The organism is Rhodococcus sp. 11-3 (assembly GCF_023704055.1).
GTDB classification, from domain to species: domain Bacteria; phylum Actinomycetota; class Actinomycetes; order Mycobacteriales; family Mycobacteriaceae; genus Rhodococcus; species Rhodococcus aetherivorans.
Window position 1 is genome coordinate 2,607,383 of record NZ_CP080406.1, and the last position, 57,158, is coordinate 2,664,540.

At 71.4% G+C, this 57,158-nt stretch carries 52 protein-coding genes and 1 pseudogene (1 of these 53 cut by a window edge); 36 read left to right on the forward strand and 17 right to left on the reverse strand.

Going from position 1 to position 57,158, the window contains the following annotated elements; translation table 11 throughout:
• Nucleotides 1-771, forward strand: partial view of a UPF0182 family protein gene (locus KZJ41_RS12470; RefSeq protein WP_065923490.1) — the 3' portion only. It extends 2,244 nt beyond the left edge of the window; 771 of the gene's 3,015 nt are visible here — the last part of the coding sequence; its start codon lies off the left edge, out of view; it ends in the stop codon at nt 769-771.
• An 860-nt stretch (nt 772-1,631) separates the two neighbouring features.
• Nucleotides 1,632-2,642 carry an alpha/beta fold hydrolase gene (locus tag KZJ41_RS12475; protein WP_065922655.1) on the forward strand — a complete coding sequence of 337 codons (1,011 nt, stop codon included), beginning with the start codon at nt 1,632-1,634 and terminating at the stop codon, nt 2,640-2,642.
• 686 nt (nt 2,643-3,328) lie between these two features.
• Here KZJ41_RS12475 and KZJ41_RS12480 read toward each other — a convergent pair.
• The 11 genes from KZJ41_RS12480 to pcaH form a co-directional block, all read right to left on the reverse strand.
• Nucleotides 3,329-6,094 (reverse strand): cation-transporting P-type ATPase, encoded by a 2,766-nt coding sequence (locus tag KZJ41_RS12480; RefSeq protein ID WP_029543184.1) that lies wholly within the window; start codon nt 6,092-6,094, stop codon nt 3,329-3,331.
• 49 nt (nt 6,095-6,143) lie between these two features.
• A complete protein-coding gene (locus KZJ41_RS12485; protein WP_065922654.1) occupies nt 6,144-7,211 on the reverse strand; it encodes a TrkA family potassium uptake protein in 1,068 nt (355 codons plus the stop codon).
• A 216-nt stretch (nt 7,212-7,427) separates the two neighbouring features.
• Nucleotides 7,428-8,207: an ABC transporter permease gene (locus KZJ41_RS12490; protein ID WP_065922653.1), complete on the reverse strand. Its 780-nt coding sequence runs from the start codon at nt 8,205-8,207 to the stop codon at nt 7,428-7,430.
• Nucleotides 8,204-8,938: an ABC transporter ATP-binding protein gene (locus KZJ41_RS12495; protein WP_006933645.1), complete on the reverse strand. Its 735-nt coding sequence runs from the start codon at nt 8,936-8,938 to the stop codon at nt 8,204-8,206. Before KZJ41_RS12495 ends, KZJ41_RS12490 begins: the two co-directional genes overlap by 4 nt.
• Nucleotides 8,935-9,513 (reverse strand): TetR family transcriptional regulator, encoded by a 579-nt coding sequence (locus tag KZJ41_RS12500; RefSeq protein ID WP_006933647.1) that lies wholly within the window; start codon nt 9,511-9,513, stop codon nt 8,935-8,937. Before KZJ41_RS12500 ends, KZJ41_RS12495 begins: the two co-directional genes overlap by 4 nt.
• A gap of 74 nt (nt 9,514-9,587) precedes the next feature.
• Complete coding sequence (locus tag KZJ41_RS12505) at nt 9,588-11,189, reverse strand: ABC transporter permease (protein WP_065922652.1); 1,602 nt, start codon at nt 11,187-11,189, stop codon at nt 9,588-9,590.
• Nucleotides 11,186-12,100, reverse strand: coding sequence for an ABC transporter ATP-binding protein (locus tag KZJ41_RS12510; protein ID WP_065922651.1), 915 nt, complete (start codon nt 12,098-12,100; stop codon nt 11,186-11,188). The genes KZJ41_RS12505 and KZJ41_RS12510 overlap by 4 nt, the downstream gene beginning before the upstream one ends.
• A gap of 30 nt (nt 12,101-12,130) precedes the next feature.
• Nucleotides 12,131-12,835 (reverse strand): TetR/AcrR family transcriptional regulator, encoded by a 705-nt coding sequence (locus tag KZJ41_RS12515; protein ID WP_065922650.1) that lies wholly within the window; start codon nt 12,833-12,835, stop codon nt 12,131-12,133.
• A 65-nt stretch (nt 12,836-12,900) separates the two neighbouring features.
• Complete coding sequence (locus KZJ41_RS12520; protein ID WP_065922649.1) at nt 12,901-14,139, reverse strand: sodium:proton antiporter; 1,239 nt, start codon at nt 14,137-14,139, stop codon at nt 12,901-12,903.
• A gap of 108 nt (nt 14,140-14,247) precedes the next feature.
• A complete protein-coding gene (gene pcaG / locus KZJ41_RS12525; RefSeq protein WP_006933660.1) occupies nt 14,248-14,913 on the reverse strand; it encodes a protocatechuate 3,4-dioxygenase subunit alpha in 666 nt (221 codons plus the stop codon).
• Entirely contained in the window at nt 14,910-15,662 is a 753-nt protein-coding gene (pcaH, locus tag KZJ41_RS12530; protein ID WP_006933662.1) for a protocatechuate 3,4-dioxygenase subunit beta, read from the reverse strand. Before pcaH ends, pcaG begins: the two co-directional genes overlap by 4 nt.
• A 115-nt stretch (nt 15,663-15,777) precedes the next feature.
• On the opposite strand from pcaH, the gene KZJ41_RS12535 reads away from it, so the two are divergent.
• The 16 genes from KZJ41_RS12535 to trmD all read left to right on the forward strand — a co-directional run bounded on the left by KZJ41_RS12535 (nt 15,778) and on the right by trmD (nt 34,025).
• Nucleotides 15,778-16,725 carry a LysR substrate-binding domain-containing protein gene (locus KZJ41_RS12535; RefSeq protein ID WP_065922648.1) on the forward strand — a complete coding sequence of 316 codons (948 nt, stop codon included), beginning with the start codon at nt 15,778-15,780 and terminating at the stop codon, nt 16,723-16,725.
• 19 nt (nt 16,726-16,744) lie between these two features.
• The gene (locus KZJ41_RS12540; RefSeq protein ID WP_006933666.1) at nt 16,745-17,182 is read left to right on the forward strand and encodes an OsmC family protein; all 438 of its coding nucleotides are present in this window, start codon (nt 16,745-16,747) and stop codon (nt 17,180-17,182) included.
• 26 nt (nt 17,183-17,208) lie between these two features.
• On the forward strand, nt 17,209-18,135 hold the full coding sequence (locus KZJ41_RS12545; RefSeq protein ID WP_029543201.1) for an SMP-30/gluconolactonase/LRE family protein: 927 nt from the start codon (nt 17,209-17,211) through the stop codon (nt 18,133-18,135).
• Nucleotides 18,132-18,422, forward strand: coding sequence for an acylphosphatase (locus KZJ41_RS12550; RefSeq protein WP_006933673.1), 291 nt, complete (start codon nt 18,132-18,134; stop codon nt 18,420-18,422). The genes KZJ41_RS12545 and KZJ41_RS12550 overlap by 4 nt, the downstream gene beginning before the upstream one ends.
• A 25-nt stretch (nt 18,423-18,447) precedes the next feature.
• A complete protein-coding gene (smc, locus tag KZJ41_RS12555; protein ID WP_029543202.1) occupies nt 18,448-22,083 on the forward strand; it encodes a chromosome segregation protein SMC in 3,636 nt (1,211 codons plus the stop codon).
• Nucleotides 22,080-23,699, forward strand: a complete 1,620-nt coding sequence (ftsY, locus tag KZJ41_RS12560) for a signal recognition particle-docking protein FtsY (protein WP_006933677.1) — start codon at nt 22,080-22,082, stop codon at nt 23,697-23,699. Before smc ends, ftsY begins: the two co-directional genes overlap by 4 nt.
• A gap of 471 nt (nt 23,700-24,170) precedes the next feature.
• Nucleotides 24,171-25,478, forward strand: a complete 1,308-nt coding sequence (locus tag KZJ41_RS12565; protein WP_029543203.1) for an ammonium transporter — start codon at nt 24,171-24,173, stop codon at nt 25,476-25,478.
• Nucleotides 25,479-25,521: 43 nt separating this feature from the next.
• On the forward strand, nt 25,522-25,860 hold the full coding sequence (locus KZJ41_RS12570; protein ID WP_006933679.1) for a P-II family nitrogen regulator: 339 nt from the start codon (nt 25,522-25,524) through the stop codon (nt 25,858-25,860).
• Nucleotides 25,850-28,363 (forward strand): [protein-PII] uridylyltransferase, encoded by a 2,514-nt coding sequence (locus tag KZJ41_RS12575; protein ID WP_006933681.1) that lies wholly within the window; start codon nt 25,850-25,852, stop codon nt 28,361-28,363. The genes KZJ41_RS12570 and KZJ41_RS12575 overlap by 11 nt, the downstream gene beginning before the upstream one ends.
• A 102-nt stretch (nt 28,364-28,465) precedes the next feature.
• Nucleotides 28,466-30,046 (forward strand): signal recognition particle protein, encoded by a 1,581-nt coding sequence (gene ffh, locus KZJ41_RS12580; RefSeq protein ID WP_006933683.1) that lies wholly within the window; start codon nt 28,466-28,468, stop codon nt 30,044-30,046.
• 6 nt (nt 30,047-30,052) lie between these two features.
• Nucleotides 30,053-31,147 (forward strand): amidohydrolase family protein, encoded by a 1,095-nt coding sequence (locus tag KZJ41_RS12585; protein ID WP_006933685.1) that lies wholly within the window; start codon nt 30,053-30,055, stop codon nt 31,145-31,147.
• Nucleotides 31,144-31,890: a CPBP family intramembrane glutamic endopeptidase gene (locus KZJ41_RS12590; RefSeq protein ID WP_006933689.1), complete on the forward strand. Its 747-nt coding sequence runs from the start codon at nt 31,144-31,146 to the stop codon at nt 31,888-31,890. Before KZJ41_RS12585 ends, KZJ41_RS12590 begins: the two co-directional genes overlap by 4 nt.
• A 176-nt stretch (nt 31,891-32,066) precedes the next feature.
• Nucleotides 32,067-32,507: a 30S ribosomal protein S16 gene (gene rpsP / locus KZJ41_RS12595; RefSeq protein WP_006933690.1), complete on the forward strand. Its 441-nt coding sequence runs from the start codon at nt 32,067-32,069 to the stop codon at nt 32,505-32,507.
• A complete protein-coding gene (locus KZJ41_RS12600) occupies nt 32,507-32,749 on the forward strand; it encodes an RNA-binding protein (protein ID WP_006933693.1) in 243 nt (80 codons plus the stop codon). The genes rpsP and KZJ41_RS12600 overlap by 1 nt, the downstream gene beginning before the upstream one ends.
• Nucleotides 32,750-32,759: 10 nt before the next feature.
• The gene (gene rimM / locus KZJ41_RS12605) at nt 32,760-33,317 is read left to right on the forward strand and encodes a ribosome maturation factor RimM (protein WP_029543205.1); all 558 of its coding nucleotides are present in this window, start codon (nt 32,760-32,762) and stop codon (nt 33,315-33,317) included.
• Nucleotides 33,318-33,323: 6 nt separating this feature from the next.
• A complete protein-coding gene (trmD, locus tag KZJ41_RS12610) occupies nt 33,324-34,025 on the forward strand; it encodes a tRNA (guanosine(37)-N1)-methyltransferase TrmD (RefSeq protein ID WP_006933695.1) in 702 nt (233 codons plus the stop codon).
• Nucleotides 34,026-34,035: 10 nt separating this feature from the next.
• Here trmD and KZJ41_RS12615 read toward each other — a convergent pair whose 3' ends face one another.
• Nucleotides 34,036-34,992 carry a hypothetical protein gene (locus KZJ41_RS12615; protein WP_006933696.1) on the reverse strand — a complete coding sequence of 319 codons (957 nt, stop codon included), beginning with the start codon at nt 34,990-34,992 and terminating at the stop codon, nt 34,036-34,038.
• 116 nt (nt 34,993-35,108) lie between these two features.
• Between KZJ41_RS12615 and KZJ41_RS12620 the strand changes: the two genes are divergently transcribed.
• The 6 genes from KZJ41_RS12620 (at nt 35,109) to KZJ41_RS12645 (ending at nt 40,860) form a co-directional block, all read left to right on the forward strand.
• Nucleotides 35,109-37,466 (forward strand): Tex family protein, encoded by a 2,358-nt coding sequence (locus KZJ41_RS12620; protein WP_006931083.1) that lies wholly within the window; start codon nt 35,109-35,111, stop codon nt 37,464-37,466.
• A gap of 147 nt (nt 37,467-37,613) precedes the next feature.
• Nucleotides 37,614-38,519, forward strand: coding sequence for a hypothetical protein (locus tag KZJ41_RS12625; RefSeq protein WP_006944315.1), 906 nt, complete (start codon nt 37,614-37,616; stop codon nt 38,517-38,519).
• A gap of 85 nt (nt 38,520-38,604) precedes the next feature.
• Nucleotides 38,605-38,946, forward strand: coding sequence for a 50S ribosomal protein L19 (rplS, locus tag KZJ41_RS12630; protein ID WP_003939017.1), 342 nt, complete (start codon nt 38,605-38,607; stop codon nt 38,944-38,946).
• Between the two features lie 108 nt (nt 38,947-39,054).
• Nucleotides 39,055-39,813: a signal peptidase I gene (gene lepB / locus KZJ41_RS12635; RefSeq protein ID WP_044476372.1), complete on the forward strand. Its 759-nt coding sequence runs from the start codon at nt 39,055-39,057 to the stop codon at nt 39,811-39,813.
• Nucleotides 39,810-40,508, forward strand: coding sequence for a ribonuclease HII (locus KZJ41_RS12640; protein WP_065922646.1), 699 nt, complete (start codon nt 39,810-39,812; stop codon nt 40,506-40,508). Before lepB ends, KZJ41_RS12640 begins: the two co-directional genes overlap by 4 nt.
• 37 nt (nt 40,509-40,545) lie before the next feature.
• Nucleotides 40,546-40,860, forward strand: a complete 315-nt coding sequence (locus tag KZJ41_RS12645; protein ID WP_003939014.1) for a DUF2469 domain-containing protein — start codon at nt 40,546-40,548, stop codon at nt 40,858-40,860.
• A 57-nt stretch (nt 40,861-40,917) separates the two neighbouring features.
• Here the strand turns inward: KZJ41_RS12645 and KZJ41_RS12650 are convergent, their stop codons facing one another.
• Nucleotides 40,918-42,081 carry an IS30 family transposase gene (locus tag KZJ41_RS12650; RefSeq protein ID WP_051446190.1) on the reverse strand — a complete coding sequence of 388 codons (1,164 nt, stop codon included), beginning with the start codon at nt 42,079-42,081 and terminating at the stop codon, nt 40,918-40,920.
• A 216-nt stretch (nt 42,082-42,297) separates the two neighbouring features.
• Here KZJ41_RS12650 and KZJ41_RS12655 point away from each other — a divergent pair, with 216 nt between their 5' ends.
• Genes KZJ41_RS12655 through dprA form a run of 3 tightly spaced genes read left to right on the forward strand, consistent with a single transcriptional unit; the run spans nt 42,298 to nt 45,283 of the window.
• Nucleotides 42,298-42,654 (forward strand): YraN family protein, encoded by a 357-nt coding sequence (locus tag KZJ41_RS12655; RefSeq protein ID WP_006937458.1) that lies wholly within the window; start codon nt 42,298-42,300, stop codon nt 42,652-42,654.
• A complete protein-coding gene (locus KZJ41_RS12660; RefSeq protein WP_006937457.1) occupies nt 42,654-44,162 on the forward strand; it encodes a YifB family Mg chelatase-like AAA ATPase in 1,509 nt (502 codons plus the stop codon). Before KZJ41_RS12655 ends, KZJ41_RS12660 begins: the two co-directional genes overlap by 1 nt.
• A complete protein-coding gene (gene dprA / locus KZJ41_RS12665; RefSeq protein ID WP_065922645.1) occupies nt 44,159-45,283 on the forward strand; it encodes a DNA-processing protein DprA in 1,125 nt (374 codons plus the stop codon). The genes KZJ41_RS12660 and dprA overlap by 4 nt, the downstream gene beginning before the upstream one ends.
• A 3-nt stretch (nt 45,284-45,286) precedes the next feature.
• On the opposite strand, the gene KZJ41_RS12670 is transcribed toward dprA, so the two are convergent.
• Entirely contained in the window at nt 45,287-45,523 is a 237-nt protein-coding gene (locus KZJ41_RS12670; protein WP_231385896.1) for a hypothetical protein, read from the reverse strand.
• A gap of 133 nt (nt 45,524-45,656) precedes the next feature.
• On the opposite strand from KZJ41_RS12670, the gene KZJ41_RS12675 reads away from it, so the two are divergent.
• Complete coding sequence (locus KZJ41_RS12675; protein ID WP_037200801.1) at nt 45,657-46,451, forward strand: siderophore-interacting protein; 795 nt, start codon at nt 45,657-45,659, stop codon at nt 46,449-46,451.
• A gap of 6 nt (nt 46,452-46,457) precedes the next feature.
• On the opposite strand, the gene KZJ41_RS12680 is transcribed toward KZJ41_RS12675, so the two are convergent.
• The gene (locus KZJ41_RS12680; RefSeq protein WP_029543234.1) at nt 46,458-47,618 is read right to left on the reverse strand and encodes a multidrug effflux MFS transporter; all 1,161 of its coding nucleotides are present in this window, start codon (nt 47,616-47,618) and stop codon (nt 46,458-46,460) included.
• A 97-nt stretch (nt 47,619-47,715) separates the two neighbouring features.
• Here KZJ41_RS12680 and KZJ41_RS12685 point away from each other — a divergent pair, with 97 nt between their 5' ends.
• Together KZJ41_RS12685 and KZJ41_RS12690 are read left to right on the forward strand one after the other, a co-directional pair.
• Nucleotides 47,716-48,642, forward strand: a complete 927-nt coding sequence (locus KZJ41_RS12685; protein WP_006937450.1) for a tyrosine recombinase XerC — start codon at nt 47,716-47,718, stop codon at nt 48,640-48,642.
• 575 nt (nt 48,643-49,217) lie between these two features.
• Nucleotides 49,218-50,258 (forward strand): MinD/ParA family protein, encoded by a 1,041-nt coding sequence (locus KZJ41_RS12690; protein WP_306430616.1) that lies wholly within the window; start codon nt 49,218-49,220, stop codon nt 50,256-50,258.
• Nucleotides 50,259-50,313: 55 nt separating this feature from the next.
• Here KZJ41_RS12690 and KZJ41_RS12695 read toward each other — a convergent pair.
• Nucleotides 50,314-50,796: pseudogene (locus tag KZJ41_RS12695) on the reverse strand (M23 family metallopeptidase); the annotation flags it as partial.
• Between the two features lie 321 nt (nt 50,797-51,117).
• Here KZJ41_RS12695 and rpsB point away from each other — a divergent pair.
• The 6 genes from rpsB (at nt 51,118) to KZJ41_RS12725 (ending at nt 56,152) form a co-directional block, all read left to right on the forward strand.
• Nucleotides 51,118-51,990, forward strand: coding sequence for a 30S ribosomal protein S2 (gene rpsB, locus KZJ41_RS12700; RefSeq protein WP_043800040.1), 873 nt, complete (start codon nt 51,118-51,120; stop codon nt 51,988-51,990).
• 159 nt (nt 51,991-52,149) lie between these two features.
• Nucleotides 52,150-52,974 carry a translation elongation factor Ts gene (gene tsf / locus KZJ41_RS12705; RefSeq protein WP_006937446.1) on the forward strand — a complete coding sequence of 275 codons (825 nt, stop codon included), beginning with the start codon at nt 52,150-52,152 and terminating at the stop codon, nt 52,972-52,974.
• A 162-nt stretch (nt 52,975-53,136) separates the two neighbouring features.
• Nucleotides 53,137-53,865 carry a UMP kinase gene (gene pyrH / locus KZJ41_RS12710; RefSeq protein WP_006937445.1) on the forward strand — a complete coding sequence of 243 codons (729 nt, stop codon included), beginning with the start codon at nt 53,137-53,139 and terminating at the stop codon, nt 53,863-53,865.
• Between the two features lie 28 nt (nt 53,866-53,893).
• Nucleotides 53,894-54,451 carry a ribosome recycling factor gene (gene frr / locus KZJ41_RS12715; RefSeq protein WP_065922644.1) on the forward strand — a complete coding sequence of 186 codons (558 nt, stop codon included), beginning with the start codon at nt 53,894-53,896 and terminating at the stop codon, nt 54,449-54,451.
• A 2-nt stretch (nt 54,452-54,453) separates the two neighbouring features.
• On the forward strand, nt 54,454-55,416 hold the full coding sequence (locus KZJ41_RS12720) for a phosphatidate cytidylyltransferase (protein WP_006937443.1): 963 nt from the start codon (nt 54,454-54,456) through the stop codon (nt 55,414-55,416).
• A 37-nt stretch (nt 55,417-55,453) separates the two neighbouring features.
• Nucleotides 55,454-56,152, forward strand: coding sequence for a class I SAM-dependent methyltransferase (locus KZJ41_RS12725; protein ID WP_065922643.1), 699 nt, complete (start codon nt 55,454-55,456; stop codon nt 56,150-56,152).
• A gap of 22 nt (nt 56,153-56,174) precedes the next feature.
• Here KZJ41_RS12725 and KZJ41_RS12730 read toward each other — a convergent pair whose 3' ends face one another.
• The gene (locus KZJ41_RS12730) at nt 56,175-57,038 is read right to left on the reverse strand and encodes a CoA ester lyase (RefSeq protein WP_006937439.1); all 864 of its coding nucleotides are present in this window, start codon (nt 57,036-57,038) and stop codon (nt 56,175-56,177) included.
• Nucleotides 57,039-57,158 lie beyond the last annotated feature (120 nt).

Sequence of the window (57,158 nt, forward strand, 5' to 3'; positions counted from 1 at the left end):
CAGCCGCCGTACTACGTGCTGGTCGGTGACCAGGAGAGCGCGGCACCGTCCTTCCGTCTCGCCAGCGCGATGGTCGGGTTCAACCGCGAGTTCCTCTCCGCCTACATCTCGGTGAACTCCGACCCGGACGGCTACGGCCGGATGGAGGTGCTGCAGCTGCCGACCGACACGCAGACCCAGGGGCCGCAACAGACCCAGAATTCGATGATCTCCGACACCCGGGTGGCCTCCGAACGCACCCTGCTCGAGCGGTCCAATCGGATCCACTACGGCAATCTGCTGACGCTGCCGATCGCGGACGGCGGGGTGCTCTACGTCGAGCCCCTGTACACCGAACGCCTCACCAGCACCGCCGACGGTTCGACCTTCCCGCAACTGTCGCGAGTGCTGGTCAGCTATCGCGAACCCAGCGCCGGCGGCGTCCGCGTCGGATACGCACCCACCCTCGCCGAGGCCCTCGACCAGGTCTTCGGTGCGGGGACGGGCCGGATGGCGACGGCGCCCGGCGGCGACGCCGCGACCCCGCCACCCCCCGATCCTGCGGCGACCGCTCCGCCACCCGAGGAGGGCGCGACGGTGCCGCCACCCACCGCGCCGCCCGCAGAGCCGACCCCGGAGCAGCTCACCGCTGCCGTCCTCGAACTGAACAGCGCCCTGGCTGATCTGCGCGACGCCCAGCGCACCGGCGACTTCACGTCGTACGGCGCCGCACTCGACCGGCTCCAACGTGCCATCGACAACTTCCTGGCCGCCGGGGGCAGCCTCAACTGAGGTGTTGCTGTCCGACGCTTCTAACCTGTCAAGCGGCCGCGGTGCGCCGTGAGTCGGTCCGTGCGGTCTCTTCGTCGTAGGTGGTGTGATGAGCAGGGCAACCGTGGAGAATGCCGACGAGGCGGTTCGTCAAAGCACGATGTGGCGGGTGGCGCCGCCGGCACGGTGCCGGCCGTAGTAGGGGCGGGCGCCCGGCAGAGGCCTTGAGTGCAGCGAAGGCCTGCGGATAGAGCGCATCACCCAACCGTCGGTTCCGGGCGAGCACGACCCGTTTGATGCCGGAGGCTCGGGTCACCGGCGCCATGCCAGAGTAGTTTCCTCCGGGCTCGGACATCGGCCCAGCGTCCCGGATCATCCCCAATTTCTGCGAGCACCCAGGCACCGAGAACCACTCCCAGACCAGGCGGGCTCAGGTAGATCTCGGCGCCCGGGTGTCGACCAGAACCCGCCTTCACCTGTTCCTCCAGTCCGGCGATCTGTCGGGCCATCTCAGTAGTGACGGCGACCAATGCCGAGACGGCGGCGGCGTAGGTGTCGCCCGCACCGGCTCGGGCCGGCAGTTGCTCACTGCGCAAGCAGCGACGATCTCGGTGGCGCGAGTTCGGACGTATCGCTGTCGGCCGACTCTGCGGACCAGGGCCTCGACTCGCGTGACGGTGAATGCGAACCCCTGCTCCGGGCTGGGTGCGACGGACAGCACGGCGTGGGCATCACGTCCGGCCAAGGCGTCGAAAGCAGCCGCCGCGACCGGGTAGTACTCGCGCAGCATCGACCCGGTCATGGACGTGTTGCGCTGCCGGGTCCAAATCGTCGCCCTCCATCCAGCCTCCGAATACCCTGGGAAAGAGGGAGGGATCACCGTGCGATACGACGACTGGGGCGCCCGGTCGCCGCAGTGGGCGGGGTTGCGCAGCGTGTCGACGAGCGTGTGCGGCGTGCCCGTGCACTATGTCCGAGCGGAGCCCGCGTCGACCGCGCCTCCCGACGCGCCGGTTCACCTGCTGGTGCCCCCGATGACCGGTAGCGCGAGCATGTGGCTCGATCTCGTTCCTCCCCTGCGCCGGCTCGGGCCGGTGATTTCCGTCGACCTCCCGGGGACGATTGTCGGCCACACCGGTGATCCGTATCGGCATGGGCCACGCGCGGACCTGGACGCTCGCTTCGTGGCGGCCTTCGCCCGGCAGCTCCGCCTCGAGAGCCAGGTGCTGCTGCACGGCTGGTCGACGGGTGGCCCGGTGGCGGCGCTGGCCGCCACGATGATGCCCGAGAAGACTCGGGGAGTCGTCTTGGTGGCTCCGGCGCTGCCGTGGCGCCGGACGTCACCAGCCGAGGCATTCGGGTGGCAGACGCTGGGACGTCTCGTCGTCGCAGCCGGCCCGCCCACGACACGCCTGGTGCTGCGACTGGCGGGCCGGCGCATACTGGACGCCAAGCGAACCGCGATCGAAGACGCGGGCTCCATCTCCGGTGGCCGGACCGACCTCCTCGGTGGAAACCGGGGCCGTGTCTCACGAGCACAGGTCGACCTGTGGCTCGATGACCTCGAGGCGGCCCGCGAGCACCCGGAACGGCTCGCGGGCACGGCCACGGCGTTCGCGTCGATCGTCAAAGCCATGTTCATCACGCAGAAGCCGACGAACGAGGCTCTCGATTCCGTGCAGATGCCCGTACTCGTGCTGTGGGGAAGCGACGATCACCTTGTCGACCCCACGTCGCTCATGCAGCACGCCCGACGGCCGGGCTGGACACCCCGCCCCATCGAGGACGTCGGCCACCTGCTTCCCGTCGAGGCGCCCGACCTCTACGCGCAGGCAGTCTGCCAGTGGCTCTCCGACAGCCTCGAGATTCCCGGATTCGGGCGTCCTACGTAGATCGGTGTCTTCCCGACCCCAGCAGAACGGCACCGCGGAGACCAGTCCCTCACGGCTCGGGGATCGGCCTACGCGAATCAGGCACTGACACGCCGTTGAGAACCCGCAGCTCGGAAGCACCGATAAGTGACACCGAGCAGTGGAACCTACATGAGGGCCCTGCCGTCGTCCGGCCCGCGGCCCGCCCGTCGTTCGGCCGGAGCCGCGCCCCATAGCCGCCCTCCGGCCTCCGTCAGGCGGCCGCCCGACGCGGTGGTCGCCGGGCACACCCGTTCGGCGAGGTCCGTCTTGCCCCGATGCAGGCGATGCACGTCCTCTAGGGCGCATCCGCCGCGGCGCAGCGGCGCTTCGGGTGGGTCGCCGAACGCGCAAGGTGCCGGTGGGATCCGGCCGCGACGAGCGACCCGTGCTTGTCAACCGTCCGGTTGCTTGTTGTCGGCGATGCCGACGAGCCGGTCCAGTGCGTCGGTCGTGGTGGCCGCCAGTTCGAACGGGTCGAGAACGAGGTCGGCGCCGGCGGTGAGGAGCCGTTCGGAGTCCTGGCTGCCGTGGGCGGTGACGGCGACCTTGCCGTGGAACCCGTGGTGACTGCCGCAGCCGGGTCGCGAGCAAGCCTGCCAGTGCAGCGAGGGCGAGGATCGTGGCGACGAGCGGGAAGGAGTGCAGGTCCATGAGAGGTCACCTACTCACGACTCGTCCGGCGGGGCGAGGGTCCCGGCCACCGGAAGGTCCGCGCTCCCTCGTGCGGCCCGGGCGCGCAGGGACTTGTCGACGGCGACGACGAGCACCGCGAGCGTGGCGAGGCCGACGATGCGCAACCATGCTTGCGCGTCGATCGGAGCGGTCTGGAAGAGGGTGTTCATGGCGGGCACATAGGTGATGGCGAGCTGCGCGACTGTCTGGGCGAGCACCCCGACGAGGATCCACCGGTTGCCGAAGAACCCGATCCGCCATACCGACGCCGTGAGCGAGCGGCAGCTGAAGAGGTAGAACAGCTCCACCGCCACGACGAGGTTGACGGCCGAGGTTCGTGCCTCGGCGAGGTCGGCACCGATGCCGAGCTCCCACTCGAACAGCCACCACGCGCCGCCCACGATGAGGCCGGACACCAGCAGGATCCGGGTGACGAGCGCGCCGGTCAGCAGCGGCCGCGTGGGATCCCGTGGGGGCCGGGTCATCGTGTCGGGTTCCTTCGGCTCGAACGCCAGCATGAGACCCAGTGCGACGGCGGTGGTCATGTTGATCCACAGGATCTGGGTGGGCAGGATCGGCAGGGTCGTCCCGAAGACGATCGCGGCGAGGATGACCAGGCCCTGACCGAGGCTGGTGGGAAGCACCCACACGATGAACTTCGTGAGGTTGTCGAAGACGCCGCGGCCCTCCTCCACGGCGGCCTCGATGGTGGCGAAGTCGTCGTCGGTGAGCACCATGTCGGCGGCCTCCTTGGCCACTTCCGTTCCACCGTGGCCCATGGCCACCCCGATGTCGGCCTGCCGCAGGGCGGGAGCGTCGTTGACGCCGTCGCCCGTCATGGCGACGACGTGGCCACGTTCCTGCAGGGCCCCGACCAACCGGAGCTTCTGTTCGGGGGAGACCCGTGCGAACACCCGGGCCCGGTCGACCGCGTCCGCGAGTTCCTCGGCCGGGATCGCGTCGAGATCCTGTCCGGTGAGCACGAGTCCGTCGTCGGCCTCGCCGATCAACCCGAGCTGCCGGGCGATCGCCGCTGCGGTGGCCGCATGGTCGCCGGTGATCATCTTGACCGCGATGCCGGCGACGTGGCACGCACGTACGGCGTCCACGGCGGCCTGCCGGGGCGGGTCGAGCATCGCGTGCAGGCCGGCGAACACCATCTCGCCGGAGACCACCGACAGGTCGAACTCCGCCTCCGCATCGATCGCGCGGACGGCCGTGGCCAGCACACGCAGCCCTTGCCGCGCCAGGTCCTCGGCGGCCCCCTGGACCGAGTCCCGGTCCAGGGGAAGGAGGCTGCCGTCGGAACCCATGCCGTAGCGGCAACGTTCGAGGATCCGCTCGACGGCCCCCTTGGCGAGCACGACCCGCTCACCCGTGCGGGGCTCGGCGTGCAGCGTCGCCATGAACTGGCGTTCGGAACTGAAGGGGATGGTGCCGATGCGGGGGTGCCCGGCGCGGACGTCCTCGGGTGCCAGGCCGGCCTTGCCCGCGACGACGAGCATCGCGGCCTCGGTGGGATCACCGACGACGGACCACCGCCCGTCCCGCCGGTCGAGGTGTGCGTCGTTGCATCCGGCACCCGCCACGATCGTCCACCGCAGGGCCTCGTCCGAATCGGGTGCGGCCACGGCGCCGGCGGAATCGTGGACCACGCCCTCGGGCGCGTATCCCGAACCGGTCACGGAATACAGGGAGTGCACCGTCCACAGGTGGCGCACCGTCATCTGGTTCGCGGTGAGTGTTCCGGTCTTGTCCGAACAGATGACGGTCGTGCTGCCGAGCGTCTCGACGGCGGGCAGCCGGCGGATCACCGCCCGGCGCCGGGCCATCCGGGCCACACCGATGGCCATCGTGATGGTGACGACCGCGGGAAGCCCTTCCGGGATGGCGCCGACCGCAAGCGCCACCGCGGCGGTGAACGTTTCCGGCGCGTCCTGACCGCGGACGAGACCGATCGCGAAGGTCGCCGCCGCCAGCACGACGATCGCCACGGTCAGAACCCTGCTGAACGAGGCCAGTTTGGCGGTGAGCGGCGTGGCCAGCACGTCCGCGGCCCCGACGAGGCGATGGATCTCCCCGAGTTCGGTCCGGTCGCCGGTCGCAACGGTGACCCCGGCACCCGCCCCGGCCGTCACCAACGTGCCCGAGTGCACCATGTTGCGGCGATCCGCCACCGGCGTGGCAGGCGGCAGTACCACCTCGTCCTTGACGACCGGAACGGACTCCCCGGTCAGTGCGGACTCGTCGATCTGCAATTCGGCGACGCGGATCAGGCGCAGGTCTGCGGGAACCTTGTCGCCGGCCTCGAGGACGACGAGATCGCCGGGTACGAGGTCGTCCGACGGCAGGGTCTGCTGGCGTCCACCGCGGATCACGCGTGTCTGTGTGCGCACCATGGACCGGAGTGCGTCGAGCGCCGCTTCGGCCTTGGACTCCTGGACGAAGCCGACGGTGGCGTTGACCAGGACGACCGCGAGGATGACGGCCGAGTCGACGTATTCGTCGAGCCACAGCGTGATCGCCGCTGCGGACAGCAGCACATAGATGAGGGGATTGTGGAACTGGCGCAGAATCCGCCGCAGCAACCCGTGGCCCGAGGCCGCCGGCAGCACGTTGGGCCCGAATCGTTCCAGCCTGCGGGTGGCCTCGTCCGCGTCGAGGCCGCGATGCGGATCGGTCTCGTGCAGGAGGACGACCTCGTGGACCGACAGGTCGTGGTGCGTATTGACGGGCGACGGATCGACGGGCAGGACCATGATGCGACCTCCGGCATCGGTTGCGGGCGCGACGGGGGCAGGAACGGGATCAGTCCGGCACGCGCCGGATGCAGAGCAGTCGGTCGTCGGCTCCGATGGTGGCGGCCTCCGGTGATCCGACGTGCAGCCGCCGGCCGTCACGGACGATCCCGAGCACGATGTCGGTCAGGTGGCGGGGGGATTCGCCGATCTCGGCGGCCTCGGCCGCCCGTTCGGTGATGGCGAACCCGGCCTCGGGGGTGAGCAGGTCTTCGACCATCTGCACCACGCCGGGTGTGGCCGTCGCGACGCCCAGCAGCCGCCCGGCGGTTTCGGAGGAGACGACCACGGTGTCGGCCCCGGACCGGCGGAGGACGTGGGTGTTTTCGGACTCGCGAACGGCGGCGACGATCTTCGCAGCGGGCGCGAGTTCGCGGGCGGTGAGGGTGACGAGCACTGCGGTGTCGTCGCGATCGGCGGCAACGACGATCGAGGTGCAGTGCGGATCCCCGGCCAGGCGCAGCACGTCCGATCTCGTGGCCGAGCCCTGCACCGTCACCAGACCCTGTCCGGCGGTGGCCTCGAGTATCAGTGGGTCGGTGTCGACGACCACGATCTCGGACGGCGGGACGCCGTCCCCGAGCATCGCGTCCACTGCGGCACGGCCCTTGGTGCCGTAACCCACGACGACCGTGTGGTTGCGCGCCCGGCGTCGCCACTGCTGGATACGGAACGCCTGCCGCGAGCTCTCGGTCAGAGCCGAGAGCGTGGTGCCGACCAGGACGATGAGGAAGAAGACCCGTAGCGGAGTGATGATCAGGATGTTGACCAGGCGAGCCTGTTCGGTGATCGGAGCGATGTCGCCGTAGCCGGTGGTCGACAGCGACACCGTCGCGTAGTAGATGCAGTCCAGCAGGGACAGCTCGTCGTCCTGGTTGTCGGTGTAGCCGTCGCGGTCCAGGTAGACGACGAGCACCACCAGGGCCAGGGCGATCAGGGCGTAGCCGATCCGGCGGACGATGGCCCGGCCGGGACTGGTCTGCGACTGCGGGACCCGCAGGACGCCCACCAGCGCGAAGCCCGGGCGTTCGGTGAGCACGTCGGCGCCCGTCAACCGAGCACGCCACCTAGCCGGCATCGTGAAACCTGTGCATGCGTGGTCGCGCGATGTTCGATGTGCTCATCCGCCGAGTACCCGGCTCGGAACCCGACCTGCGAACGAATCCTGGTCCACGGTGCCCTCCCTGGTCGTGAAATGCGAACGCCACTCGCCGACCAGACTTCCCGGCACTCCGGGCATCACCCTATCGTGCGGGCGGTCCGGATCGACGGGACTTCGGCCCCTTGGGGAGTCCTAGTGCACGAGGGCGAGCCGGCGCCACGACCACAGCGTCAGGCCCGCCGAGACGGCAGGAACGACGAGGGCGAGCGCGAGTTGCGGACCGGTGACGGAACCGGCCTGCGGTCCCGCCGCCCACAGGCCCGGAGCCGAGAACGGGAACCAGCCGCCCGCTCCGGCCATGACCGCCATCTGGGCGACGACCACCACGGCGATGATCGTCCCGACCGCGGGCAGGTATCCCCGCGCAACGGTGGCGACCCAGGCGCAGGGGAATGCGAGCCCCGCGGTGAGCAGGGCGACGGCGAGGAATCTGCCCACGAGCGCCGGCGTCCCCGGGTCGAGGGGCTCGTCGTCGACGAGCGTTCCCGCCACCACCGCCAGTGCGGCGCCCAGCGCGAGGCTGGTGGCGGCCGCCCACGACAGCAGGATCAGCAGCTTTGCGGCGGCGAGGGCCGGGCGGGAGACCGGCGCGGCCCACAGACCGGTGATCGTTCCGTCGGTGAACTCGCGGCCGAAGACCCAGCCGATGACCACACCGAATCCGAGAAGCCCGCCCACCGAGACGATGGTGTCGGCTGCGGCGAACAGTCCCGCTCGGCCGCCGTCGCCGACGATGGTCTGCGCCTTACCCGCCATCACCGCGTTGGCACCGTGCACGGACTGCAGGGTCAGCACGCACATGGTCACCACCCCCGTCGTGAGAAGGGCGGGGGTGACCCATACGGGGCGTGCCCGCCGGAACTTGGCCCACTCGACCGTCAGCGCGGCCCGGATCTGCTCGGAGGTGGTCATCGTCGCGCCTCGCTGTCGCGGTACACCAGGTCGAAGAACTGCCGCTCGAGATCGATTCCGTCCGGGTCGAGGGAGCCGACGACGCGTCCCTCGTTGACGGCTGTGATGCGGTCGGCCACGCGGGCGACCTCGTCGAGATGGTGGCTGGACACCAGCGTCGCCGCGCCGCGCTCCCGGCTGCGCTGCAGCAGCGTGCGCAGCAGCATGATCCCGGCCGGATCGAGCGCATTGGTCGGCTCGTCCAGGATCAGCACATCCGGGTCCGCGATCAGCGCCGCGGCCAGACCCAGCCGCTGCCGGTTGCCGAGGGAGAGTTTCCGTGCGCTGGTCCGCGCCCACCGGGACAGGACCAGTTCCTCGATCCACCGGTCGGCCGCGGCGGTGGCGCCCGCCGCGGACAGGCCGGCGAGGCGGCCCGCGATGCGCAGGTTCTGCGCGACGGTCAGTTCGGGATAGGCCAGCGGTGTTTCGACCAGGTGCCCGACGCCCGTCCAGTGCCGCGCCGGCATCGTCGACGGCGCCAGGCCCCGCACGCGCACGATTCCGTCGTCGGGCTCGATCATGCCGAGGAACAGGCGCATCAACGTCGTCTTTCCCGCCCCGTTGAGGCCCACGAACGCGTGTACCTCGCCCGCCCGCACCTCGGTGGTGACGCCCTCGAGTACCGGCGCGGAGCCGTAGCGTTTGCACACGTTCCGGCACTCGAGCACGACGTCGCCGACCTCGGTCACGGCACCTCCCGTGGCTGCCGTGAGGGACGGGCCTCCGGTGCGAGCTGGTGCAGGGCCGACGCAATCCGGTTGCCGAGAGCCTCGTCGCCGGTTTCTGCCCAGTCCGTCAGCGCCGCCATGAGTGCGCCCATGCAGGCCCCGGCGGCCACTGCGGCCTCGAGTCGTCGTGTCCCCGGTTCGGCGAGCGCGGCGGCGACGGCCTCCTGGGTGCGCAGGGTGTTCTCCCACATCCGCGCGCGCAGCCGGGGGTGTGCCGCGACGATCCGCAGGCGAGTGCGCACGTCCCCGAGATCCGTCTCGGGAATCAGCGCCCAGGCGTCGAGGATCCCCCGGCACGCCCGTTCCAGCGGGCTCCGGTCCGCCGGCTGCGCGGCCACGGCGTCCGCAATGACAGGGTCGTAGGGATCATCAAGCAGAACAGCGTCTTTGGATGGAAAGTACCGGAAGAAGGTCATGTGCGACACCCCGGCGGCGGAGGCGATCCGGTCGACGGTGACGGCGTCGTAGCCGTCCTCGGTGAACAGCTGCACCGCCGTTGCCTGGATGCGCTGCCGGGTCCGCTCGGACTTGGACACCCCATAATGTTAGCCACTAACAGTTCGGGCGATCAAGGGGTGTGCCGCCACTGCCCGGTCCACCCGGCGGGTTCTCACGTACTCACGACGTCGCGCTTCCGGAACGCGGCCAGCCCTGCCGCCGTGACGAGCGCGGTGAGAACGACGAGAGCGACGAAGGAGCCCGCGGCGAACGGTTCGAGCGGCATCTGCCGGACATGGTTCAGCGGGGAGAGGACGCCGGCGCTGTCGGGCAGGTCGAGGATCGGTCCGAAACTGCCCACCAGGTAGCCGTAGACGACCAGCACCCAGACCAGATCGAAGGCGCGGGGGGCGAGACCGAACAGCGCCGCTCCGATCGCCGCGATGCCGAGGACGGCGGGGGCGTATCCGAGATGCGCCCATACCGATGCGGGCACCCGAGTCGGCTCCCCGGTGGACGCCGCGGCCCCGAGCCCGGTCCCCACGCCGGCGAGTGCGAGGAGTGCCACCACGCCCAGAGCGGTCACGGACAGCCCCGCTGCCATCCATCCGGCACGGCTCGTAGCTGTCGCCAAAACGGGCTCGATCCGGCCCGACTGCTCCTCGCCCCGCAGGCGGCGGACGGACAGGATCGCGAAGCAGGAGGCGAGGAAGGCCGTCGTGTATCCGGTCAGGCCCAGGAAGCCGTCGACGAGATTCGCGGCCGAACCACCCATGAGCGCAAGAATGTCCTCGGGCAGGTTCGCAAAGCTCTCGGCGATCGAGCCGGTCAGGGAGCCGTAGAACGACCCCATCAGCGCCAGGCCCGCGCCCCACCCGGCGATGCTGCCGCGCTGCTGCCGTAGCGCCAGGGCGAACGGGTTCGCCAGCGCCGGTGCCGCCTCGGCCCGGCCCGGCCGTGGCGGCACCAGTCCGGCCCCGAGGTCGCGACGGTCCACGACACGGTACGCGGCCGCCGCGGCGGCCGCCGCGAACCCCAACGACAGGGCCAGCGGGCCCCATCGCGGATCGACGAATGCTCGCGTCTGCTGCGACCAGGCGACGGGGGACAGCCAGGACACCGCGCTGCCGTGCCGCTCCAGGACGTCGCCGACGCCCCGCACGACGAAGGCCGTTCCCAGCGCCGCTGCGGCCAGTCCTGTGGCGGTGCGCCCGTGTTCGCGCACCTGGCACACCAGGGCGGTGAGCGCGGCGAAGAACAGCCCCAGCGCCGCGAACCCGGCCGTGAACAGCACCGCCCCGCCGGCGTCCACCCCGGTGGCCGTCATTGCCGCGCTGCCCGCCACGACGAGGGCGGCGTTCGCGACGACTGCGGTCGCCAGGGCCGCGGTCAGCGGGGCGCGCCGGCCCACCGCGCCGGCCAGGACGAGTTCGGTGCGACCGTTCTCCTCCTCGCCCCGTGTGTGCCGGACGACGAGGAGAATGTTCATGAACGCGGCGGCGACCAGCAGGTACAGCCCGTACTGGTTCGCGACGAACGCCTCGAGCGTGGGGTCGTCCATGCCGTAGCCGGGACCCGACATCATCACCCCTGCCGGGTTGTCGGCGAAACCGGCCACGCCGCGGAGGTCCTCGGCGGCCGGATACGCCAGCTGCAGGGCGGCGACGAAGTACGCCGCCAGGGCCGAGATGCCGATCACCCACAGCGGCAGCTTGATTCGATCCCGGCGCAGGTCGAAGCGGACGAGGGACGCGGTCCCGGTGAAGGTGTTCATCGCACGCCGCCCACGCCGGCGATCTGTCGATCGCTGCCGTAGTGGCGCACGAACAGCTCCTCGAGCGACGGCGGTGCGCTCTCGAGGCTGCGGACGCCGTACTCCGCGAGCCGGCGGACCACCTCGTCGAGGTGAGCGTTATCGACCTCGAACACGGTGTGCCCGTGCTCGTTTCGCAGCGCGTGCACGCCCTCGGCCTGCGCCAGGCCGGACGTGTCGAGGTCGGTGCGGACCGTGATCGTCGACCGGGTGAGATGCCGCAGCTGGGCCAGCGACCCGGATTCCACGGTACGTCCGTCCCGGATGATGGTCACGGTGTCGCAGAGCTTTTCCACCTCGGCGAGGATGTGACTCGACAGCAACACCGACGAGCCGCGCTGCTTCGCTTCGGCAACACAGTCCTGAAACACCCGTTCCATCAACGGGTCGAGGCCGGACGTCGGTTCGTCGAGGACGAGGAGCTCCACGTCCGAGGCGAGTGCCGAGATCAGCGCCACCTTCTGGCGGTTGCCCTTGGAATAGGCGCGGCACTTCTTGCGAGGGTCGAGTTCGAAGCGTTCGACCAGCTCGGTGCGGCGCGCACGGTCGGCCCCTCCCCGCAGGCGGCACAGGAAGTCGATGGCCTCGCCGCCGGTGAGCGACGGCCACAGGTCGACGTCGCCCGGGACGTACGCGAGGTGCCGGTGCACTTCGACGGCGTCGCGCCACGGATCGAACCCGAGCACGGATGCGGAGCCGCCGTCGGCGCGCAGAAGCCCGAGCAGGATCCGGATGGTCGTGGACTTGCCGGCACCGTTGGGGCCGAGGAAGCCGGCCACTTCACCGCGGCCGACGTGCAGGCTGAGACCGTCCAGCGCGGTCGTGGCGCCGAACGTCTTGGTGAGGTCGTGGACCTCGACGATCGTGTTCATGATTGTGTCCTGGGGTAGGCGGGTTCCGGATCAGGAAGGGGGAGCCGCGGATTCGCCGCCCCCGGCGCCCGCCGGCGGGTCCGGGACGTACATCAGGTAGTCGTCGAGCAGCTTGCGGCTGGTGAGCAGACCCTCGGAATACAGCTCGAGGGCCGGTGCGGTGACGGTCTCGGTCAGGTGCCGGAAGAACCCGGTGAAGTCCCCGCCCCGCAGGAGTTCCGGGTGCAGGGTCATCTGCAGCAGCATCGACCCCACGCTCATGCCGGTGAGCAGGCGGGCCCGGGCGCGGTTGTCCCGGGAGGGCCGGATCAGCCCGTTGCGTTCGCCCTCTGCGAGGTAGTCGACCACGTCGTCGACCAGGTGATCGAAGAACTCCGCCGCGCTTTCGCCGCCGGCCTGGAAGGTGCGGGCGACGTAGACGGCGAGCGGGGCGTACTGCTCGGCCCGCCCGAGTTGCGCCAGCCACGGACCGGAGTCGCCGGTGGCGAGGGTCGTCCGCTTGGAATCGCGGATCTGTCCCAGGACCCACTCGTCGCACGCACGTCGCAGGTCCTTCTTGGACCCGAAATGGTGCACGATCAACGCCCCGCTCACCTCCGCGTCCGCGGCGATGGTCCGCAGGCTCGCGTCGAAGCCGTCGCGAGCGAAACGGAGGATTGCGGCCTCCCGGATGCGCGCCGCGGACGTGAGGTCCCGGCGATCGGCTGCCGAGAGGCGACCCGGCGTTGAACGCATGGTCAGTATATTAACCGCGTGTTCAATCGTCGGCAAGAGCCGGGAGGAGGCCCGCCCCGACGCGCCTACGGCGGACCCTTCACGCGGGCGTTGTCGAGCATGCGCATCACCCTCGTCGCGCTCACCCCGTGCACGAGGACGGAGAGGACGACGGTGAAGGCGACGGCGGCCCACAGCTCCTGCTCCTGCGCGATGTCGAGCTCCGCCGCCGCGTACGCGAGGTAGTAGACGGAGCCGATCCCGCGCACGCCGAAGAAGGCCGTGACGCGGCGTTCGCGGACATCCATCTCGTCACAGCCCAGGAGCGAGACCCAGCCGACCACCGGCCGGATCACGAGGACCAGGGCGGCGCCGACGAGAACCGACCCCCACGACAACTCGGCGAGCAGGCCGGTGGTGAGGCCCGCCCCCAGCAGGAGCAGGACCGCCAGCGTGAGGACGTGCTCGAGCTGCTCGATCAGGCTGTGCATCTCGGCGTGGTACTCGTGTGCGCGTTCGATGCGCCGCATGGCCACGGCACACACGAACACGGCCAGGAAGCCGTAGCCGCCGACCAGTTCGGCGATTCCGTACACCGCGAACGTGGCGGCGAGCGCGACGATCGGTTCGCCCCGGTCGGCCAGCCGGACGTGCTCGACGGGGAAGTGGAACACCGCCCGCCCGACGAGATGGCCCGCCAGCCCTCCCACCACGGCGCCCAGGACGATCTTGCCGAGCAGCTCCCACAGCACCCAGGAGATGATCCAGTCCTCGATCGGTCCCTTCGTGAACAGGAACAGCGCGAGGTAGACGAACGGGAACGCCAGCGCATCGTTGAGGCCGGCCTCGGAGGTGAGCGCGAACCGCACTTCGTCGTCTTCGCGGTGGGAACCCTCCCCGGACGTGGGGCCCTCGACCTGCACGTCGGACGCCAGCACGGGATCGGTGGGAGCCAGGGCGGCCCCGAGCAGTACCGCGGCCGCGGGGGTGAGGGCCGCGGCCCACCAGCCCAGCACCGCGACGGCCGCGATGCCGAGGGGCATCGCGATCAGCAGCAGCCGCCGGGTGGACTTCCACGACCGCCACCCGAGGGGACGGTCGATCGCGAGGCCCACGCCCATGAGCGCGACGATCACGCAGACCTCGCTGAGGTACTCCGCCACGGCCGGGTGCCCGCCGGGAGTGAGGGCTTCGGCGTTGTCGAACAACAGCCCCAGCACCGCGCCGGCCACCAGCACGATCATGGGTGCCGAGATCGCCCGGTTGTGGAACAGCCGCGGCACGGTGACGGCGAGAAGCAGCGCGAGCCCGGCGGAAACGTAGATGATCGCGGTGTCCAGTGCCGTGGCCTTCGTTCGCTGCGACGTGGTCGGCGCAAGGATGCCCAGGCGACCGTCGTCCGAAACGCGCGCCCCCGCGCCACCGGGTCCCGGTCAGATGTCGAAGAACACGGTCTCGATCCCGCCTTCCGGGGTGTCCTGCAGACGCACGTCGAAGGTGTAGACCACCTTGCCGTCGCGTTCGGAGCGCTTCGCGATCAGCGTGTCGCGGCGGACCTCCCACTCGATCCCGTCGAGTACGGGGTCGGCGGCGTTGGCGTCGGCCTCGTCGTCGAAGTAGACCCGGGTGTGCAGGCCGATGTTGATGCCCCGTGCGAACAGCACCATGAGGATGTGCGGGGCCTGGAACCCGCCGACGTTCGCCGGCACCGGTCCCGGTTTGATCGTCTCGAAGGTGTAGACGCCGGTGTCGAAGTCGCCGCCCGTGCGGCCCCAGCCGCGGAAGGTCGGATCGATCGCCCTGTCCTGGGCGTGTCCGTCCTGGGTGTCGCCGGGGTGGGCGTACCTGCCCGCGGCGTTGGCCTGCCAGATCTCGATCAGCACGTCGCGCACGGGCGTGCCGGTGCCGTCGAAGACGCGGCCCTCGAGGGTGATGTGCTCGCCCTTCGTCTCCGGGGCGGTCAGCACGTTGCCGAAGTTGTTGTCGAAGATGTCGAACCCGGCCTGCTGCGGTGCGAGCCCGATGTGGACGTACGGGCCGCCGGTCTGCGAGGGGGTCTCCGGGCGGCGCTCGATCATGCTGTGCGGGGAAAGGCTCATCGGGGGGCTCCGGGGAGGTTGGCGTTGTCGAAGAAGGTGGCGCGGCGGCCGCGCAGGGTGAGGTCGAAGCGGTAGGTACGCGCGTCGAAGGGGGCGTTGTTGGCGGGATCCTCCTGCGCGATCAGGCTGCGCAGCTGGTCCAGCGTCGGGATGGTCTTCGCGATGGGGCAGCGCTCGATGAGCGGGTCGCCCTCGAAGTACATCTGGGTGATCAAGCGCTGCGCCCAGCCGGTGCCGTGGATCGAGAAGTGGATGTGGGCGGGCCGCCAGGCGTTGGTGCTGTTGGCCCACGGGTACGGCCCGGGCTTGATGGTGCGGAAGAAGTAGTAGCCGTTGTCGTCGGTGATCATGCGGCCGCAACCGCCGAAGTTCGGGTCGATCGGCGCGAGGTAGCGGTCCTTCTTGTGGCGGTAGCGTCCGCCGGCGTTGGCCTGCCACGCCTCGACCAGGGCGCCCTTCACCGGGTTGCCGAACTCGTCGCGGACGTAGCCGTGCACGATCAGGCGCTCGCCGATCGGCAGGCCGTCCTTGGCGAAGTTGAGGATGAGGTCGTTGTCCTTCTCGCCCAGCTCGCGACGGTCGAAGACCGGCCCGGTCGTCTCCGAGAGCGTGTTGCGCGGCGCGATCAGGGCATTGCGCGGGGAGCGCAGCACCGACGTGCGGTATCCGGGGGTGAGGGCGGGCGGGTGCTGAGTGTGGTCGCGTTCGACGAATTCGCCGGACGCGGCGCCGGGGGCGGCGATGATCATGAGGCGGTACTCCTGGGGGGCTGTCGCACTGCGACGGACTGGATGTGATCCACGTTATGGGTGAGCATGAGTCATGTAAATTGACGGTTTCGGCCGAATTTCATAACCTGCAGTGATGGAACGCGGTTTCGTGCCCCCGGTCGACCGGGCGTCGCGGCTCCTGGATCGCATCCGGTTGCGCCACCTCACGTGCTTCGTCGCCGTCGCCCAGGAGGGCAACCTCGGCCGGGCCGCCGGCCGGCTGCATCTGAGCCAGCCGGCGGTCACCAAGACCCTCAACGAACTCGAATCCCTGGCCGGCCTGCGCCTGGTGGACCGCGGGCGGCACGGCGCCCGGCTCACCCCCGCCGGCGAGGAGTTCCTGGGCCACGCCGTCGAGGTCACGGACGCGTTGGCGTCCGCCGCCCGTGCCCTCTCCGGGACCGGGCAGCCGGCCGTCGCCCCCGTGCGGGTCGGCGCCCTGCCCACCGTCGCGAGCACCCTGCTGCCCGGTGCGGTCACCCGGCTGCGGGACCGGCGTCCGCACGTCGGCGTGCAGATCCGCACGGCCCCGAACGCCGCACTTCTGGGCGCGGTGCGCGCCGGCGAGCTCGACTTCGTCCTCGGCCGGATGGCCGACCCGGAGACCATGCAAGGGCTCTCGTTCGAACTGCTGTACGCCGAGTCGCTGGCCCTGATCGTGCGCCCGGGGCATCCGCTGGCCGGGGGTCCGGTATCGGTGCCGGCGGTGCTGAACCACCCCCTCGTCGTAGCCACCGCCGGAACCGTGCCGCGGCACCACACCGAGGGCTTCCTCGCCCGGCACGGCCTGCGGCTGCCGTCCGGCAGCGTCGAGACCCTCGACGTCTCGGTCGCGCGCGGGCTGGTGCGCGCCGGCGACGCGGTGTGGCTGACACCCGAGCGAGTGCCGCAGGACGACCTCGACGACGGCACGCTCGTGCGGCTGCCGGTACCGACCCCGGGCACCGCCGAACCCGTCGGACTGCTGCGCCGCAGCAGCGCGGACACCCCCGTCGTCGCGGACGAGCTCATCGGGATCCTGCGCGAACTGGCCGTCGGGTGATCATGGCAGGATCTCCCGCATGGCTGAACAGACTTCCGACACGCCGACGACCGAACTGTGGGTCGAGCGCACCGGCACCCGCCGCTACACGGGCCGCAGCTCCCGAGGTGCCGAGGTCCTGATCGGGTCGGAGACCGTCGAGGGTGTCTTCACCCCCGGCGAGCTGTTGAAGATCGCGCTGGCGGCCTGTTCGGGGATGAGCTCGGACTTCCCGCTGTCGCGCCGGCTCGGCGACACCTACGACGTCACGATCCGTGTCTCCGGCGCCGCGGACCGGGAGAACGAGGTGTACCCGCACCTCGTCGAGGAGATGGCGCTGGACCTGAGCGAACTCGACGAGGAGGCGCAGCAGCGCCTCGTCGCGCTCGTCGAGCGATCCGTCGACAAGGTGTGCACCGTCGGCCGTACGCTCGAGGCCGGCACCGAGGTGACGCTGAAGATCGTTCCGGACGCGTGAGCGGTGGATCTCGGCAGGGAGGGCGGATGATTCGTACAGCGGCCGGACTCGCGCTCGCCGTGGGGTTCCTGGCGGGCGGGGCGCCGGCGACGGCCGCGCCCGCTCCGGCGGACTGCGCGCCGTGGCGGGTGGACGTCGTCGCGTCCGGGCTCGGCGTGCTCGAGAATCTCGCGTTCGACGGTCGCGGCCGGCTGCTGGCCTCGGCGTCCACCCCGGCCGGCGGCGGGTCGCTGCTGGCGCTCACGCCCGAGGGACGGGCCGACGCCGTGGTGGCCGAGGTCCCGGCGCCCGGCGGCATCGTCGTCGACGACGGCACGGCGTACTTCACGACCGGCAACGGCACCGTCTCCGGACTGCTCGGCCGCACCGACGGCACCCTGGAGGCCGTCGACCTCGACACCGGGACGCGGCGCACCGTCGCGTCGGGTCTGACCATGCCCAACGGTCTCGTCCGCCTGCCCGACGGGGACTTCCTCGTCAGCCGGAACCTGGGCAGCCCCCCGGGCCTGACGCGCGTCCCGGTCGAGGGTGGGGCCCCGGAAACGATCCGCACCGACCTCGGCTCCGTCAACGGACTCGCGGTCGACGGCGAAACCGTTTATGCGGCTACGACTTTCGATCCGACTACCCGAATTCACGCGTTGAACGCCGGCGACCTCACCGGTCCGGTCCGGACCCTGGACCCGTCCGGGCCCGGGCCCCTCGAGACCGCCGACGATCTCGACGTCGGACCCGACGGCGCGTTGTACGTCCCGCTCAACGTGGCCGGGAAGATCCTGCGGGTCGACCCGGTCACCGGCACCGGCTGCACGGTCGCCACGGGGGTGCCCTTCGTCTCCGCGGTCGCATTCGGCGAGGGCCCCGGCTGGGACCCGGACGTCCTCTACACCACCGGCTTCGACGGCGCCGTCCACGCCGTCCGTCCGGTCCGCAGTTCGGGGGAGCAGCCATGACGCAGTCGCCGCCGGACGCCGTCCGGCTCACCGCCTGGGTGCACGGGCGCGTGCAGGGTGTGGGGTTCCGCTGGTGGACGCGGTCGCGAGCCCTCGAACTCGGCCTCGCCGGTCACGCCACCAACCATCCCGACGGGCGCGTGCTCGTCATCGCCGAGGGCCCCCGCGACGCCCTCGAACGACTCCTCGCCGCGCTGCGCTCGGGCGAGACCCCGGGAGAGGTGCGGCTCGTGGTGGAGAGCTGGGAGCCGACGCGCGGTGACCTGACCGGCTTCGTCGAGCGGTGACGGCCCGCCGGTAAGGTTTTCGCACATGTATTTGAAGGGTCTGACGCTCAAGGGCTTCAAGTCTTTCGCGTCCGCGACGACTCTGCGGTTCGAACCGGGCATCACGTGTGTCGTGGGGCCGAACGGTTCCGGCAAGTCCAACGTCGTCGACGCCCTCACCTGGGTGATGGGGGAGCAGGGCGCCAAGGCGCTGCGCGGCGGCAAGATGCAGGACGTCATCTTCGCCGGGACCGCCGGCCGGCAACCCCTCGGCCGTGCCGAGGTCACCCTCACCATCGACAACTCGGACGGCGCGCTGCCCATCGAATACTCCGAGGTGTCCATCACCCGGCGGATGTTCCGCGACGGGGCCGGCGAATACGAGATCAACGGGAACTCGTGCCGGCTGATGGACGTGCAGGAACTGCTGTCCGACTCCGGCATCGGCCGCGAGATGCACGTCATCGTCGGTCAGGGCCGCCTCTCCGCCATCCTCGAGTCCCGGCCGGAGGACCGCCGCGCATTCATCGAGGAAGCCGCCGGAGTCCTCAAGCACCGCAAGCGCAAGGAGAAGGCGGTCCGCAAGCTCGACGCGATGCAGGCCAACCTCGCGCGCCTGACCGACCTCACCGCCGAGCTGCGCCGGCAGCTCAAGCCGCTCGGCCGCCAGGCCGAGGTGGCGCGCCGCGCCCAGACCATCCAGGCGGACCTGCGCGACGCCCGGCTGCGGCTCGCCGCCGACGACCTCGTGACCCGGCGCTCCGAGTTCGCCGACCAGGACGAGCAGGAACGCGTCCTGCGCGAGCGACTCGACCACGTCTCCGCCGAGCTCGACGACGCCAACGCCGAACTCGCACGCCACGAGGAGGCGGTCGCGCGACTCACTCCCGGCGCCGAGGCCGCGTCACAGACCTGGTTCCGGCTCTCCGCGCTCGCCGAACGTCTCGGCGCCACCGTGCGCATCGCCCAGGAACGCGCCCGCCACCTCGACACCGCCCCGGCGGTCCGCGACGGCCAGGACCCGGACGAGATGGAGGCCCGCGCCGACCGCATCGCCGAAGAGGAGGCCGAACTCCTCGAGGCCGTCGAGGTCGCCCACGGCACCCTCGAGGCCGCGAAGGAGCAGCTCGCCGTCCAGGAGGAGGCCGCCGCGGCCGCCGAGCGGGCGCACCTGGCCGCAGTGCGGGCCGTCGCCGACCGGCGGGAGGGACTCGCGCGCCTGGCCGGACAGGTCGACACCGTGCGCACCCGCGCCGAGTCCATCGACGCGGAGGTGGCCCGGCTGACCGTCGCCATCGAAGAGGCCCGGCTGCGCGGTGTCGCCGCCCAGGCCGAGTTCGAGACGGCCCAGGCCCGCATCGACGACCTCGACGCCGGCGAGATCGACGCCGACGCACAGCACGAACGCGCCCTCGAGGCGCTGCGACTCGCCGACGCCCGCCTGAAGGAACTGCAGGACGCCGAGCGCGCGGCCGGCAAGGAGGTCGCCTCCCTCGGGGCGCGCATCGAGGCGCTGGCGATGGGTCTCGAACGCAAGGACGGCGCCGCCTGGCTTCTCGAGCACCGCCCCGACCTGGGATTGTCGGGTCCCCTCGCGGAACGCGTCCGGGTCGAGGCCGGCTACGAGGTCGCCGTCGCAGCGGCGATGGGCCCGGCCGCGGACGCGCTGGCCGCGGATTCGGTCCCGGCGGCGGCCGCGGCCGTCGCCGCGCTGGTGGACGCCGACCAGGGCCGGGTCGCGTTCGTCGCCGGGGGCACCACCGCGCCGGCCGAGCCGGCGAGCCTGCCCGACGGGACGCGCTGGGTGCGGGACGTGATCGACTGCCCGCCGGAACTGCGCGGCGGACTCGACGCGCTGCTGGCGCGCACCGTCGTCGTGGACGACCTGCGCTCCGCGATCGAACTGTGCCACGTGCGCCCCGAACTGCGGGCAGTGACCCGGAGCGGTGACCTCGCCGGCTCGGGCTGGGTCGTCGGTGGATCCGGGCGCGCGCCGAGCACCCTCGAGGTCCAGGCCGCGATCGACGCGTCCCGCGCCGACCTCGACCGCGCGGTCCGGCGCTCCGAGGAACTCTCGGCGGCTCTCGCCGGCGCCCTGGCCGAACAGGCGGCCCGCGCCGAGGTGGCCGAACAGACCCTCGCGGCCCTCAACGAATCCGACGCCGCGATGTCCGCGGTGTACGAGCAGCTCGGCCGGCTCGGGCAGGCCGCGCGCGCCGCCCACGCCGAGTCCGAGCGCCTCGCGGCGCAGCGCACCAACGCCGAGACGGAGCGTGACACGGCCCGCCGCGAGGTCGTCGAGCTCGAGGAGCGGCTGCGACTGGCCGAACAGGAACAGAGCGACGCGGGCGCCGATCCGGGCACCGACTCGACGGCAGTCGACCGAGAGGTCGCCGCCGCTGCCCTCGCCGAGGTCCGGGCCGTCGAGATGGAGGCGAGGCTCGCGGCCCGCACCGCGGAGGAGCGCGCCCAGGCGCTGCGCGGCAAGGCGGACTCGCTGCGCCGCGCAGCCCAGGCCGAGCGCGAGGCGCGGGCCCGGGCCGAACGGGCACAGCGCGCCCGCAAGCAGGCCGCGGCCGTCGCCGCGGCCGTGGCCGAGTCCGGCGCCCGGGTCGCGGCCCACCTGGACGAGGTGGTCGCCGCGGCCTCCGCCCACCGGGACGAGCTGACCCGTCAGCGCGCCGAGCGGGCCGAACAGCTCGACAAGGTCAAGGAGCGGGTGCGCGACCTCTCCGCGCAGCGGGCCCAGCTCACCGACGCGGTGCACCGGGACGAGGTCGCCCGCGCGCAGGCCGCGCTGCGGATCGAACAGCTCGAGCAGGCCGTCGTCGAGCAGTACGCCATCGCGCCCGACGATCTGGTCGCCGAGTACGGCCCCGAGGTGCCGCTGCCACCGTCCGACCTCGAGATCGCCGAGTTCGAACAGGCGCGGGAACGCGGAGAACAGGTCGTCGCGCCGCAGCCGCAGCCGTACGACCGCGCCACCCAGGAGCGGCGCGCCAAGCGCGCGGAGAAGGACCTGACGACCCTCGGCAAGGTCAACCCGCTGGCGCTCGAGGAGTTCGCCGCGCTCGAGGAGCGGTACAACTTCCTCGCCACGCAGCTCGAGGACGTCAAGAACGCCCGCAAGGACCTGCTCGGCGTGGTCGCCGACGTCGACGCCCGCATCCTGCAGGTGTTCACCGAGGCGTACGCGGACGTCGAGCGCGAGTTCGAGCAGGTGTTCGCCAAGCTCTTCCCCGGCGGCGAAGGCCGCCTCGTGCTGACCGATCCGTCGGACATGCTCACCACCGGCATCGAGGTCGAGGCCCGGCCGCCGGGCAAGAAGGTCAAGCGGCTGTCGCTGCTCTCCGGCGGCGAGAAGTCGCTGACGGCGGTGGCCATGCTCGTCGCCATCTTCCGGGCCCGGCCGTCCCCGTTCTACGTCATGGACGAGGTGGAGGCCGCTCTCGACGACACCAACCTGCGCCGGCTCATCGGGCTGTTCGAGCAGCTTCGGGAGAAGTCCCAGCTCATCGTCATCACCCACCAGAAGCCGACGATGGAGATCGCCGACGCCCTGTACGGGGTCAGCATGCGCGGCGACGGCATCACCCGCGTCATCTCGCAGCGGATGCGTGGTCAGGATCTTTCTCGCCCAGAGCTGAGCGCGGCCGTTGCGCCTGACAGTATGGGGGCGTGAGTACCGGAGCCTGGATAGCCATCGCGGCGGCACTTGCCGTCCTCCTCGTCGCGCTCGTCGTCGGCCTGACCCTGTACCGGAGACGGCGGGTGTCGCTGACGGCCGAGCAGACGCCGCAGCTCGGCACCGCCGAGCAGAAGGATCGTTCCGGCGGTTACAAGGCCGCGGGCGGCTTCAGCTTCACCCAGGGGGCGACCGCGACCGCGCCGCCCCAGCCGGTCGAGCGGCCGGTTCCGAGACCGCCGGTGGTCCCGGAACCGCCCGCGTCCCCCAAACCGCCGGTCGCTCCGGAATCGACGGTGGTGCCGGAACCGAAGGTCGTGCCGGAACCGAAGGTCGTGCCGGAACCGAAGGTCGTGTCACTGCCCCAGGAGGTGTCGGAGGCTCCGGCGCCGACGGTCGAACCCCGGGTGGAGCCCGAGCGGGCCCCGGAGGCCGGCGCCGCCCCCACCGTGGAACCGGCCCCCAGGGTCGAGCCCGTCCCGGGCATCGAGCCGGAGACCGCCCCGGCGCCGTCCGAGGTCGTCCCGCCGGTCGAGGAAGTTGCGCCGGTCGAGGAAGTTGCGCCGGTCGAGGTCGTCCCGCCGGTCGAGGAAGCTCCGCCGGCACCCGCCGTCGAACCCGAGGTGGCCCCGCCGCCGACCGCCGAGCCCGAGGTAGCGGCTGTCCCGCTCGTTCCCCCGATCGAGGAGATCGCCCCGACCGAGGGCCGGCTGGACCGGTTGCGCGGCCGACTTGCCCGGTCGCAGTCGGCGGTGGGCAAGAGCCTGCTCGGCCTGCTCGGCGGCGGCGACCTCGACGAGGACTCGTGGGAGGAGATCGAGGACACCCTGCTGATCGCCGACCTCGGTGCCGCCACCACCACCCAGATCGTCGAGCGGCTGCGGGTGCAGATGGCCGCCCGCAGTGTGCGCACCGAGGCCGAGGCCAGGGCCGTCCTGCGGGACGTGCTGGTCGAGGCGCTGCACCCGGAGCTGGACCGGTCGATCAGGGCGCTGCCGCACCAGGATCACCCGGCGGTGCTGCTCGTCGTCGGGGTCAACGGCACCGGTAAGACCACCACCACCGGCAAGCTCGCCCGGGTCCTCGTCGCCGACGGCCGCCGCGTCCTGCTGGGCGCTGCCGACACCTTCCGTGCGGCCGCCGCCGACCAGTTGCAGACGTGGGCCGAGCGGGTCGGCGCCGAGGTCGTGCGCGGCAAGGAGGGAGGCGACCCGGCCGCGATCGCCTTCGACGCCGTCGCCAGGGGCACCGATCAGGGTGTGGACGCCGTGCTCATCGACACCGCCGGCCGGCTGCACACCAAGACCGGTCTGATGGACGAGCTCGGCAAGGTCAAGCGGGTCGTGGAGAAGAAGGCCGCGGTCGACGAGGTGCTGCTCGTGCTCGACGCGACGATCGGGCAGAACGGCCTGATGCAGGCGCGCGTGTTCGCCGAGGTCGTGGACATCACCGGCGTGGTGCTGACCAAGCTCGACGGCACGGCCAAGGGCGGGATCGTCTTCCAGGTCCAGCACGAGCTCGGGGTCCCCGTGAAACTCGTCGGTCTCGGTGAGGGCGCGGACGACCTCGCGCCGTTCGAGCCGGGCGCATTCGTCGACGCCCTGCTGGGCTGATCCACCGCACCACCGCCAGCTCACCACCGGCCACCCGGCCTCCGACCGGGTGGCCGGTTTTGGTCACGGAAAGGTCACAAATCGTCACTCGGTTCCCATCTGCCACTCCGGTTCGGTAGAAACAGGTGCCGGACGGATCCCGCGGGGCGGGTGGCGACGGGGAAGCAGCGACGAGAGGCTCCTGCGGGAGCTCGCCGCGCTGGCCACCCGGCCCCGCCGGGTCCGTCCCGGCTCGGGTCGCGATCCGTCCCGATCCACCCCCTCCCGGCTCGCGGGAGCACCGCCGCGAAACGCCGTGCGAGGGACCCGGTTCGGCCGCCGGCGCCGGTGGATGCGCCGCGAAACAGGAACGAAACACATGTCCGATTTGCGTTCACTCCGCCGAAACAGCGCGGCGCTCCGGCCGAAACATCACCACAGCATTCTTCTCTCGACGACGCGCTGACCGGCGCGGCCAACAGGGAGGTTGCAGTGGAGGAAGTGGTGAACACCGGCGACGCGGCATGGATGCTGATATCGGCGTCCCTGGTGCTGTTGATGACGCCCGGTCTGGCGTTCTTCTACGGCGGCATGTCGCGCACCAAGGCCGTCCTGAACATGATGATGATGTCCTTCGGGGCAATGGCGGTCATCGCGGTGATCTACGTGCTGTGGGGCTGGTCGATGTCCTACGGCACCGAGGACATCGGGGGCATCTTCGCCAACCCGTTCCAGATGTTCGGTCTGCAGGGTGCCATCTACGACGACGCCGGTGAGTTCCTGCCCGGCCTCGGCGACTACCCGCAGATCATCGACATCGGCTTCCAGGTCACGTTCGCGGTCATCACCACCGCTCTCATCAGCGGTGCCCTCTCCGAACGCGTGAAGTTCGGCACCTGGCTGGCCTTCTCCGGAATCTGGGTCACCCTCGCGTACTTCCCCCTCGCCCACATGGTGTGGGGCGGCGGCCTGCTCTCCGGCTCCGCGGACGGCCTCGCCGCCAAGATCTTCGGCACCTCCGACGACGGAGAAGGCGGGCTCGTCGCGACCGTGGCGCCCATCGACTTCGCCGGCGGCACCGTCGTGCACATCAACGCCGGCATTGCCGCGCTCGTCCTGGCGCTGATCATCGGCAAGCGCGCGGGCTTCGGCCGCACCGCCTTCCGTCCGCACAACCTGCCGTTCGTCATGCTCGGTGCCGCCCTGCTGTGGTTCGGCTGGTTCGGCTTCAACGCCGGTTCCGCGTTCGCCGCCGACGGTGTGGCCGGCCTGGCCTGGGTCAACACCACCACCGCCGCGGCCGCCGCGATCCTCGGCTGGCTCCTCACCGAGCGCATCCGCGACGGCAAGGGCACCAGCCTCGGTGCCGCCTCGGGTGCCGTCGCCGGCCTCGTCGCCATCACTCCGGCCGCCGGTGCGCTCAGCCCGGTCGGTTCGATCGTGCTCGGCGCGATCGCCGGCGTCCTGTCCGCCCTGGCGGTCGGCCTGAAATACAAGTTCGGCTACGACGACTCGCTCGACGTCGTCGGCGTGCACCTCGTCGCGGGCCTGTGGGGCACCATCGCGATCGGGTTCCTCGGCACCGAGACGGGCCTGTTCTACGGCGGCGACTACAAGCAGCTCGTGATCCAGATCGTCATCGCAGTCTTCGCCCTGGTCTACACCGGCATCATCACCGCGATCGTCGCCTTCGCGCTCAAGCCGCTCGGCTGGCGGGTGTCGGAGGAGGAAGAGGCGCGCGGCATCGACGAGGCCGAGCATGCGGAGTCGGCATACGACTTCGCCGCCGCCCTCAAGTGATAAGAAGACATCAGGGCACTGGAGACTGGGAAGGGATGAGGATATGAAGCTGATCACGGCAATTGTCAAGCCGTTCACCCTCGAGGACGTCAAGGCAGGCCTCGAGCAGGCGGGTGTGCTTGGCATGACCGTCAGCGAGGTGCAGGGATACGGTCGCCAGAAGGGCCACACCGAGGTCTACCGCGGAGCCGAGTACTCCGTCGACTTCGTTCCCAAGGTCCGCGTCGAGGTCGTCGTCGACGACGCCGCCGTCGACAAGGTGGTCGAGACCATCGTCGAGGCCTCCCGCACCGGCAAGATCGGCGACGGCAAGGTGTGGGTCACCCCGGTCGAAACGGTCGTCCGAGTGCGCACCGGTGAACGAGGCGCCGATGCACTCTGACCCGAAGGGGTCCGGAACTCGCGGCCCTGGTCCCGCTGCCTCCGCGGCGGGATCGGGGCCGCCGGTGTCTCCGGGGCCGGCCGGATCCGGCACCGCCGCCACCGACCTCGCCCGGGCTCGTACCCAGTTGCTCGCCGGCGGCACCCGCAACCGCCGGCTCGACGCCCCCGCCCTCCGCCACGCCCTCGTCGATCTCCACGAGTTCTGGCTCGTCACCAAGGGAACCGAACTCGGAATCAAGCCCGACTGCGGCTTCGCCATCGTCGCCGTCGGCGGCCTCGGCCGCCGCGAGATGCTCCCCTACTCCGACCTGGATCTGGTTCTGCTGCACGACGACATGGACCCCGCTGTCGTGTCCCGGGTCGCCGACCGGCTCTGGTATCCGCTGTGGGACGCGCACATCAAGCTCGACCACAGCGTCCGGACCGTCCCGCAGGCCCTGCAGGTCGCCGCGTCCGACCTGACCGCCGCGCTCGGCCTGCTCGAAGCCCGGCACATCGCCGGCGACCTCGAATTGAGCAATCTGCTGATCGGCGGCGTGCGGCGGCAGTGGCGCACCGGCATCCGCAGCCGGTTCGAGGAGCTCATCGCCCTGACCGAGGCCCGGTGGGAACGCAGCGGGCAGATCGCGCACCGGGCCGAACCCGACCTCAAGAGCGGCCGCGGCGGGCTGCGGGACGTGCAACTGCTCAACGCACTGTCCGTCGCGCAGCTCACCGACGGCATGCCCGGGCTCGGGCCCGACGTTCCCGGCGGCGGGCTCGCGGCCGCGCACCGCCGCCTGCTGGACGTTCGCACCGAGCTGCACCGCGTCGCCGGCCGGGCCCGCGACCAGCTGCGCGCCCAGGATGCCGACGAGATCGGCGCCGCTCTGCGCATCGGGGACCGGTTCGACCTGGCCCGCGTGCTGACCGAGGCGGCCCGGACCGTGAGCTACTCGGTGGAGGTCGGGGTACGCACGGCAGGAAACTCGCTGCCCCGCAAGGGCCTGTCCCGGCTGCGCCGCGTCCCCGTCCGGCGCCCGCTCGACGAGGGTGTGGTGGAACACGGCGGCGAAGTGACGCTGGCCCGCGACGCGCACCCGCGCAAGGACCCCGGCCTGATCACGCGGGTCGCCGCGGCCGCAGCGCAGCACGATCTGCCGATCTCCGCGTCCACCCTCGGCCGCCTGGCCGACAGCGCCCCCGAACTGCGGGAACCGTGGCCGCGCACCGCGCTGAACGACCTGCTCGTGCTGCTCGGCTCGGGAACCCGCGCGATCGACCCGATCGAGGCGCTCGACCGGACGGGACTGTGGGGCCGGCTGCTCCCCGAATGGGGGGCGGTGCGGGATCTGCCCCCGCGCGATGCCGTGCACACCTGGACGGTGGACCGGCACCTGGTGGAGACCGCGGTGTACGCCGGCGGGCTGACCACCCGCGTCGCACGCCCCGACCTGCTGGTGCTCGGGGCGTTGCTGCACGACATCGGCAAGGGTCGCGGCGGCGACCACAGCGTCGTCGGCGCGGAACTCGCCACCCAGATCGGCCGCCGGATGGGCCTGTGGCCGTCCGACGTCGCCGTGCTGTCCGCGCTGGTCCGCCACCATCTGCTGCTTCCGCACACCGCGACCCGCCGTGACCTCGACGACCCCGCCACGGTGGAGTCCGTCGTCGAGGCCATCGACGGCGACCCGGTGCTGCTCGAGCTGCTGCACGCCCTCGCCGAGGCGGACTCGCTCGCGACGGGCCCGGGGGTGTGGGGCGACTGGAAGGCGGCGCTCATCCGGGAGCTGGTCCGGCGCTGCCGGCTGGTGATGGCGGGGGAGGAGCTGCCGAGACCGGACCCGATCGACCCCCAGCTCGCCGAGCAGGCGGAACAGGGCGGCATCCACGTCGAGCTCCAACCCGGCGAGAACCCGCACGCCTACACGGTGACGGTGGTCGCGCCCGACGAGCCGGGCCTGCTGTCCGACGCCGCCGGGGTGCTGGCCCTGCACGGCCTGCGCGTGCTGTCCGCCTCGGTGGGCAGCCACGCCGGTAGTGCCGTCAACAGCTTCGCCGTCGCGCCGCTGTTCGGGGCCCCGCCGCCGGCGGGTCTGCTGCGGCAGGAACTCATCCGGGCCCGCGCCGGGGACCTCGACCTGCTCGCCACGCTCGACGCGAAGGAGCAGGCGGCGAGGGAGGCGCAGCTGCCCGAACGCCCGGAGCGGGCCGTGCCGGGCACCTACGCGCAGGCGCCGCCGCACCTGATCTGGATCGACGCCCCGGATCCGGGTCAGGCGATCCTCGAGCTGCGCGCCGAGGACCGGCTGGGCATGCTGTGCCGGCTCGCGGACGCGTTCGAACGGTGCGGCACCGACGTGCGCTGGGCCCGGGTTTCCACCCTCGGCCGCACCGTCGTGGACGCGTTCTGCATCGACCTGGGAGGTTCCGACACCCGGGAGAACCGGGAGCGGGTCGAGCGGGCGGTGCTCGCCGTGGTGCCCGCTCCGGAGCCGAAGAAACCCGAGGACAAGGGCTGAGGGCGGGGCGGCCGCTCGTGCACGTGCGAGAACTCGTGCCGCGAGCGGCTACCCTGGAGCGCAGAACTGTCCGCATCTTCGCCAGACCCAGGAGCGCATTCGGTGTTCGAATCCCTTTCCGACAGGTTGACCGGAGCCCTCAAGGACCTGCGCGGCAAGGGGCGCCTCTCCGACGCCGACATCGACGCGACCGCCCGGGAGATCCGCCTGGCGCTGCTCGAGGCCGACGTCGCCCTGCCCGTGGTGCGCTCGTTCATCGCCAAGATCAAGGAACGAGCCAAGGGCGCCGAGGTACACGGCGCGCTGAACCCCGCCCAGCAGGTCGTCAAGATCGTCAACGAGGAGCTCGTCGGGATCCTCGGCGGCGAGACCCGGCGGCTGCAGTTCGCCAAGACCCCGCCCACGGTGATCATGCTCGCCGGTCTGCAGGGCTCCGGTAAGACCACCCTCGCCGGCAAGCTCGCCAAGTGGCTCAAGGACCAGGGCCACACCCCGCTGCTGGTCGCCTGTGACCTGCAGCGGCCCGGCGCGGTCACCCAGCTGCAGATCGTCGGTGAACGCGCCGGTGCGTCCGTGTTCGCCCCGCACCCCGGCACCTCCATCGGCGGCGGCGAGAACCCGCTCGGCATCACCGCCGCCGACCCGGTGAACGTCGCCCGCGACGGCGTCGCCGAGGCCCGCGCCAAGCACTACGACGTGGTCATCGTCGACACCGCCGGCCGCCTCGGCATCGACGAGGAGCTGATGGCCCAGGCCGCCGGCATCCGCGACGCCGTGCAGCCCGACGAGACGCTGTTCGTGCTCGACGCGATGATCGGCCAGGACGCCGTGAGCACCGCCGAGGCGTTCCGCGCCGGTGTCGGCTTCACCGGCGTGGTGCTCACCAAGCTCGACGGCGACGCCCGCGGCGGTGCCGCGCTCAGCGTCCGCGAGCTGACCGGTCAGCCGATCCTGTTCGCGTCGACCGGTGAGAAGCTCGAGGACTTCGACGTCTTCCACCCCGAGCGCATGGCCAGCCGCATCCTCGGCATGGGCGACGTGCTCACCCTCATCGAGCAGGCCGAGCAGGTCTTCGACGCCGAGCAGGCCGAGGCCACCGCCGCGAAGATCGGCTCCGGTGAACTCACCCTCGAGGACTTCCTCGAGCAGATGATGGCCGTGCGGAAGATGGGCCCGATCGCGAACCTGCTCGGCATGCTGCCGGGTGCGGGACAGATGAAGGACGCCCTCGCGAACGTCGACGAGAAGCAGCTCGACCGGATCCAGGCGATCATCCGCGGCATGACGCCGGCGGAACGCGCCAACCCGAAGATCATCAACGCCTCCCGGCGGCTGCGCATCGCCAACGGCTCCGGCGTCAAGGTCTCCGACGTCAACCAGCTCGTCGACCGGTTCTTCGAAGCCCGCAAGATGATGGCCGCGATGGCCGGGCGCATGGGCATGCCCGGGTCCCGCAAGCCGCAGCGCGCGAAGAAGGGCAAGAAGGGCAAGAAGGGCGGCCGCGGGCCGACCCCGCCGAAGATCAAGGGCGGATTCCCCGGTGGCATGCCCGCCGGCATGCCCGGCATGGGCGGGATGCCCGCCGGGTTCCCGGACCTGTCGAAGATGCCGAAGGGCCTCGACGAGCTGCCGCCCGGTCTCGAGAACTTCGACCTCTCGCAGCTGAAGTTGCCGAAGAAGTAGTCCGCCGTGGCGTTCACCCTGCGCGGACGGTCCCTGCCGGACGGCGAACCGATCGAGCTGTGGATCGGCGACGACGGCACGTTCGCCGCCGAGCCGATCCCCGGGGCCGAGCTGCTCACCGCCGACGGCTGGATCCTGCCCGGTCTCGTCGACGCCCACTGCCACGTCGGGATCCGCTTCGGCGGCGGCGCGGAGGACGCGGACGGGCTGATCGCGCAGGCCGTCACCGAGCGCGACGCCGGGGTGCTGCTGCTGCGCGACGCGGGATCCCCGGTCGACACCCGGCACCTCGACGAGCGGGCCGACCTGCCGCGGATCGTGCGCGCGGGACGGCACATCGCCGCCCCCAAGCGCTACATCCGCGGGCTGCCCGTCGACCTCGAAGACGAATCGCAGCTGCCGGACGAGGTGGTTCGCCAGGCCCGCGCGGGGGACGGCTGGGTCAAGCTCATCGGCGACTGGATCGACCGCGGCACCGGCGATCTCGCGCCGCTGTGGTCGGACGGGATCCTCGTCGAGGCGATCGCCGCGGCCCACCGCGCGGGAGCGCGCGTGACCGCCCATGTGTTCGGGGAGGACGCGCTGCCCGGCCTGCTCGCCGCCGGCATCGACTGCCTCGAACACGGCACCGGGCTGACGGACGACACGATCGCCACCATGGCCGCGCAGGGCACGGTCCTCGTGCCGACCCTGGTCAACATCGAGAACTTTCCCGAGATCGCCGACTCGGCCACCCGGTTCCCGGTCTACGCGGCGCACATGCGGGACCTGCACGCCCGTGTCGCGGACACCGTCGGCGCCGCCCACGACGCCGGGATCCCGATCTACGCCGGCACCGATGCCGGCGGCTCGGTGCGGCACGGTCGCATCGCCGACGAGGTCGCCGCCCTCGGCAAGGTGGGGCTGACCCCGACCGAGGCGCTCGGCGCCGCCAGCTGGACGGCCCGGGCCTGGCTGGGGCATCCGAGCCTCGAGCCGGGCGCCCCCGCCGACCTGACGGTGTACGAGCTGGATCCGCGGACCGGGCCGGACGTGCTGGCCCGGCCGGGCCTGGTGATGCTCCGGGGTGCCGTCGTCACCCGCCGCGCCGCCTTCGCATGACCGTCCCCGAGCCACCCGACCCGGAGACCGCTGCGGCCCCGCCCCGGCCCGCGCCCTCGCCCCCCGCGCACCGGTGGGGCCTCCCGGCCGCGCTGGTGGTGCTGGCCGTGAACCTCGCCGGCTTCACGCTGGGACCGGTCCTGGCCGGGGAGGGCTTCGTCGCCGAGACATACGTGCTCGCCATCATGGCCCCCACCCTGCTCGCGGGGGCGGCGGCCGTGGCGTTCAGCGTGTGGCGTGGCTGCGGACCCGTCGCCGACTTCGGACTGCCGCGGTCGTGGCCCGAGTTCCGCAACCAGCTCGGAATCGGTCTGCTCGGCGGGGGAATCGCGCTGCTCGGCGCGCTGATCCTGGCAGCGATCCTCGTCGTCGCCCTCGGCATCGACGCCGCCGATTCCCCGCTCACCGCCCTGGTCGGGTTGCCCACGGTGTGGAAACTGCTGCTCGTGGCCTGGGTGTGGTTCGGCGCCCCGCTCGGCGAGGAGCTGATGTTCCGCGGCATGCTCTGGGGGGCGCTCGAACGCCGGCCCGAGCGATGGTGGGGACGCCCGATCGGCGTCCTGACGATCACCACCGTCGTGTTCGCCATGTGGCATCAGGAGTGGTGGCGGCTGCCGGTTCTGTTGTGGGGCGGAGCGGCGATGGGGTTCGCGAGGCTGCGCGGCGGGTCGGTGTTCTCCTCCTGGGTGGCGCACTCGCTCAACAACACCCTGCCCGCGCTGAGCCTGCTGTTTCTGCTCTGACCTCCCGTTTTCGTCCCGGCGAGCGGATCTGGCAGAATGGATCGCTGTCGTCGCATCCGGTTACGTACCGCGCGGCGGTCACAGGATAGAGGCAAAACCGGGCGTGCCAGAAGGGCACGTCGTCCGAATTGCACGTGACAGGCGTATTTCGCATGCGCCGAAGGAGATTCACAGCAGTGGCTGTCAAGATCAAGCTCACCCGTCTCGGCAAGATCCGCAACCCGCAGTACCGCATCGTGGTTGCCGACTCGCGCACCCGCCGCAACGGCCGCGCCATCGAGACCATCGGCAAGTACCACCCGAAGGAAGAGCCCTCGCTGATCGAGATCGACTCGGAGCGGGCCCAGTACTGGCTCGGCGTCGGTGCGCAGCCGACCGAGCCGGTCGAGAACCTCCTCAAGATCACCGGCGACTGGCAGAAGTACAAGGGTCTCCCCGGCACCGAGGGCACCCTGCGCAAGGCCGAGCCGAAGCCGTCCAAGCTCGAGCTGTTCCAGGCCGCCCTCGCGCAGGCCGAGAACGCGCCGGCTGCCGAGGCCGTCACGCCCAAGAAGAAGAAGGCCGCCAAGGAAGACACCGCGGAGGAGTCCTCCGTGTCCACCGAGGCTGCCGAGTAATGAGCACCGTTGTCGCCGATGCCGTCGAGCATCTCGTCCGTGGGATCGTCGCCAACCCCGACGACGTGCGCGTCGAGCTGATCACGGGCCGTCGGGGGCGCACCGTCGAGGTGCACGTGCACCCCGACGATCTCGGCAAGGTCATCGGCCGCGGCGGCCGCACCGCGACCGCCCTGCGGACCCTCGTCTCCGGCATCGGGGGCCGTGGGATCCGCGTCGACGTCGTCGACACCGACCAGTAGGCGCGCCGCGGTGGAGCTCGTGGTGGGCCGTGTCGCCAAGTCGCACGGCATCAAGGGTGAGGTGGTCGTCGAGGTTCGCACCGACGAACCCGAGGAGCGCTTCGCCGTCGGCGCCGTGCTGCACGGCCGCAAGCCCCGCGAGCAGACCCTGCAGACGTACACGGTGGAAGCCGCCCGGGAACACTCCGGGCGGCTTCTGCTGCGCCTGCGGGGGATCGCCGACCGCAGCGCCGCCGACGCCCTGCGCGGCACCCTGTTCCTCGTCGACAGCGCCGACCTGCCGCCGTCCGACGACCCGGACGAGTTCTACGACCACGAGCTCGAGGGCCTGGCCGTACGCATCGTCGCGGGCCGGCCCGACGCCGGCACCGAGATCGGTACCGTTCGCGAGGTGCTGCACACCGCCGCCGGCGAACTGCTCGCCGTCCGCCCGGCCGGCGACGAACGGCGCGAACTGCTGATCCCGTTCGTCACCGCGATCGTGCCGACGGTGTCGCTCGCGGGCGGCGTCATCGAGATCGACCCGCCGGAGGGTCTGCTCGACCCCGACTTCGGCTCGGAGACATAACCTCCCGTGCGATTCGACGTCGTCACCATCTTCCCCGAATACCTCGAGCCGCTGCGCGTCGCGCTGCTTGGCAAGGCCATCGACAAGGGCCTCGTCTCCGTCGGGATCCACAACCTGCGGGACTGGACCCACGACGTGCACAAGGCCGTCGACGACTCCCCGTACGGCGGGGGACCGGGCATGGTCATGAAGCCCACGGTGTGGGGGCCCGCCCTCGACGACGTGCTCGCCGGCCCCGACGGCGAACCCGACCCCGACGTGCTGCTCGTCGTCCCCACCCCGGCCGGCGTGCCGTTCGACCAGGCCACCGCGCAGCGCTGGGCCGGCGAGAAGCGCATCGTGTTCGCCTGCGGCCGCTACGAGGGCATCGACCAGCGCGTCTTCGACGACGCCGCCCGTCGGGTCCGGGTCGAAGAGGTCAGCATCGGCGACTACGTCCTCATCGGCGGCGAGGTCGCCGTCCTCGTCATGACCGAGGCCGTCGTGCGACTGCTGCCCGGCGTTCTCGGCAATCAGCAGTCCCACCAGGAGGACTCCTTCTCCGACGGCCTCCTCGAGGGCCCCAGCTACACCCGCCCCGTCAGCTGGCGCGGCCTCGAGGTGCCGCCGGTGCTGCTGTCCGGGGACCACGCCAAGGTCGCCGCATGGCGCCGGGAGCGGGCGCTCGAGCGCACCCGCGAACGCCGACCCGACCTGCTCGCCGACTGACCGGTCACGGTCAGTGCGCGCCGGCGCCGCCGAACACCGTGCGGACCACCTCGGTGACCGTGTCCCGCGCGTGCTGCGCACTCGCATCCCCGGTCACGTCGAACAGCGCCGTGTCCGGCAGATCGGCCCACCGGTCGTCGCCGTCGTCGTAATGCACGAGCTCGCGGGCGAGCACCACCAGCACATACCGCTCGTCCTCGCCGACGAACCCCGTGGACAGGTGGATCCAGCGCCCGTCGAGGCAGCACATCCAGCCCTGCTTCACGCCGAGTCCCGTCGTGTCGACCAGCCCGTCCGGCAACCCGAAATGCTGGTCGTACCCGTCGGCGCCGACCGGAGCGGCGGCCCGCAGGTGCCCGACGATCGTCGCGCGGCCCCACTCGTCCAGCCCGCCCGTGCCGTCGAGCAGGTCCGCGTACCAGGTGAGCAGGTCCGACGCGGTGGTGACGGTGTTCCACCACAGCCCGTCCGCGGGCGCGACGGTGCCGGTGAACGCGTGCCGTGCGGCGGTGCGCTCGACGATCTCCGAGTCGCCGTGCCGGAACCACAGGTCGTTCGCCGCCGAGTCGTCCGACGACTCGAGCATCGCGGTGATCCGGTCGTAGTCACTGCCGCCGAGCGGCAACTCGCCGGTCGCCGCCCGGTACAGCAGGTCGTCGGCGATGAACAGCTTGGCCACCGACGCGGTCTCGATCGGCGCGTCGACGCCCCCGACGACCCGGCGCCCGGTCCGACGATCGAGCGCGGCGATCGTCACGTCGGCGCCGCGTCCGGCGGCGGTCGCCGCCGCGGCCGTCATCCGGTCGGGCAGCGAACCGAACGGTTCCAGCGGGCCCGGGGACTCGACGGCGGCGGACGGCAGGGCGACCGGCGACACGACCGGCTCCGGGCCGCACGCACCCACCGTCGCCGCCGTCAGCAACGACAGCGCCAGCACCGCCCAGCGGCCGCCGCGCACCCGGGACATTCCCACGCTCCTGTAGTCGATTGTCCGGCGAGCTCGCCCCACCGTCCACCTCGGAGACGGGCGCGCCCACGCGCGTCACCGAGGGCGGAGGAAGGATAACGGTAGGGTCGACCGCTGTGACGACCGCTCTCAAGACCGTGAATCAGCGCATCGCCGAGGAACTCGACGTCCGGGAAGGTCAGGTCGCCGCGGCGGTCGACCTGCTCGACGGCGGCGCAACGGTGCCGTTCATCGCGCGCTACCGCAAGGAGGTCACCGGCGCGCTCGACGACGCCCAGCTCCGGCAGCTCGAGGAACGCCTGCGATACCTGCGTGAGCTCGACGAGCGCCGCACCGCGGTGCTCGAATCCATCGAGTCGCAGGGCAAGCTCGACGACGAGCTGCGCACGCAGATCCTCCTCGCCGACACCAAGGCCCGGCTCGAGGACATCTACCTGCCGTTCAAGCCGAAGCGGCGCACCAAGGCGCAGATCGCGCGGGAGGCCGGCCACGAGCCCGTCGCCGACGCCCTGATCGGCGACCCCACCACCGATCCCGCGCAGTACAGCGCCGAACAGCTCGACGGCGCCCGCGCCATCCTCGTCGAACGCTTCGCCGAGGACGCCGACCTCGTCGGCGAACTGCGTGACGCGATGTGGACCCGCGGACAGCTGAAGTCCACCGTGCGTCCCGGCAAGGAAACCGAGGGCGCCAAGTTCGCCGACTACTTCGACTTCTCCGAGCCCTTCACCGACCTGCCCTCGCACCGCATCCTCGCGGTGCTGCGCGGCGAGAAGGAGGAGGTACTCAGCCTGTCGCTCGAGCCGGACACCGAGGAACCCGAGCCCGGGCAGCGCACCTACTTCGAAGGCCGCATAGCCGCCCGCTTCGGCATCGCCGACGAGGGCCGGCCCGCCGACAAGTGGCTCCTCGACACCGTCCGTTGGGCGTGGCGCACCAAGCTGCTGGTCTCCCTGGCCCTCGACACCCGTATGCGGCTGCGGCAGTCCGCCGAGAAGGACGCCGTCGACGTGTTCGCCGCCAACCTGCGCGACCTGCTGCTCGCCGCCCCCGCCGGCACCCGGCCGACGATGGGACTCGACCCCGGCTTCCGCACCGGCACCAAGGTCGCCGTCGTCGACGCCACCGGTAAGGTCGTCGCGCACGACACGATCTACCCGCACCAGCCGCACAACAAGTGGGACCAGGCCCTGGCCACCCTCGCGCGGCTCGTCGCGCAGCACGGGGTGGAACTGATCGCGATCGGGAACGGCACCGCCTCCCGCGAAACCGATGCCCTCGCCACCGAGCTGATCGCCAAGTCCGGTGCCACGAATCTCACCAAGATCGTGGTGTCCGAGGCCGGCGCGTCCGTGTACTCGGCGTCGGCGTACGCGTCGAAGGAACTGCCGGATCTCGACGTGTCGATCCGCGGTGCGGTGTCCATCGCCCGGCGCCTGCAGGACCCGCTCGCCGAGCTCGTCAAGATCGATCCCAAGTCCATCGGCGTCGGCCAGTACCAGCACGACGTGTCCGAGACGATGCTCGCCCGCTCCCTCGGCGCGGTCGTCGAGGACGCGGTGAACGCCGTCGGCGTGGACGTCAACACCGCCTCGGTGCCGTTGCTCGCCCGGGTGTCGGGCATCGCCTCGTCCCTCGCGGAGAGCATCGTCGCCCATCGAGACCAGCACGGCCCGTTCCGCACCCGCAAGGCCCTCACGGACGTGCCGCGCCTCGGTCCGAAGGCGTTCGAGCAGTGCGCCGGCTTCCTGCGGATTCCCAACGGCGACGACCCGCTCGACACCTCGAGCGTGCATCCCGAGGCGTACCCGGTGGTGCGGCGTATCGTCGAACGGAACGGCGGCGACGTGCGCGAGCTCATCGGCAACACCGCGGTGCTGCGCCGGCTGCGGCCGGCGGAGTTTGTCGACGACCGCTTCGGCCTGCCCACCGTCACCGACATCATCGCCGAGCTCGAGAAGCCGGGCCGCGACCCGCGCCCGGAGTTCAAGACCGCGACGTTCGCCGCCGGCGTGGAGAAGGTCGCCGACCTGAAGCCCGGCATGGTGCTCGAGGGTGTGGTCACCAACGTCGCGGCGTTCGGCGCGTTCGTCGACGTCGGGGTGCATCAGGACGGCCTCGTGCACGTGTCCGCGATGTCCCGCAGCTTCGTCCAGGACCCGCACGACGTCGTGAAGTCCGGCGAGGTGGTCAAGGTCAAGGTGCTCGACGTGGACGTGCCCCGGCAGCGGATCAGCCTGACGCTGCGCCTTGACGACGAGATCCCCGCCCCCGGTGCCCCCGCCGGCGGTGCCGACCCGGGCGGTCCGCAGGACCGCGGCGGGCGCCGGCCCGGCGGCCAGCGGCAGGGTGGGAAGCGGCAGGGCGGACAGCGGCAGGGGCAGGGCGGCCGCCGCGGCGACCGTCGCCAGGACGCCGCGCCCGCCGCCGGATCGATGGCGGACGCGCTGCGGCGTGCCGGATTCGGCAAGTAGATGCGCCCCGGGCCGCGCCGACTACCGGCGCGGCCCGGTTCCTGACATCCTCGGGAGCATGCAGCCCACCGTGACGACCGGCCGCGCGCCGAAGGACCCGCTCCGCCTCGTCGACGGCGTTCCGAGGGCGATCGCGCGGTGACTGCGGTGACCGAGTGGCTGCAGCGCGAGATCATCGAGCGCGGGCGACTGCCGCTGCTGTTCTTCCTGCTCGGATTCCTCCTCGCGTTCCTCTTCATCCGATTCAGCGTCCGCATGATCCGCGCCCAGGTGCGCTGGTGGCCCGGCAATGTCACCCCCGGCGGGCACCACGTGCACCACGTGGTGTTCGGCGTGGTCACCATGGTGATCGCGGGCGGGTCCCTGATCGCGGTCTACGAGGACGGCACGCAGACCACCGGAGCGGCCCTGGCCACGCTCTTCGGCATCGGGACCGCGCTCGTGCTCGACGAGTTCGCCCTGATCTTCTATCTCAACGACGTGTACTGGGAGCAGGAGGGACGCGTCTCGGTGGATGCGGTCTTCGTCGCGATCGCCGTCACCGGCCTGGTGTTGCTCGGCCTGCAGCCCCTCGAGTTCGCCGACGTCACCAACTTCCGGGAGGACCCGTCGTGGGTCACCCGCACGCTGATCGCCCTCTCCGCGCTCGCAAATCTCGCCCTCGCGGCGGTCGTGCTGGCCAAGGGCAAGATCTGGACGGGCCTGATCGGCCTGTTCGTCTTCCCACTGCTGCTGATCGGCGCGGTGCGCCTGTCGCGGCCCGGCGCCCCCTGGGCGCGGTGGCGCTACAGCGGCAAGGTCCGCAAGATGCGCCGCGCGATCGAGCGGGAGAGGCGCTATCGGCGCCCGGTGATCCGGGCGAAGATCTTCGTGCAGGACCTCGTCGCGGGCAAACCGACGATGGACACCGTGCACGGGGCCGTCGAGCACTCCCGCGTCGCCGCCGAAGCCGAACTGGCCCGCACGGTGCACGCCGCGCCCCCGCCGATTTCCGCCACCCCGGCACCGTCTGGCACAATTGACGGGTTGCCCGGCTCGGGCACGCATACCTGACCTGGGCACGAACCAGTCGAGCACCGCCTTCCGGCGGCTGCCGCTCGGTTCCTCTGCTCATGCGAACAAGCGAGGATGACAACCGATGAACACCCTGGACTTCCTGGACGCCAAGTCCCTGCGCGACGACATTCCGGACTTCCGTGCCGGCGACACCCTGAACGTGCACGTGAAGGTCATCGAGGGCTCCAAGGAGCGCGTGCAGGTCTTCAAGGGCGTCGTGATCCGTCGCCAGAACGGTGGCATCCGCGAGACCTTCACCGTGCGCAAGGTGTCGTTCGGCGTCGGCGTCGAGCGGACCTTCCCGGTGCACAGCCCCAACCTCGCCAAGATCGAGGTCGTCACCCGCGGTGACGTGCGTCGCGCCAAGCTGTACTACCTGCGCGAGCTGCGGGGCAAGGCCGCCAAGATCAAGGAAAAGCGCTGACCTCGTCGCGCTGACCGCCAGGCCCCGAGTAGCCCGGTCCGGATTCGTTCCGGGCCGGGCTACTCTGATTCGGTGGCAGATTCATCGCGAGACCCGGCCGTGCCGGAGATGCAGCAGCGCAGCACCGACGACACCCCCGAACGCGATCGGAAACAGGACAAGAAGGAGAAGTCGTTCCTGCGGGAACTGCCCGTCCTGATCCTCGTCGCACTCGTGCTGAGCTTCCTGCTCCAGACCTTCGTCGCGCGGGTCTACCTCATCCCCTCGGAGTCGATGGAACCCACGCTGCACGGCTGCCCCGGCTGCACCGGCGACCGGATCGTCGTCGAGAAGATCGGCTATCGCTTCGGCGACCCCCGGCCCGGCGACGTCGTGGTCTTCCGTGGCCCCGACTCCTGGTCCACCGGCTACGTCTCCACCCGCTCCGACAACGTCGTGATCCGCGGCGTGCAGGAGGTCGGATCCCTCGTCGGACTCGTCCCGCCCGACGAGAACGACCTCGTCAAGCGTGTGATCGCCGTCGGCGGGCAGACCGTCGAATGCTGCGACGACCAGGGCCGCGTCCTCGTCGACGGCAAGCCCCTCGACGAGCCGTACATCGAGATGGACTTCCCGTTCACACCCGGCGTGGTCACCTGCGAGACCGAGGTGCGCTCGGGCCGGTGCTTCGGGCCGGTCACCGTGCCGGACGGTCACCTCTGGGTCATGGGCGACAACCGCTCGAACTCCGCGGACTCCCGTTACCACGTCGCCGACGAGAACCAGGGCACCATCCCGATCGACAACGTGATCGGCAAGGCCCGGTTCATCGTCCTGCCGCCGTCGCGGTGGGGCACCATCGATTCCCCGGAGATCCAGCAACCGTGACGTCGTGGCCGCCGCGTGCCGTGATCCGCAGGTCCGCGGGCCTGCGCACCATGGAGTCGACGCTCGTGCGGTGCGGGCTCGGGCCGGTCGCGGGTGTCGACGAGGCCGGGCGCGGCGCCTGCGCCGGGCCGCTGGTCGTCGCCGCCTGCATCCTCGATCCCAAACCGCACCCGTCGCTCGCGCGCCTCGACGACTCCAAGAGGCTCACCGAGAAGACCCGCGAGGAGTTGTTCCCGATCATCCGCCGTCGCGCGGTGGCGTGGAGCGTGGTGATCGTGCCGGCGGCCGAGATCGACGTCATCGGCGTGCACGTGGCCAACATCGAGGGCATGCGCCGCGCGGTGATGCGGCTGTCCGTCGCGCCCGGGTACGTCCTCACCGACGGCTTCCGCGTGCCCGGCCTGCCGGCGCCGTCGTTGCCGGTCATCGGCGGCGACGCCGCGGCGGCCTGCATCGCGGCGGCGAGCGTGCTCGCCAAGGTCACCCGGGACCGGATCATGGTCGACCTCGACGGCGAGCTGCCCGGCTACGGCTTCGCCGTCCACAAGGGCTACAGCACCCCCGCGCACATGGCGGCATTGCGGGAGCTCGGCCCCAGCCGGGAGCATCGGCTGCGGTACGCCAACGTTGCCGCCCTCCTCGGCGACGACGCCGGCCCCGGCCGATTCGGCTCCGACGAGGCGGATGCGGGATGATGGATCAACACACCAGAACGGGAGGACACCGAGACCGATGAGTGCCGAGGATCTCGAGAAGTACGAAACCGAGATGGAGCTCTCGCTGTACCGGGAGTACCGGGACATCGTCGGTCAGTTCGCGTACGTCGTGGAGACCGAGCGACGGTTCTATCTCGCCAATGCGGTCGAGCTGCTGCCGCACAACTCCGGCGGCGAGGTGTACTTCGAAGTGCGCATGTCCGATGCGTGGGTGTGGGATATGTACCGCCCCGCCCGCTTCGTCAAGCACGTCCGGGTCATCACCTTCAAGGACGTCAACATCGAAGAGCTCGACAAGCCGGACCTGCGCCTGCCCGACAAGCTGGGGTAGCGCCCCTACGACCTCCCGTACGTGGCCGAATGTCACATTCCTTCGATCTGGGCGGTTTCAGGCGGCCGATGCGACAAGCTCGGTGAACGCTTCGGTTGGCGTGCGCCAGCGTAGCGTCTGCCGGGGGCGGCCGTTGAACTCGTCCTGGACCTGCTGCAGGTCCTCGGGCGTGTACACCGACAGGTCGGTGCCCTTGGGGAAGTACTGCCGGAGCAGACCGTTGGTGTTCTCGTTGGTGCCGCGCTGCCACGGCGAGTGCGGATCGCAGAAGTAGACAGCGACGTCGGTGGCCATGGTGATCTGGGCATGAGCACGCATCTCGTGGCCCTGATCCCAGGTCACCGACCGCTGCATCACCTCCGGCAACGACCGCATCGCGGCGATCATCGCATCGCGGACGCCGGACACGTCGCGGACCTTCGGCAGGTGCAGCAACACCACGTACCGGGTGGTGCGCTCGACCAGGGTGCCGATCGCCGAGCGGTTGCGCGCCCCCATGATCAGATCTCCCTCCCAGTGCCCGGGCACCGCCCGGTCCTCGACCTCGGCGGGCCGCTGGGAGATGAGGATCTTGTCGGGAATATGGCGGGCACTGCTCGGCACTCGCCCCTGCGGCACCCGACGGGTGTGCCGGCGCCGCAGATACTCCGAAAGCTCTTTTCGCAGTTCGCCTTTCAGTTGCACATACACGGCCTGGTAGATGGTTTCGTGGGACACCCGCATCTCCGCTCGGTCGGGGAAGTCGACCACCAGCCTGGCCGAGATCTGCTGCGGGGACCAGCGCAGCTTCAGCCTGGCGACGACATACGCGCGCAACTCGGGTGCGGCCATCAGCTTGGCGACTTTCGGTCGCAGTGCTCGGGTCCAGGCCCGCGCGTGGGCCGACACGGCGCGGTAGCTACCGTCGCGGTTGCTGTTGCGTTCGATCTCCCGGTAGATCACCGACCGGTGCCGGCCCAGGTGCGCGGCGATCGTCTGGACCGACTCGTTGCGGGCGAGTCCGAGGGCGACAAGCTCCCGCTCGCCCAGGGACAACGACCGTCCGCCGTGCTCCCAGTGCGGGGCACGGCGGACGGTGCCGTTGGCCTCGTCCTCCCACCGGTAGCCGGTTTGTCGGCTGACACCGACCGCGGCTGCGGCCTTGGCGATCGACACCTTCGTCATGCGCATGGCGAAGAACCTAGCCTTCTTCGCCTCTCGTGCTGCTCGACCCACTGACATCTCCCCTGGTCAGGGAGCGTGTCGCATGGACCACCTGAGTCAGCCCTGATCGAAGCGGTGTGACATTCGGCCACGTGCCGTTCCGGGCCTCCTCCGCGTCGGCCGAAGTTGTCCACACCCGGCGAGTTCATCCACAGATTTCGTGATCCGGCCCGGTGCGGACCGCGGAGGACCTTCGCGTGGCGCACAGTGGTCGCCACACAGGGAGGGACGGGGATGGGACGCAATCAGCAGGTGGGGGCGCTGGGGGAGGACCTGGCGGCCGAGTTTCTCGAGTCGGCGGGCATGGTGGTGCTCGCGCGCAACTGGCGCAGCCGGTACGGGGAACTCGATCTGATCGCCGAGGACGGCGACACGGTGGTGTTCGTGGAGGTCAAGACCCGCACCGGCCTCGGATACGGCACGCCCGCCGAGGCGGTGACCGCGGTGAAGGCGGACCGGATCCGCCGACTGGCCGCGTTGTGGTTGTCCGGCCGGCAGCAACGGTGGCGGCGGGTGCGGGTCGACGTGGTCACGGTGCTGCTTCCACAGCGGGGCGAACCCTTGATCACCCACCGGCGGCAGGTGCTGTGATGGCGCTGGGGAAGGCGTACTCGGTGGCCGTCACGGGGGTGGACGGGCAGGTCGTGGAAGTCGAGGCCGACATCGGCCGCGGCCTGCCGGGAGTGAAGATGGTGGGCCTGCCCGACACCGCGCTGCAGGAGTCCCGGGATCGGGTGCGCGCGGCGGTGACGAATTCCGGTGGTGAATGGCCGGATTCGCGCGTGGTGCTGGCCCTGTCGCCGGCGACGCTGCCGAAGGTGGGCAGCGTGTACGACCTCGCCCTCGCGTGTGCGGTGCTCAACGCCGCCAAGTCGATTCCGCCCGAGGGTGTTTCGCGGACGGTTCTGCTCGGAGAGCTGGCGCTCGACGGCCGGGTGCGGTCGGTGCGCGGGGTACTGCCGGCGGTGCTGTCCGCCAAACGCGCCGGGTGGGAGCGGGTGGTGGTCCCGGCCTCCACGATGTCCGAGGCCGGGCTGGTCGACGGCATCGACATCTACGGGGCGGACACCCTCACCGAGGTGGTGCTGTGGCTGCGCGGAGACGGCCCCCTCGAGCGGCCCGGTCCCCGGCCGGTGGGGGAGCGGCCGGGGCGGGCGGACATGAGCGAGGTGGTCGGTCAGCACGAGGCGCGACGGGCCATCGAGATCGCCGCCGCCGGCGCGCACCACCTGATGCTCACCGGCCCACCCGGAATCGGGAAGACGATGCTCGCCCAGCGGCTTCCCGGCGTGCTGCCGGCGCTGACGGAGGAACAGGCGCTCGAGGTGACCGCGATCCACTCCGTCGCCGGAACCCTGTCGGCGGACCGGCCGCTCGTCACCGACCCGCCGTTCATCGCTCCACACCACACCGCCTCGGTCAGTTCGCTCGTCGGTGGGGGCAGCGGCATGGCCAAACCCGGCGCGGTCAGCCGTGCACACCGGGGCGTGCTGTTCCTCGACGAGGTCGCCGAGATGGGCACCAAGGCGCTCGAGGCGCTGCGGACCCCGCTCGAGGACGGCGAGGTGCGGATCGCCCGCCGCGACGGCGTCGCGCGCTATCCGGCGCGGTTCCAGCTGATCCTCGCCGCCAATCCGTGCCCGTGTGCCCCGCCGCGCGACGCCGACTGCGTGTGCCCGCCCACCGCCCGACGTCGCTACCTGGGCAGGCTGTCGGGTCCGCTGCTGGACCGGGTGGACCTGCGGGTCCGGATGGAGACGGTGGCCACCGGCGCCCTCATGGGGGAGGCGGGGGAGAGCACCGAGGACGTCCGCGCCCGAGTGGCCCGCGCCCGGGCCGCGGCGGCCGAGCGGTGGGGGGTCCACGGCTGGAGCACCAACGCCGAGGTGCCCGGCCCTGCACTCCGGCAGAAGTTCCGCCTGCCCGCCGCGGCGCTCAAGCCGGTCGAATGGGCGCTGCGGAAGGGCGCGATCACCGCCCGCGGGGCCGATCGGGCGTTGCGCGTCGCCTGGACGTTGGCGGACCTGGCCGAACTGGACGCACCGGGTGAGGTGCAGGTGGCGGCGGCGCTGGATTTCCGGGATCGGGGGACGGCGTGAGCGCGGCGGAGCCGCGCCGGCTGGCGTGGGCGTACCTGTCGACGGTCGCCCAGGGTGCGTCGCGGATGCTGAATGCTGCGATCGAGGCGGACGGCCCGGAGGCGGTCGCCGCGGCCGTGCGCGACGGCTCGATCGGCGGCGCGTTACGCCGTCGCACCCTCGCACGTGCCCATCTCGACTCGGCGGCGCAGGATCTCGAGCTCGTCGCGCGGCTGGGTGGACGGTTGGTGACGCCGGACGACGCGGAGTGGCCGGCGTGGCAGTTGCTGGCGTTCGACGGCCTCGACGGCGCGGACACCGATGCGGCGCCGGTGGCGCTGTGGGTGGTGGGTCGGCGGCGCATCGACGAGCTGGTCGAGCGGTCCGTCGCCGTGGTCGGCACGCGTGCGGCGAGCGGCTACGGGGAGAACGTGACCGCGGAGATCGCCGGGGACCTGGCGATGGACGGGTGGGCGGTGCTGTCGGGGGCGGCTTTCGGGGTCGATGCCGCGGCGCATCGGGCGGCGCTGGGGGTCGGCGGCGCGACGATGGCGGTGCTCGCGTGCGGGGTGGACCGGGCGTATCCGGCGGCGCACACCGGGTTGCTGCGGCAGATCGCCGAGCACGGGGCGGTGGTCAGCGAGTATCCGCCCGGGACGGTGCCGGCGCGGTTCCGGTTCCTGGCCCGCAATCGGCTGGTCGCCGCGCTCGGCGGAGGTGTGCTGGTGGTGGAGGCGGGGTGGCGCAGCGGGGCGCGGAACACGGCGGCGTGGGGCCGGCGGCTGGGGCGTCCGGTGCTGGCGGTGCCGGGGCCTGTGACATCGGCGGCGTCGCAGGGCTGTCATCGGATGATCCGGGAGCAGGAGGCGCGGCTGGTGGGCACCGCGCGCGAAGTCGTCGAGGAGATCGGCCAGATGGGCGTGAGCGACGACGGCGACGGGCGGTGGGCGCGTGCGCTCGACGGGCTCTCGGGCGACATGGCGTCCGTGTACGAGGCCCTGCCGGCGGTGGGGGCGGTGTCGGTGCAGCAGCTGTCGGAGGCGTCGGGGCTGCTCGTGGAGCGGGTGCGGGCGGCGTTGCCGCTGCTCGAGCTGGAGGGACACGTGCAGCGGGAGGGGGCCGGCTGGGCGCGCAGCGTGTGACGGTCAGGACTGCTCGTGCCCGCGCAGCTCCTCGGCCTTGGACAGGATTGGCTTGTAGTACCTGTCGCCGAGTACCTTCGTCACCTGGGCCGCGAGCTCGGTCTCTCCGGTCTGGAGCAGGACGTACTCGAGTTCGGCCAGCTGTGCGCCGATCGTTTCGCGCCGGCGGTCGGTGTCCTCGAGGGCGCCGACCAGGCTGGTCAGGTACTGCGACGTGACGGTGTTCATCGTTTCTCGCATACCGCAACGATGGCGGAATTCCGTCGTGATTTCGGCGGATCGGGCGATCCCGGTGGTGCCACGGCGAGGCGGTGCTGTGGCTGCGGCCGGACCGCACGCGTAGGCTGCCATGGTTAGGTAAGCCTGAGCAAATATGGAGGTGGGCGTGGCCCCGAAGACCCCGCGATCGACGACCCTGACAGTGACGGGCAGCGAACGCCTGACCCCGCACCTGGTGCGGGTCCACTTCGGCGGTCCCGGATTCGACGAGTTCGAACCCGGCCCGTACACCGACTCGTACGTCAAACTCGAACTGGAGGCGGGCGGCGGGACGGTCCTGCGCACCTACACGGTGCGAGCAGTGAACCCGCGGTCCAGGCAGATCGCGATCGACTTCGTCGTCCACGGCGATCACGGTGTCGCCGGACCCTGGGCGGCATCCGTCCGGCCGGGGCAGACCGTCGTGGTCCGCGGGCCGGGCGGCGCCTACCGGCCCGATCCGGAGGCCGACTGGCACCTGCTCGCCGGTGACGACACCGCGATACCGGCCGTCGCTGCGGCGCTCGAGGCGCTGGCGCCGGACGCAGTGGGCCGGGTGTTCCTCGAGGTCACCGACGCCGCCGACGCGATCGACCTCGCGGCGCCCCCCGGCGTCGAGGTCACCTGGCTGCACCGCGGCTCCGGTGCCGGGGCCGTCGGGCCGGACCTCTCCGGCGCGAACGCGCCGCTCGTCGCCGCGGTGACCGGCGCCGAGTGGCTTCCGGGAGATCCGCACGTGTTCATCCACGGCGAGGCGGAGACCGTCATGCACCACCTGCGGCCGTACATCCGCAAGACCCGCGGGGTTCCGGCGGCACGCGCGTCGATCTCCGGGTACTGGCGGCGCGGCCGCAGCGAGGAGGGCTTCCGGGAGTGGAAGCGCGAACTCGCGACGGTCGAGGCGCGGTGACGGTGCTCAGGCGCGCTCGCGGGTGAGGGTGAGCAGCGCGGTCATGGAGAGCGCGGCCGAGATCGCTATCGCCAGCGCCATCGGCAGCGCGGTGTCCTCCCCGCCGAGCCCGACCAGCGGCGACACCAGGGCGGCCAGGCCGAACTGGGACGCGCCCATGACCGCGGAACCGGTGCCCGCGGCCTTCGGTACCTGCCCCTGCGCCAGCGCCGTCGCGTTGCCCATGACGAAGCCCAGGCTGGAGACGACGAGGAACAGCAGCGGCAGCACCAACCAGCGGTTCGTGTCGGCCACCAGGACGGCGAGCACCAGCAGCACCCCGGCGGTCAGCATCTGGGTCACGCCGTAGCGCAACAGGTCCCGCACCTCGAAGCGGCCGATGAGCCGGGTGTTGACGATGTTGCCTGCGACGAGGCCCACCGAGTTGGCGGCGAAGATCAGGGAGAACTGTCCCGGCGTCATGCCCAGGACCTCCTGGACCACGAACGGTGACGCGGAGATGTACGAGAACATCGCGCCGAAGCCGAGCGCGAACGTCGCGGCATAGCCCACGAACCGTCGGTTGCCGATCACCGTGCCGAAGTTGCGGGCGAGCATCGCCAGGCCCCCGCTGTGGCGTCGCTCGGGCGGCAGGGTCTCCGGGACGACCGTGAGCACCGCGACGATCATCAGCACGGCCAGGCCCGTCAGGACCCAGAAGATGCCGCGCCAGCCGATGGGCCCCAGGAGGACGCCGCCCAGCAGGGGCGCGACGATCGGTGCCACACCGCCGATGATCATCATGACGCTGAACAGGCGGGCGGCCTCGTTGCCGCGGGCGCGGTCCGCGATCACCGCGCGCGCCAGCACGATTCCTGTGCCGCCGCTGAAGCCCTGGATCAACCGGGCCGCGATGAGCACCTCCACCGTCGGTGCCGTCGCGCACAGGGCGCTGCTCAGGGCCAGGACGACGGTGCCCGCCAGCAGCAGGCGGCGCCGGCCCCACCCGTCGGAGAGCGGGCCCACGATCAGCTGCCCGACACCCAGGCCGGCCATGAACGTGGTGAGAGTGAGCTGGATACCGACCGTGCTGGTGCCGAGGCTCTCCGACATGACCGGCAGTCCGGGCAGATACATGTCGGTGGCCAGAGGCGCGGTGGCGGAGAGCAATGCCAGTCCGAACAGCATCGGCAACGGAATCGTTTTACTCACGAACTAACCTTAGTGTGCCCTCGGTCGGCGTGTTCGGTTGCGTGGGCGGTGCCCACGGCGCACGGTGACGGCCATGGACACCGCGCTGCCGCCGCCCCTCGCCGTGCACCTCGAGGAGTTCGTCGAGCACCTCGACCTGCAGGGCGGCCGGTCGGCCCACACGATCCGCGCGTACACCACCGACATCCGCACCCTCCTCGCTCACCTCGAGGCCGGCCACCCGGATGCGCGGATCGCCGACCTCACTCTCGAGGTGCTCCGCTCCTGGCTCGCCGGCCAGGTGACGAGTGGCGCCGCCCGCACGACCCTGGCGCGGCGCACCTCGTCCGCCCGCACCTTCTGCGCGTGGCTGGCTCGCACGGGCCGGCTCGACCACGATCCCGCGGCGCGGCTGGCATCGGCCCGCACCCATCGCACTCTCCCGCCGGTACTGCGTGCCGACCAGGCCTGTGAGGTGATGACCGCTGCGGAAGCCGGTGCGCGCGAGATGGAGCCGGTGGCACTGCGGGATCGGCTCGTGCTGGAACTGCTGTATGCGACGGGTATCCGGGTCGGTGAGCTGTGCGGACTCGACGTCGACGACGTCGACACCGAGCGCAGGGCGCTGCGCGTGGTCGGCAAGGGCAACAGGGAACGGACCGTGCCGTACGGGGCGCCCGCGGCCGCCGCGCTCGACGCGTGGCTGCGCACCGGGCGGCCCGCCCTCGCGCGCCCGGATTCGGGGCCCGCCCTGCTGCTCGGCAAACGCGGCGGTCGGCTGGGCCCGCGCCAGGTCCGTACCGTGGTCCACGAGACCGTGGCCGCCGTCCCTGGCGCGCCGGATCTCGCGCCGCACGGGCTGCGGCACAGCGCCGCAACACACCTGCTCGAGGGGGGCGCCGACCTGCGGGTGGTGCAGGAGCTGCTGGGGCACTCGAGCCTGGCGACGACCCAGCTCTACACCCATGTCTCGGTAGCACGGCTGCGTGCGGCACACGAACAGGCGCATCCGCGGGCGTGACCTGTACGCGGCGACGGCCGCGGCGCGGTTTGGTACGGTCGCCGCCGCATCTGCTGTGCAATCCGGGGGGATAAGTGGCATACGACGAGTCGACGCACGCTCTGCCGGCCTGGCTTCGGGACGAGCCGGCGCCCGACCCGGCGCCGACCGGTCGCCGGGGCAGGCGACGGGGGAGTGACCGGACGGTCGGGGGGCCCGTCGAGGCCGAGCCGCCCGTGCAGCCGCCGGCGGCTGCCGAGCCCGTTCGCCTCCCGGCTCCGGTGCCGTCGATTCCGTTCGGCATGCCACCACGACGCCGTCCCGACTCCGTGCCCGAATCGCCGGTCGTCGAACCCGCGATTCCCGAACCCGCGATTCCCGAGCCGGCGACGACCGAGCCGGCGACGACCGATCCGGCGGCGACGGAACCGGTGGTCGCCGAACCACCGGTAGCCGAAGCCGCGGTCACCGGGCCGGTAGCCGCCGAGGGTCCGGAAGAGGCCGTGCCGCCGAGTGATCCGGCGGGGCGTCGCCCCGCCGAGCCCGTGCCGGCTTCGCCGGAGTCCGGCTCGGAACCCGACGAGGTGCACCCGCGAATGTCGGAAGATGATGCGGGGCAGCGTTGGTCGACCATATCCGCGTCGTCCCGAGGGGTCTCGTCGGAGCTCGACGCGTCGGAGCCGCGGCCGTCGAACCTGGACCTGACCTCCGGTGCGCTCGTCCGGCGGTCCCGTCGCACCCCGGTGACCGGCTGGCGGCGCGGCGTGCACCGGCTCACCGGGGGAATCCTCGCGCCCGGCGAATCGGCCGACGAGGCACACAGGCGCGAGCTCGTCGACCGGGTCCGGCAGCCGATCAGCGGCGACTACCGGATCGCCGTGCTCTCCCTCAAGGGCGGTGTCGGAAAGACGACGACCACCGTCGGGCTCGGCGCCACGTTCGCCTCGTTGCGGGGCGACTGCGTGATCGCGGTGGACGCGAATCCCGACTTCGGCACGCTCGCACAGCGGGTGCCGCAGCAGACCGAGTCCACGGTGCGCGACCTGCTCGCCGCGGCCCCGCGGATCTCCCGCTACTCCGATGTCCGCGCGCACACTTCCCAGGCACCGAGCCGCCTCGAGGTGCTTGCGAGTGAACGCGACCCGGCCGTGTCGGAGGCGTTCAGCGAGGACGACTACCGCCGGGTCGTGGACATCCTGCGGGTGTACTACAACGTCGTCCTCACCGATTGCGGCACGGGCATCATGCATTCGGCCATGCGTGGTGTGCTCGCCCTCGCCCACGCCCTTGTGCTGGTCGCGTCCCCGGCGATCGACGGCGCCCGGAGCGCCGCGGCGACCCTCGACTGGCTGCAGCACCACGGGTTCGGGGCGCTCGTCGAACGCACCGTCGTGGTGATCAGCGCCGCCCGGCCCGGGGCCACCAACATCGACATGGAGGCTGTGACGGGCCACTTCCTCGCGCGGTGCCGGGCCGTGCAGGTGGTGCCGTTCGACGAGCACCTCGCCGAGGGGGCCGAGATCGACCTCGGCCTGCTCCGCCCGGCCACCCGCCGGGCCTTCCTCGAGCTCGCCGCCATGGTCGCCGACGACTTCGCGACGGTGTCGGGGCGTCACGCCGCCGGCCGTCGCGCGTAGCGGAGCGGAGCCGCGACCTGATCGGCCGTCGCGCGTAGCGGAGCCGCGGCCTACGGGAAACCGGCTGGAGACGGATCACCGACCGCACGAGCGGCAGAGGGTCGAGGTAGTCGTCGCGGTCCCGGCGCAGACCCCAGTGCAGGCAGGCCGGGGCGCGGCAGCCCTCGTGGCCCGGTTCGAGGGTGCCGAGCGGATCACCCCGTTCCACGCGCCGGCCGGCCGTCACCGTCGCGGTCACCGGCTCGTAGGTGGTGCGCAGCCCGCCGGCGTGCGCCACCGAGACGACGGGTTTGCCGGCGACGGTCCCGGCGAACACCACCACCCCGGCGCCGGCGGCGAGCACCGGCTGACCGGGCCGGCCGGTGAGGTCGGCGCCGCGGTGTCCGGGAAGCCAGTCGTGCTCGGGACCGTCGAAGGGGCGGGCCAAGGTCGGCCGTGGATGCAGCGGCCAGCCGAACTCGCGCGGGGCGGCCGCGGCGGGAACCGAACCCGCGAGCGCGGTGAGCGCGGTCAGGACGGCGATCCCGGCGATCTTCATCCGCCCAGCGTGCCGGGCGGCGCCGGCGTGCGACAGGGCCTCGTCGACATTGTGGACAACCACCCGATCCATCCACAGATCGGCCGAACCGGCCTGCTGATCAGGCAGTTGTGGTTCCCGCGGGGCAAGGCCGTACACTGTTCGAGCGGTCTGTGTTCGCAGATCGACTTCGCGCGTCCGCGCGCTGATCGCCGCCCGGTGTGCCGGGCGCCATCGGAAAATGGCCGTCGGCCGGTCCCGCAAGGGTCCGACGGGCATGCGGACGCCAGGGCGGGGATCACCCGATCTCCCGCGGCAACCGAACCGAAAGAGAGAACAGCCATGGCTGTCGTAACAATGAAGCAGCTGCTCGACAGCGGCGCCCACTTCGGCCACCAGACCCGTCGCTGGAACCCGAAGATGAAGCGGTTCATCTTCACCGACCGCAACGGCATCTACATCATCGACCTGCAGCAGACCCTGACGTACATCGACAAGGCGTACGAGTTCATCAAGGAGACGGTCGCCCACGGTGGCACCGTGCTGTTCGTCGGCACCAAGAAGCAGGCGCAGGAGTCCATCGCGGAAGAGGCCACCCGGGTCGGGATGCCTTACGTGAACCAGCGCTGGCTCGGCGGCATGCTCACCAACTTCTCCACCGTCCACAAGCGCCTGCAGCGCCTGAAGGAGCTGGAGTCGATGGAGCAGACCGGTGGCTTCGAGGGTCGCACCAAGAAGGAAATTCTCATGCTCACGCGTGAGAAGACCAAGCTCGAGCGCACCCTCGGCGGCATCCGCGACATGGCCAAGGTGCCGTCGGCGATCTGGGTCGTCGACACCAACAAGGAGCACATCGCCGTCGGCGAGGCCCGCAAGCTGAACATCCCGGTCGTTGCGATCCTCGACACCAACTGCGATCCCGACGTCGTCGACTACCCGATCCCGGGCAACGACGACGCGATCCGGTCGGCCGCGCTGCTGACCAAGGTCGTCGCCTCCGCCGTCGCCGAGGGCGTGCAGGCCCGTGCCGGCCAGAGCGCCGACAAGGACGCCAAGCCGGAGTCCGGCGCCGGCGAGCCGCTCGCCGAGTGGGAGCAGGAGCTGCTCGCGCAGGCCACCCCCGCCGCCGAGGCCGAGGCTCCGGCCGCCGAGGCCGAGGCCCCCGCCGCCGACGCGGCGCCCTCCGCCGACGCGGCGCCCTCCGCCGAAGCCTGATCCGATGCGCGGCCCCGACCGGTAGATCCTGAGATCATGGTCGGGGCCGTCGCACGCGACCGCGCCGCATCAGTGCACACGCACGCGACCGAGCCGCATCAGAGGAAACTCCCGCGCGAGCACCCATCGCGCACAACAGACACAGGAGGCTCGCTTCCCATGGCGAACTACACCGCCGCCGACGTCAAGCGTCTGCGTGAGCTCACCGGCTCCGGAATGCTGGCGTGCAAGAACGCGCTCGCCGACAACGACGGCGACTTCGACAAGGCCGTCGAGCAGCTGCGCATCAAGGGCGCCAAGGACGTGGGCAAGCGCGCCGAGCGCTCCACCGCCGAGGGCCTGGTCGCCGCGAAGAACGGCGTGCTCATCGAGCTCAACTCCGAGACCGACTTCGTCGCCAAGAACGACGAGTTCCAGGCTCTCGCCGAGAAGATCGTCACCGCTGCGGCCGAGGCCAAGCCCGCCGACCTCGAGGCCCTCAAGGCTGTCGAGGTGGACGGCAAGACCGTCGACACCCTGGTGCAGGAGCTCTCCGCCAAGATCGGCGAGAAGCTCGAACTGCGCCGCCTCGCCGTGTTCGACGGCCCCGTCGCCGTGTACCTGCACAAGCGTGCGTCCGACCTGCCGCCGGCCGTCGGCGTGCTCGTCGAGTACTCCGGTGAGGGCGACGCCGCCGCCGAGGCCGCCCGCGCCGCCGCGATGCAGGTCGCCGCGCTGAAGGCGAAGTACCTCACCCGCGACGAGGTCCCGGCCGACACGGTCGAGAACGAGCGCCGCATCGCGGAGGAGACCGCCAAGAACGAGGGCAAGCCGGAGGCCGCCCTGCCGAAGATCGTCGAGGGCCGTCTCAACGGCTTCTTCAAGGACGTCGTGCTGCTCGAGCAGGCCTCGGTCACGGACTCGAAGAAGACCGTCAAGGCGCTGCTCGACGAGGCCGGCGCCACCGTCTCGCGCTTCGTGCGTTTCGAGGTCGGCGCCAGCTAGATCTCTCGTTTCCTCGACCCCGTCGGCGCTCGCCGGCGGGGTCGAGGCGCGTCGGCGGCTCGATATCCGGGCCGATCGGACACTCGCGCCCCCGTCTCGGTTCCACGGGGTCGGATGAGGCAGGATGAAAGGGCCGATCCACCGCTCGACCCGAGGAGAACCATGTCCGAACACGCCCAGGAACGTCCCGGTTTCCGTCGGGTGCTGCTCAAGCTCGGCGGGGAGATGTTCGGCGGGGGCAAGGTCGGTCTCGACCCGGACGTGGTGACGACCGTGGCCGAGGAGATCGCCGAGGTCGTCCGCTCCGGGGTGGAGGTGGCTGTGGTCATCGGCGGCGGCAACTTCTTCCGCGGCGCGGAACTGCAGCAGCGCGGCCTCGACCGCGCCCGCTCCGACTACATGGGCATGCTCGGCACGGTGATGAACTCTCTTGCGCTGCAGGACTTCCTGGAGAAGCAGGGCGTGGACACCCGGGTCCAGACCGCCATCACGATGGGGCAGGTCGCCGAGCCGTACCTGCCGCTGCGGGCCCGCCGGCACCTCGAGAAGGGCCGCGTGGTGATCTTCGGCGCCGGCATGGGCATGCCCTACTTCTCCACCGACACCACGGCCGCGCAGCGCGCCCTCGAGATCGGCGCCGAGGTGGTCCTGATGGCCAAGGCCGTCGACGGTGTCTACTCGGCCGATCCGCGGATCGACCCCGACGCGACCCTGTTCACCGAGATCACCCACCGCGAGGTCATCGAGAAGGGGCTCAAGGTGGCGGACGCGACCGCGTTCAGCCTCTGCATGGACAACGACATGCCGATCATGGTCTTCAACCTGCTCACCGAGGGGAATATCGCTCGGGCCGTCGCCGGTGAGAAGATCGGAACACTCGTACGGTCATGAACGGACAACGGAACATGGAGGAACTGCCGTGATCGATGAAGCTCTCTTCGAGGCCGAGGAGAAGATGGAGAAGGCCGTCACGGTGGCTAAGGACGATCTCGGATCCGTCCGCACCGGCCGCGCGAATCCCGGCATGTTCTCCAGGATCGTCGTCGACTACTACGGCGCGCCCACCCCGGTCACGCAGATGGCCAGCATCAACGTCCCCGAGGCGCGCATGGTGGTCGTCAAGCCCTACGAGGCATCGCAGCTCGGTCCGATCGAGACCGCGATCCGCAACTCCGACCTGGGCGTCAATCCGACCAACGACGGGTCCCTGATCCGCATCTCCATCCCGCAGCTCACCGAGGAACGCCGCCGCGAGCTGGTCAAGCAGGCCAAGGCCAAGGGCGAGGACGCCAAGGTGTCCGTGCGCAACGTGCGACGCAAGGCGATGGAGGAGCTGCACCGCATCCAGAAGGACGGCGAGGCCGGCGAGGACGACGTCACCCGCGCGGAGAAGGAACTCGACAAGACCACGGCGAAGTACGTGGCGCAGATCGACGAACTGGTCAAGCACAAGGAAGCCGAGTTGCTGGAGGTTTAACCGTGGGTACAGCCGCCGGGTCGTCCGACCCGCAGCTCCCCTTGGGCGTCACCGACGCCGACTCGGCGGCCGAGGCCGCGAAGGCGGACCCCGAGGTCCCGCCGGTGCGGCCCGATGCCACCCCCACCGCGGAGCCGGCGAAGAAGTCCTCCCGGGCGGGCCGGAACCTGCCCGCGGCCGTGGGCGTCGGCGCCGGTCTCGGCGCCCTCGTCATCGTGGTGCTCGCATTCGCTCCCAAGGCGTGGCTCGTCGTCGTCGCGGTGGCCATCGCGATCGCCACGTGGGAGGTCACCAAGCGCCTGCGTGAGGCGGACGTCCTGGTTCCCCGGATCCCGCTCCTGGTCGGGGGGCAGGCGATGATCTGGCTCGGCTGGCCCTACGGCACCACCGGTGTGCTCGGCGCCTTCGCCGGCACCACGGTCGTGTCGATGCTGTGGCGGTTGTTCGACCGTGGACTGCGCGGCCGGCCCCGCAACTACCTGCGCGACACCGCGGTCACCGTCTTCACCGCGGCGTGGGTGCCGTTCCTCGCGTCGTTCGCGACGCTGATGGTCCTCGACGACAACGGCGCCGCACGCGTGTTCTGCCTGATGATCGTGTGCGTCGCGTCCGACGTCGGCGGGTATGCGGCGGGGGTGCTGTTCGGCAAGCACCCGATGGCGCCCGCGATCAGCCCGAAGAAGTCCTGGGAGGGCTTCGGTGGCTCGGTCCTCGCCTGCACCGTCGCCGGAATCCTCACGGTGACCCTGCTGCTCGACGCCGCCTGGTGGATCGGTGCGCTCCTCGGCGTCGTCCTCGCCGCCACGGCCACGGCGAGCGACCTGATCGAGTCACAGGTCAAGCGCGACCTCGGCATCAAGGACATGGGCACCCTGCTGCCCGGCCACGGCGGCATCATGGACCGGCTGGACTCGATCCTGCCGTCCGCGTTCGTCACCTGGCTCGTCCTCGGCGCCTTCGTCTAGGCCGGTGGCGAGGAGACAGCGGTCCGACGCGCACGGGGTGGTCCCCAGCCCCAACATCTGGCACTGGCCGGAGGTCTACGAGGAAGAGAACCGCGCCCAGGACGTCCACGGCGTGGTGTACGCGGCGCTGCGCGAGGCGTGCGACTGGGCCGGTCGCGACGTCCTCGACGTGGGCTGCGGCACCGGCTTCCACCTGCCGATGTTCGCGGCCACCGCGCGCACCGTGACCGGCATCGAACCGCACCCGCCGCTGGTGGAGCTGGCCCGCCGACGTGTGCGGGACCAGCCGGGCGTCCGGGTGGAGGCCGGTTCGGCCGAGCAGTTGCCGCTTCCGGACGGCACCGTCGACGTCGTGCACGCGCGCACCGCCTACTTCTTCGGGCCCGGGTGCGGGGCGGGCATCGCCGAGGCCATGCGCGTGCTGCGGCCCGGCGGCGCGCTCGCGATCGTCGACCTCGACGCGACCGCCCATCCGTACGGCGAATGGATGCGCGCGGACCTGCCGCACTACGACCCGGCGGCGGTGGAGGCGTTCTTCGCCGCCCAGGGCTTCGACCTGCGCCGGGTCGACACCGAATGGCGCTTCCCGGACCGTGCGACCCTCGAGCGCGTACTCGGCATCGAGTTCGGCCCGCGCGTCGCCGAGCGAGCGGTGCACGGCACCCCGGGCACCACCCTCACGGTGCGCTACCGGCTGCATGTGCGCCGCAAGCCCCGGGGCCTGGAGATCCCCTGAGCGTGCGGCGCGTGCCGCGTACCTAGCGGTGGTGGTGGGTGCCGCGGATGCGGAACACCCGCGCCAGTTCGCTGATCCTCTTCGCCTTGGCCAGGCGGGGCAGGTCGCTGCCGTCGCGCACCCCGCGGCCGTCCTCGCCGAGCGTGTCGATCACCTCGTGTGCCCAGCCGACCTCGTCGGAGCTGGGGCTGAGGGCGGCGTTGACGAACGGTGCCCGGGCCGGAGTCATGCACAGCTTCCCGGTCATTCCCATCGAGGCGGTCAGCTTCGCCTCCCGCTCGAGGACCTCGGGGTCGTCGGTCAGCGACGGCCCGTCGACGGGACCGGGCAGGCGGGCCGCCCGGCTCGACACCACCAGGCGGGAACGCGGGTAGGCCATGGCGAGGGGGGAGTCGTCCATCCCGGTGTCGCGGCGGAAGTCGCCGCTGCCGAACGCCAGCCGGAACGTACCGTCGGCGCGGGCGATCTCGGGTGTGGCCTCGAGGCCCACCGCCGATTCGATGAGCACGAGGATGCGGGTGCCGGCCGGCAGCTGAGCGGCCGTGGCGTCGACCTGCTGGCCGCTCTCGGTCTTGGCGAGCATCACGCCCTGCAGGCCGGGCACCCCGGCGAGCGCGGCGAGATCGTCGGCCCAGTGCACAGTGGTGGCGTCGTTGATCCGCACCCAGGCACGGCCACCACCGCGCAACCATTCGACGACGTCATCGCGCGCGGCGGCCTTACCGGCCGCCGGTACGGCGTCCTCGAGGTCGAGGATCACGGCGTCGGCCGGGGACGCGGCGGCCGCGGCGAACCGCTCCGGGGCGTTGCCCGGAACGAGCAGCCAGGATCGGGCGAGCTCGGGTGCGACGGTGGCGGAGGCGGGGGCATCCAGGTGGGCGGTCACGTCAGGCTCCTCGGGTGAAGGTCTTGTCTCCAGGGTGCCCTGTTGTCGCCGCCTTGGGGAAATTGGGTGCGTTGTGTTCGTCACCCGCCGCCGGGCGGCACGGTGTTACCGCCGCTGCGC

What these genes read in the sequence shown, in the direction of transcription:
- KZJ41_RS12480 (WP_029543184.1), bottom strand. Translation starts at nt 6,094, where the DNA reads ATGGTCCTGCCCGTCGATCCGTCGCCCGTCAATACGCACCACGACCTG.
- KZJ41_RS12485 (WP_065922654.1), bottom strand. Translation starts at nt 7,211, where the DNA reads ATGCCGGCTAGGTGGCGTGCTCGGTTGACGGGCGCCGACGTGCTCACC.
- KZJ41_RS12490 (WP_065922653.1), bottom strand. Translation starts at nt 8,207, where the DNA reads ATGACCACCTCCGAGCAGATCCGGGCCGCGCTGACGGTCGAGTGGGCC.
- KZJ41_RS12505 (WP_065922652.1), bottom strand. Translation starts at nt 11,189, where the DNA reads ATGAACACCTTCACCGGGACCGCGTCCCTCGTCCGCTTCGACCTGCGC.
- KZJ41_RS12510 (WP_065922651.1), bottom strand. Translation starts at nt 12,100, where the DNA reads ATGAACACGATCGTCGAGGTCCACGACCTCACCAAGACGTTCGGCGCC.
- KZJ41_RS12515 (WP_065922650.1), bottom strand. Translation starts at nt 12,835, where the DNA reads ATGCGTTCAACGCCGGGTCGCCTCTCGGCAGCCGATCGCCGGGACCTC.
- pcaG (WP_006933660.1), bottom strand. Translation starts at nt 14,913, where the DNA reads ATGAGCCTTTCCCCGCACAGCATGATCGAGCGCCGCCCGGAGACCCCC.
- pcaH (WP_006933662.1), bottom strand. Translation starts at nt 15,662, where the DNA reads ATGATCATCGCCGCCCCCGGCGCCGCGTCCGGCGAATTCGTCGAACGC.
- KZJ41_RS12535 (WP_065922648.1), top strand. Translation starts at nt 15,778, where the DNA reads ATGGAACGCGGTTTCGTGCCCCCGGTCGACCGGGCGTCGCGGCTCCTG.
- KZJ41_RS12540 (WP_006933666.1), top strand. Translation starts at nt 16,745, where the DNA reads ATGGCTGAACAGACTTCCGACACGCCGACGACCGAACTGTGGGTCGAG.
- KZJ41_RS12545 (WP_029543201.1), top strand. Translation starts at nt 17,209, where the DNA reads ATGATTCGTACAGCGGCCGGACTCGCGCTCGCCGTGGGGTTCCTGGCG.
- KZJ41_RS12550 (WP_006933673.1), top strand. Translation starts at nt 18,132, where the DNA reads ATGACGCAGTCGCCGCCGGACGCCGTCCGGCTCACCGCCTGGGTGCAC.
- smc (WP_029543202.1), top strand. Translation starts at nt 18,448, where the DNA reads ATGTATTTGAAGGGTCTGACGCTCAAGGGCTTCAAGTCTTTCGCGTCC.
- KZJ41_RS12570 (WP_006933679.1), top strand. Translation starts at nt 25,522, where the DNA reads ATGAAGCTGATCACGGCAATTGTCAAGCCGTTCACCCTCGAGGACGTC.
- KZJ41_RS12575 (WP_006933681.1), top strand. Translation starts at nt 25,850, where the DNA reads ATGCACTCTGACCCGAAGGGGTCCGGAACTCGCGGCCCTGGTCCCGCT.
- KZJ41_RS12590 (WP_006933689.1), top strand. Translation starts at nt 31,144, where the DNA reads ATGACCGTCCCCGAGCCACCCGACCCGGAGACCGCTGCGGCCCCGCCC.
- KZJ41_RS12600 (WP_006933693.1), top strand. Translation starts at nt 32,507, where the DNA reads ATGAGCACCGTTGTCGCCGATGCCGTCGAGCATCTCGTCCGTGGGATC.
- KZJ41_RS12615 (WP_006933696.1), bottom strand. Translation starts at nt 34,992, where the DNA reads ATGTCCCGGGTGCGCGGCGGCCGCTGGGCGGTGCTGGCGCTGTCGTTG.
- rplS (WP_003939017.1), top strand. Translation starts at nt 38,605, where the DNA reads ATGAACACCCTGGACTTCCTGGACGCCAAGTCCCTGCGCGACGACATT.
- lepB (WP_044476372.1), top strand. Translation starts at nt 39,055, where the DNA reads ATGCAGCAGCGCAGCACCGACGACACCCCCGAACGCGATCGGAAACAG.
- KZJ41_RS12645 (WP_003939014.1), top strand. Translation starts at nt 40,546, where the DNA reads ATGAGTGCCGAGGATCTCGAGAAGTACGAAACCGAGATGGAGCTCTCG.
- KZJ41_RS12650 (WP_051446190.1), bottom strand. Translation starts at nt 42,081, where the DNA reads ATGTCAGTGGGTCGAGCAGCACGAGAGGCGAAGAAGGCTAGGTTCTTC.
- KZJ41_RS12655 (WP_006937458.1), top strand. Translation starts at nt 42,298, where the DNA reads ATGGGACGCAATCAGCAGGTGGGGGCGCTGGGGGAGGACCTGGCGGCC.
- KZJ41_RS12660 (WP_006937457.1), top strand. Translation starts at nt 42,654, where the DNA reads ATGGCGCTGGGGAAGGCGTACTCGGTGGCCGTCACGGGGGTGGACGGG.
- KZJ41_RS12670 (WP_231385896.1), bottom strand. Translation starts at nt 45,523, where the DNA reads ATGCGAGAAACGATGAACACCGTCACGTCGCAGTACCTGACCAGCCTG.
- KZJ41_RS12675 (WP_037200801.1), top strand. Translation starts at nt 45,657, where the DNA reads ATGGAGGTGGGCGTGGCCCCGAAGACCCCGCGATCGACGACCCTGACA.
- KZJ41_RS12680 (WP_029543234.1), bottom strand. Translation starts at nt 47,618, where the DNA reads ATGCTGTTCGGACTGGCATTGCTCTCCGCCACCGCGCCTCTGGCCACC.
- KZJ41_RS12685 (WP_006937450.1), top strand. Translation starts at nt 47,716, where the DNA reads ATGGACACCGCGCTGCCGCCGCCCCTCGCCGTGCACCTCGAGGAGTTC.
- KZJ41_RS12690 (WP_306430616.1), top strand. Translation starts at nt 49,218, where the DNA reads ATGTCGGAAGATGATGCGGGGCAGCGTTGGTCGACCATATCCGCGTCG.
- rpsB (WP_043800040.1), top strand. Translation starts at nt 51,118, where the DNA reads ATGGCTGTCGTAACAATGAAGCAGCTGCTCGACAGCGGCGCCCACTTC.
- tsf (WP_006937446.1), top strand. Translation starts at nt 52,150, where the DNA reads ATGGCGAACTACACCGCCGCCGACGTCAAGCGTCTGCGTGAGCTCACC.
- pyrH (WP_006937445.1), top strand. Translation starts at nt 53,137, where the DNA reads ATGTCCGAACACGCCCAGGAACGTCCCGGTTTCCGTCGGGTGCTGCTC.